This is a genomic window from Mycobacterium paraffinicum (genome assembly GCF_001907675.1).
Lineage (GTDB): Bacteria > Actinomycetota > Actinomycetes > Mycobacteriales > Mycobacteriaceae > Mycobacterium > Mycobacterium paraffinicum_A.
Genome location: NZ_MPNT01000021.1, coordinates 1 through 53,905, shown reverse-complemented (window position 1 = coordinate 53,905; position 53,905 = coordinate 1). Strand labels below are relative to the sequence as shown.

The 53,905-nt window shown below is 67.2% G+C and carries 58 protein-coding genes and 1 pseudogene; 20 read left to right on the top strand and 39 right to left on the bottom strand.

Features of this window, described 5'->3' with window-relative positions; all coding sequences use genetic code 11:
- Positions 1-17: 17 nt before the first annotated feature.
- The 5 genes from BRW65_RS20720 to BRW65_RS20700 all read right to left on the bottom strand — a co-directional run bounded on the left by BRW65_RS20720 (position 18) and on the right by BRW65_RS20700 (position 4,845).
- On the bottom strand, positions 18-746 hold the full coding sequence (locus BRW65_RS20720) for a ZIP family metal transporter (RefSeq protein ID WP_073877761.1): 729 nt from the start codon (positions 744-746) through the stop codon (positions 18-20).
- 120 nt (positions 747-866) lie between these two features.
- Positions 867-2,042 carry an acyl-CoA dehydrogenase family protein gene (locus BRW65_RS20715; protein WP_073877759.1) on the bottom strand — a complete coding sequence of 392 codons (1,176 nt, stop codon included), beginning with the start codon at positions 2,040-2,042 and terminating at the stop codon, positions 867-869.
- On the bottom strand, positions 2,042-2,962 hold the full coding sequence (locus BRW65_RS20710) for an LLM class F420-dependent oxidoreductase (RefSeq protein WP_073877757.1): 921 nt from the start codon (positions 2,960-2,962) through the stop codon (positions 2,042-2,044). Before BRW65_RS20710 ends, BRW65_RS20715 begins: the two co-directional genes overlap by 1 nt.
- Positions 2,963-2,977: 15 nt before the next feature.
- On the bottom strand, positions 2,978-3,859 hold the full coding sequence (locus BRW65_RS20705) for an acyl-CoA thioesterase (protein WP_073877863.1): 882 nt from the start codon (positions 3,857-3,859) through the stop codon (positions 2,978-2,980).
- 113 nt (positions 3,860-3,972) lie between these two features.
- Positions 3,973-4,845 carry a carotenoid biosynthesis protein gene (locus BRW65_RS20700; RefSeq protein WP_244168147.1) on the bottom strand — a complete coding sequence of 291 codons (873 nt, stop codon included), beginning with the start codon at positions 4,843-4,845 and terminating at the stop codon, positions 3,973-3,975.
- 310 nt (positions 4,846-5,155) lie between these two features.
- On the opposite strand from BRW65_RS20700, the gene BRW65_RS20695 reads away from it, so the two are divergent.
- Genes BRW65_RS20695 through BRW65_RS20685 form a run of 3 tightly spaced genes read left to right on the top strand, consistent with a single transcriptional unit; the run spans position 5,156 to position 7,392 of the window.
- The gene (locus tag BRW65_RS20695) at positions 5,156-5,974 is read left to right on the top strand and encodes an SMP-30/gluconolactonase/LRE family protein (RefSeq protein WP_073877753.1); all 819 of its coding nucleotides are present in this window, start codon (positions 5,156-5,158) and stop codon (positions 5,972-5,974) included.
- 13 nt (positions 5,975-5,987) lie between these two features.
- Positions 5,988-6,824, top strand: a complete 837-nt coding sequence (locus BRW65_RS20690; RefSeq protein ID WP_073877751.1) for a thioesterase family protein — start codon at positions 5,988-5,990, stop codon at positions 6,822-6,824.
- Positions 6,825-6,852: 28 nt separating this feature from the next.
- The gene (locus BRW65_RS20685; RefSeq protein WP_073877749.1) at positions 6,853-7,392 is read left to right on the top strand and encodes a TetR/AcrR family transcriptional regulator; all 540 of its coding nucleotides are present in this window, start codon (positions 6,853-6,855) and stop codon (positions 7,390-7,392) included.
- A 33-nt stretch (positions 7,393-7,425) separates the two neighbouring features.
- Here BRW65_RS20685 and BRW65_RS20680 read toward each other — a convergent pair whose 3' ends face one another.
- Both BRW65_RS20680 and BRW65_RS20675 read right to left on the bottom strand, forming a co-directional pair.
- A complete protein-coding gene (locus tag BRW65_RS20680) occupies positions 7,426-10,290 on the bottom strand; it encodes an RND family transporter (RefSeq protein WP_244168146.1) in 2,865 nt (954 codons plus the stop codon).
- Positions 10,287-10,718 (bottom strand): MmpS family transport accessory protein, encoded by a 432-nt coding sequence (locus BRW65_RS20675; RefSeq protein ID WP_073877745.1) that lies wholly within the window; start codon positions 10,716-10,718, stop codon positions 10,287-10,289. Before BRW65_RS20675 ends, BRW65_RS20680 begins: the two co-directional genes overlap by 4 nt.
- Positions 10,719-11,086: 368 nt before the next feature.
- On the opposite strand from BRW65_RS20675, the gene BRW65_RS20670 reads away from it, so the two are divergent.
- Positions 11,087-11,764: a TetR/AcrR family transcriptional regulator gene (locus tag BRW65_RS20670; protein ID WP_167374074.1), complete on the top strand. Its 678-nt coding sequence runs from the start codon at positions 11,087-11,089 to the stop codon at positions 11,762-11,764.
- 5 nt (positions 11,765-11,769) lie between these two features.
- On the opposite strand, the gene BRW65_RS20665 is transcribed toward BRW65_RS20670, so the two are convergent.
- From BRW65_RS20665 to BRW65_RS20655, 3 genes are all read right to left on the bottom strand, one after another.
- Positions 11,770-13,110, bottom strand: coding sequence for an FAD-binding oxidoreductase (locus tag BRW65_RS20665; RefSeq protein ID WP_073877859.1), 1,341 nt, complete (start codon positions 13,108-13,110; stop codon positions 11,770-11,772).
- An 87-nt stretch (positions 13,111-13,197) separates the two neighbouring features.
- Complete coding sequence (locus BRW65_RS20660) at positions 13,198-13,938, bottom strand: glucose 1-dehydrogenase (RefSeq protein WP_073877743.1); 741 nt, start codon at positions 13,936-13,938, stop codon at positions 13,198-13,200.
- Positions 13,939-13,954: 16 nt separating this feature from the next.
- Positions 13,955-15,055, bottom strand: a complete 1,101-nt coding sequence (locus BRW65_RS20655; protein ID WP_073877741.1) for an NAD(P)H-dependent amine dehydrogenase family protein — start codon at positions 15,053-15,055, stop codon at positions 13,955-13,957.
- 108 nt (positions 15,056-15,163) lie between these two features.
- Here BRW65_RS20655 and BRW65_RS20650 point away from each other — a divergent pair, with 108 nt between their 5' ends.
- Positions 15,164-16,060, top strand: a complete 897-nt coding sequence (locus BRW65_RS20650; RefSeq protein ID WP_073877739.1) for an alpha/beta hydrolase — start codon at positions 15,164-15,166, stop codon at positions 16,058-16,060.
- A gap of 70 nt (positions 16,061-16,130) precedes the next feature.
- Here the strand turns inward: BRW65_RS20650 and BRW65_RS20645 are convergent, their stop codons facing one another.
- Entirely contained in the window at positions 16,131-16,754 is a 624-nt protein-coding gene (locus BRW65_RS20645) for a TetR/AcrR family transcriptional regulator (RefSeq protein WP_073877737.1), read from the bottom strand.
- A gap of 163 nt (positions 16,755-16,917) precedes the next feature.
- Between BRW65_RS20645 and BRW65_RS31415 the strand changes: the two genes are divergently transcribed.
- On the top strand, positions 16,918-17,043 hold the full coding sequence (locus BRW65_RS31415) for a hypothetical protein (protein ID WP_007167223.1): 126 nt from the start codon (positions 16,918-16,920) through the stop codon (positions 17,041-17,043).
- A 132-nt stretch (positions 17,044-17,175) separates the two neighbouring features.
- On the opposite strand, the gene BRW65_RS20640 is transcribed toward BRW65_RS31415, so the two are convergent.
- Positions 17,176-18,405: a cytochrome P450 gene (locus tag BRW65_RS20640; protein ID WP_073877857.1), complete on the bottom strand. Its 1,230-nt coding sequence runs from the start codon at positions 18,403-18,405 to the stop codon at positions 17,176-17,178.
- A gap of 70 nt (positions 18,406-18,475) precedes the next feature.
- Between BRW65_RS20640 and BRW65_RS20635 the strand changes: the two genes are divergently transcribed.
- Complete coding sequence (locus BRW65_RS20635) at positions 18,476-19,075, top strand: TetR/AcrR family transcriptional regulator (protein WP_073877733.1); 600 nt, start codon at positions 18,476-18,478, stop codon at positions 19,073-19,075.
- Here BRW65_RS20635 and BRW65_RS20630 read toward each other — a convergent pair.
- From BRW65_RS20630 to BRW65_RS20615, 4 genes are all read right to left on the bottom strand, one after another.
- The gene (locus BRW65_RS20630) at positions 19,072-20,496 is read right to left on the bottom strand and encodes an NAD(P)(+) transhydrogenase (Re/Si-specific) subunit beta (RefSeq protein ID WP_073877731.1); all 1,425 of its coding nucleotides are present in this window, start codon (positions 20,494-20,496) and stop codon (positions 19,072-19,074) included. The two genes, BRW65_RS20635 and BRW65_RS20630, sit on opposite strands and share 4 nt — an antisense overlap.
- Entirely contained in the window at positions 20,493-20,822 is a 330-nt protein-coding gene (locus tag BRW65_RS20625) for an NAD(P) transhydrogenase subunit alpha (protein ID WP_073877729.1), read from the bottom strand. Before BRW65_RS20625 ends, BRW65_RS20630 begins: the two co-directional genes overlap by 4 nt.
- 9 nt (positions 20,823-20,831) lie before the next feature.
- Positions 20,832-21,914, bottom strand: a complete 1,083-nt coding sequence (locus BRW65_RS20620) for a Re/Si-specific NAD(P)(+) transhydrogenase subunit alpha (protein WP_073877727.1) — start codon at positions 21,912-21,914, stop codon at positions 20,832-20,834.
- A gap of 227 nt (positions 21,915-22,141) precedes the next feature.
- Entirely contained in the window at positions 22,142-22,603 is a 462-nt protein-coding gene (locus BRW65_RS20615; RefSeq protein WP_073877855.1) for a DUF1348 family protein, read from the bottom strand.
- Between the two features lie 148 nt (positions 22,604-22,751).
- Here BRW65_RS20615 and BRW65_RS20610 point away from each other — a divergent pair, with 148 nt between their 5' ends.
- Together BRW65_RS20610 and BRW65_RS20605 are read left to right on the top strand one after the other, a co-directional pair.
- Positions 22,752-23,972, top strand: coding sequence for an acyl-CoA dehydrogenase family protein (locus BRW65_RS20610; RefSeq protein ID WP_073877853.1), 1,221 nt, complete (start codon positions 22,752-22,754; stop codon positions 23,970-23,972).
- The gene (locus BRW65_RS20605; protein WP_073877725.1) at positions 23,965-24,801 is read left to right on the top strand and encodes a tyrosine-protein phosphatase; all 837 of its coding nucleotides are present in this window, start codon (positions 23,965-23,967) and stop codon (positions 24,799-24,801) included. The genes BRW65_RS20610 and BRW65_RS20605 overlap by 8 nt, the downstream gene beginning before the upstream one ends.
- A gap of 8 nt (positions 24,802-24,809) precedes the next feature.
- On the opposite strand, the gene BRW65_RS20600 is transcribed toward BRW65_RS20605, so the two are convergent.
- The 7 genes and pseudogenes from BRW65_RS20600 to BRW65_RS20575 form a co-directional block, all read right to left on the bottom strand.
- Positions 24,810-25,670, bottom strand: coding sequence for an SDR family oxidoreductase (locus BRW65_RS20600; RefSeq protein WP_073877723.1), 861 nt, complete (start codon positions 25,668-25,670; stop codon positions 24,810-24,812).
- A 53-nt stretch (positions 25,671-25,723) separates the two neighbouring features.
- Positions 25,724-27,151 (bottom strand): aldehyde dehydrogenase family protein, encoded by a 1,428-nt coding sequence (locus BRW65_RS20595; RefSeq protein ID WP_073877721.1) that lies wholly within the window; start codon positions 27,149-27,151, stop codon positions 25,724-25,726.
- Positions 27,152-27,338: 187 nt separating this feature from the next.
- A pseudogene (locus BRW65_RS31410) lies at positions 27,339-27,476 on the bottom strand (SAM-dependent methyltransferase); the annotation flags it as partial.
- Positions 27,476-28,417 carry a class I SAM-dependent methyltransferase gene (locus BRW65_RS20590; protein WP_073877719.1) on the bottom strand — a complete coding sequence of 314 codons (942 nt, stop codon included), beginning with the start codon at positions 28,415-28,417 and terminating at the stop codon, positions 27,476-27,478. The pseudogene BRW65_RS31410 and the gene BRW65_RS20590, both read right to left, overlap by 1 nt.
- A gap of 29 nt (positions 28,418-28,446) precedes the next feature.
- Positions 28,447-29,388 (bottom strand): class I SAM-dependent methyltransferase, encoded by a 942-nt coding sequence (locus tag BRW65_RS20585; protein ID WP_073877717.1) that lies wholly within the window; start codon positions 29,386-29,388, stop codon positions 28,447-28,449.
- Between the two features lie 73 nt (positions 29,389-29,461).
- Entirely contained in the window at positions 29,462-30,097 is a 636-nt protein-coding gene (locus tag BRW65_RS20580) for a TetR/AcrR family transcriptional regulator (protein WP_073877715.1), read from the bottom strand.
- A 2-nt stretch (positions 30,098-30,099) separates the two neighbouring features.
- The gene (locus BRW65_RS20575) at positions 30,100-31,083 is read right to left on the bottom strand and encodes a pirin family protein (RefSeq protein ID WP_073877713.1); all 984 of its coding nucleotides are present in this window, start codon (positions 31,081-31,083) and stop codon (positions 30,100-30,102) included.
- Positions 31,084-31,220: 137 nt separating this feature from the next.
- On the opposite strand from BRW65_RS20575, the gene BRW65_RS20570 reads away from it, so the two are divergent.
- Entirely contained in the window at positions 31,221-32,672 is a 1,452-nt protein-coding gene (locus BRW65_RS20570; protein ID WP_084187885.1) for a chloride channel protein, read from the top strand.
- Here BRW65_RS20570 and BRW65_RS20565 read toward each other — a convergent pair.
- Positions 32,669-33,214: a Dps family protein gene (locus BRW65_RS20565; protein ID WP_073877711.1), complete on the bottom strand. Its 546-nt coding sequence runs from the start codon at positions 33,212-33,214 to the stop codon at positions 32,669-32,671. The two genes, BRW65_RS20570 and BRW65_RS20565, sit on opposite strands and share 4 nt — an antisense overlap.
- A 98-nt stretch (positions 33,215-33,312) precedes the next feature.
- Complete coding sequence (locus BRW65_RS20560; RefSeq protein WP_073877709.1) at positions 33,313-34,224, bottom strand: DNA-3-methyladenine glycosylase family protein; 912 nt, start codon at positions 34,222-34,224, stop codon at positions 33,313-33,315.
- A gap of 51 nt (positions 34,225-34,275) precedes the next feature.
- On the opposite strand from BRW65_RS20560, the gene BRW65_RS20555 reads away from it, so the two are divergent.
- Positions 34,276-34,674 carry a nuclear transport factor 2 family protein gene (locus BRW65_RS20555; protein WP_073877707.1) on the top strand — a complete coding sequence of 133 codons (399 nt, stop codon included), beginning with the start codon at positions 34,276-34,278 and terminating at the stop codon, positions 34,672-34,674.
- On the opposite strand, the gene BRW65_RS20550 is transcribed toward BRW65_RS20555, so the two are convergent.
- From BRW65_RS20550 to BRW65_RS20535, 4 genes are all read right to left on the bottom strand, one after another.
- Positions 34,671-35,051, bottom strand: coding sequence for a DUF427 domain-containing protein (locus tag BRW65_RS20550; RefSeq protein ID WP_073877705.1), 381 nt, complete (start codon positions 35,049-35,051; stop codon positions 34,671-34,673). The two genes, BRW65_RS20555 and BRW65_RS20550, sit on opposite strands and share 4 nt — an antisense overlap.
- A 59-nt stretch (positions 35,052-35,110) precedes the next feature.
- Positions 35,111-35,893 carry a class I SAM-dependent methyltransferase gene (locus BRW65_RS20545; protein WP_073877703.1) on the bottom strand — a complete coding sequence of 261 codons (783 nt, stop codon included), beginning with the start codon at positions 35,891-35,893 and terminating at the stop codon, positions 35,111-35,113.
- A gap of 111 nt (positions 35,894-36,004) precedes the next feature.
- Positions 36,005-37,024, bottom strand: a complete 1,020-nt coding sequence (locus BRW65_RS20540; RefSeq protein ID WP_073877701.1) for an NAD-dependent epimerase/dehydratase family protein — start codon at positions 37,022-37,024, stop codon at positions 36,005-36,007.
- A complete protein-coding gene (locus BRW65_RS20535; RefSeq protein ID WP_073877849.1) occupies positions 37,021-37,527 on the bottom strand; it encodes a nuclear transport factor 2 family protein in 507 nt (168 codons plus the stop codon). The genes BRW65_RS20540 and BRW65_RS20535 overlap by 4 nt, the downstream gene beginning before the upstream one ends.
- A 90-nt stretch (positions 37,528-37,617) precedes the next feature.
- Here BRW65_RS20535 and msrA point away from each other — a divergent pair, with 90 nt between their 5' ends.
- Entirely contained in the window at positions 37,618-38,130 is a 513-nt protein-coding gene (gene msrA / locus BRW65_RS20530) for a peptide-methionine (S)-S-oxide reductase MsrA (protein ID WP_073877700.1), read from the top strand.
- 11 nt (positions 38,131-38,141) lie between these two features.
- Here the strand turns inward: msrA and BRW65_RS20525 are convergent, their stop codons facing one another.
- Entirely contained in the window at positions 38,142-39,467 is a 1,326-nt protein-coding gene (locus tag BRW65_RS20525; RefSeq protein ID WP_073877698.1) for a cytochrome P450, read from the bottom strand.
- 129 nt (positions 39,468-39,596) lie between these two features.
- Between BRW65_RS20525 and BRW65_RS20520 the strand changes: the two genes are divergently transcribed.
- From BRW65_RS20520 to BRW65_RS20510, 3 genes are read left to right on the top strand one after another with little or no spacing between them, the layout of a single operon-like run.
- Positions 39,597-40,208 carry a TetR/AcrR family transcriptional regulator gene (locus BRW65_RS20520; RefSeq protein WP_073877696.1) on the top strand — a complete coding sequence of 204 codons (612 nt, stop codon included), beginning with the start codon at positions 39,597-39,599 and terminating at the stop codon, positions 40,206-40,208.
- A gap of 38 nt (positions 40,209-40,246) precedes the next feature.
- Positions 40,247-40,459, top strand: a complete 213-nt coding sequence (locus BRW65_RS20515) for a TOBE domain-containing protein (RefSeq protein ID WP_073877695.1) — start codon at positions 40,247-40,249, stop codon at positions 40,457-40,459.
- Between the two features lie 3 nt (positions 40,460-40,462).
- Complete coding sequence (locus tag BRW65_RS20510; RefSeq protein ID WP_073877693.1) at positions 40,463-41,506, top strand: zinc-binding dehydrogenase; 1,044 nt, start codon at positions 40,463-40,465, stop codon at positions 41,504-41,506.
- Positions 41,507-41,509: 3 nt separating this feature from the next.
- Here BRW65_RS20510 and BRW65_RS20505 read toward each other — a convergent pair whose 3' ends face one another.
- On the bottom strand, positions 41,510-42,400 hold the full coding sequence (locus tag BRW65_RS20505) for an alpha/beta fold hydrolase (protein WP_073877691.1): 891 nt from the start codon (positions 42,398-42,400) through the stop codon (positions 41,510-41,512).
- A gap of 29 nt (positions 42,401-42,429) precedes the next feature.
- A complete protein-coding gene (locus BRW65_RS20500) occupies positions 42,430-43,665 on the bottom strand; it encodes a sulfotransferase family protein (protein ID WP_073877690.1) in 1,236 nt (411 codons plus the stop codon).
- 28 nt (positions 43,666-43,693) lie between these two features.
- Between BRW65_RS20500 and BRW65_RS20495 the strand changes: the two genes are divergently transcribed.
- Both BRW65_RS20495 and BRW65_RS20490 read left to right on the top strand, forming a co-directional pair.
- Positions 43,694-44,269 carry a TetR/AcrR family transcriptional regulator gene (locus tag BRW65_RS20495; RefSeq protein ID WP_073877688.1) on the top strand — a complete coding sequence of 192 codons (576 nt, stop codon included), beginning with the start codon at positions 43,694-43,696 and terminating at the stop codon, positions 44,267-44,269.
- On the top strand, positions 44,266-45,378 hold the full coding sequence (locus tag BRW65_RS20490) for a DUF1214 domain-containing protein (protein WP_073877686.1): 1,113 nt from the start codon (positions 44,266-44,268) through the stop codon (positions 45,376-45,378). Before BRW65_RS20495 ends, BRW65_RS20490 begins: the two co-directional genes overlap by 4 nt.
- 71 nt (positions 45,379-45,449) lie before the next feature.
- Here the strand turns inward: BRW65_RS20490 and BRW65_RS20485 are convergent, their stop codons facing one another.
- The 4 genes from BRW65_RS20485 to BRW65_RS20470 are packed head-to-tail and all read right to left on the bottom strand — an operon-like array spanning position 45,450 to position 49,293.
- Positions 45,450-46,493 carry an LLM class flavin-dependent oxidoreductase gene (locus BRW65_RS20485; protein WP_073877684.1) on the bottom strand — a complete coding sequence of 348 codons (1,044 nt, stop codon included), beginning with the start codon at positions 46,491-46,493 and terminating at the stop codon, positions 45,450-45,452.
- Complete coding sequence (locus BRW65_RS20480) at positions 46,493-47,017, bottom strand: SRPBCC family protein (protein WP_208611898.1); 525 nt, start codon at positions 47,015-47,017, stop codon at positions 46,493-46,495. The genes BRW65_RS20485 and BRW65_RS20480 overlap by 1 nt, the downstream gene beginning before the upstream one ends.
- A gap of 50 nt (positions 47,018-47,067) precedes the next feature.
- Positions 47,068-48,174, bottom strand: coding sequence for a fatty acid desaturase family protein (locus BRW65_RS20475; protein WP_073877682.1), 1,107 nt, complete (start codon positions 48,172-48,174; stop codon positions 47,068-47,070).
- Positions 48,175-48,204: 30 nt separating this feature from the next.
- On the bottom strand, positions 48,205-49,293 hold the full coding sequence (locus tag BRW65_RS20470) for a ferredoxin reductase (protein ID WP_073877681.1): 1,089 nt from the start codon (positions 49,291-49,293) through the stop codon (positions 48,205-48,207).
- 97 nt (positions 49,294-49,390) lie between these two features.
- Between BRW65_RS20470 and BRW65_RS20465 the strand changes: the two genes are divergently transcribed.
- A complete protein-coding gene (locus BRW65_RS20465) occupies positions 49,391-50,038 on the top strand; it encodes a TetR family transcriptional regulator (RefSeq protein ID WP_197499038.1) in 648 nt (215 codons plus the stop codon).
- Between the two features lie 49 nt (positions 50,039-50,087).
- Here the strand turns inward: BRW65_RS20465 and BRW65_RS20460 are convergent, their stop codons facing one another.
- Both BRW65_RS20460 and BRW65_RS20455 read right to left on the bottom strand, forming a co-directional pair.
- Positions 50,088-50,486 carry a hypothetical protein gene (locus BRW65_RS20460; RefSeq protein WP_073877679.1) on the bottom strand — a complete coding sequence of 133 codons (399 nt, stop codon included), beginning with the start codon at positions 50,484-50,486 and terminating at the stop codon, positions 50,088-50,090.
- Positions 50,487-50,523: 37 nt separating this feature from the next.
- Positions 50,524-51,129 (bottom strand): GNAT family N-acetyltransferase, encoded by a 606-nt coding sequence (locus BRW65_RS20455; protein WP_073877678.1) that lies wholly within the window; start codon positions 51,127-51,129, stop codon positions 50,524-50,526.
- A gap of 51 nt (positions 51,130-51,180) precedes the next feature.
- Between BRW65_RS20455 and BRW65_RS20450 the strand changes: the two genes are divergently transcribed.
- On the top strand, positions 51,181-52,278 hold the full coding sequence (locus BRW65_RS20450) for a F420-dependent hydroxymycolic acid dehydrogenase (protein WP_073877676.1): 1,098 nt from the start codon (positions 51,181-51,183) through the stop codon (positions 52,276-52,278).
- Here the strand turns inward: BRW65_RS20450 and BRW65_RS20445 are convergent.
- Positions 52,275-53,192, bottom strand: a complete 918-nt coding sequence (locus BRW65_RS20445) for a cation diffusion facilitator family transporter (protein ID WP_073877674.1) — start codon at positions 53,190-53,192, stop codon at positions 52,275-52,277. The genes BRW65_RS20450 and BRW65_RS20445 overlap by 4 nt on opposite strands.
- A gap of 152 nt (positions 53,193-53,344) precedes the next feature.
- Between BRW65_RS20445 and BRW65_RS20440 the strand changes: the two genes are divergently transcribed.
- Entirely contained in the window at positions 53,345-53,872 is a 528-nt protein-coding gene (locus BRW65_RS20440; protein ID WP_139273192.1) for a hemerythrin domain-containing protein, read from the top strand.
- Positions 53,873-53,905: the final 33 nt, after the last annotated feature.

Genomic DNA, 53,905 nt, shown 5'->3' with positions numbered 1-53,905 from the left:
TTTGGCGTGCATCCGGCTCAGCTCGCCAGCTCGACGATGGCGAGCATGAACAGCACCCCGCCGATGGTGCATGCCAGGGTCACCGGAGTGCGGCGGCCGGCGTGCGCCCTCGGCAGGATGTCAGCGCCCGCCAGATACATCAGGAAACCGGCGAAGAACCCGAGGTACACCTCGAGCAGGCGGTGGGGAATCGTCACCGCCAACGTGAGCGCCGCACCGGCCAGCGGCGCGACGGCGTCGGCGGCCAACAGGGCCAGCGCCCTGCGGCGGTCATTCCCGTAGAGCGAACTGACGGTGTAGGTGTTGAAACCGTCCGCGAAGTCGTGGCCGATCACCGCGACCGCCACCACGGCGCCCGCACCGGCCCCCGCCTGGAACGCGGCCCCGATCGCGAAACCGTCCATGACGCTGTGGCCGATCAGCCCCGACGCCGCCAATATGCCGACGCCCGGCGCGTCCACATTCGCGGCATCACCCGATCCCTGTCCGCGATGGATGCCCACCGTGTGTTCGACGACGTGGAGGACCAGAAAGCCGACCACGAACGCCACGAGAGGAGCGGGCACACCGACCAGGCTCCACGATCGCTGGCTCAGCGCTTCCGGCAGCAGGTCGAATGCCACCGCACCCAGCATCAATCCGCCGGCGAGGCCGAGCACCAGGAAGCGGTAGGACCCGATCCGCAGCGCCGCATAACCGCCCAGCAGCGTGGTGATGAACGAGCCGAGGGCCACGAGGACAACCACTGCGGGCCCACCTCTCTGCGACCGGTACCCGTGACAAAGTAACGCGGGACGCGGGAATCGGCGACCTGGCACACCCGCGAATCTGGGCCGCGAAAGTGTGGTTAGCGAAGGGCGTTTGAGCTATCCACCGTAACTGGGGCGTCCCAGCTTGAGCTCGTGCTGGGCAATCATGTTACGGAAGACTTCCAGGGTGCCGCCATAGATCCCCAGCGGCAGCGCCAGCCGGTAAAGATGTTCTGCCGCACCGTCGGTGGCCGAGCCCGCGACTTCGGTGGGCAACGCCGACGCCGTCCCCAGGATGTCCATCAGGTCCGGCGTGATGTCGCGCATCGTCTGCGCGATCGCGACCCGTCCGAACATCCCGGGCGCGGAGAGCGCCGCCTCCATCCGCGCGGCGGCGCGCCCGAGCCGGTATTTCACCGAGTCGTCGTCCAGCGGCCGCCGGTCGCCGGGCCCGGGTTGGGCGGCGGCAGCCGCGACGGTGTCGACGACTTCGGCCATCAGGTCGCCGTGCGCCGACATCGCGGCAATGTATTGCAGGCCATGGTCTTCCGGGTCCACGATGCCGTGCTCGGAGTCCAGCGCCGCGCGCATCACCGTCCACCCGCCGTTCACCTCGCCGATGCGGTAACGGTCGTCGACGCGGACGTCGCTGTAGTAAACGATGTTGGTGCGGTCGCCGTCCAGGGTGCGGATGCCCTGGATCTCGATCCCGGGCGAGTCCAGCGGCACCAGGAACATGGTGAGGTTCCGGTGTTTGCGCCCCTGCGGGTCGGTGTTGGTGAGCAGGAAGACGTACCGGGCGTTCTGCGCGTTCGACGTGAACATCTTGGAGCCATTAATGATCCACCCGTCGCCGTCGCGCACGGCGCGTGTCTTGCAGGTGGCGACGTCGGAGCCGCCTTCGGGCTCGGTGTAGCCCAGGCAAAGCCGGATCTCGCCGGACAGCACGCCGGGCACGACCTGCTCGGCGAGTTCCGGCGCACCGAATTGGCGCACTAGCCGCGCGACCACGGATGTGGTGCCCCAGTGATACCACGGCGTATGGGCCCGGGCGATCTCGAGCTGGAAGACGCGCCGACGGACCGGGCTGAACCCGCCCTCGGACTCCAGCTTCCAATCCGATTCCAGGTAGCCGGCCTCGCCCAAGGCCAAATGCACTTGCTCGTCGAAGTTTTCGCCGAGCTCCAGCTGGCGGTGCAGCACCTCGTCCGTGACGTGCTTCGCGATGAACGCCCGGGTCTCGTCGCGGAAGGCCTGGTCCTCGGGGGAGAGTTCGACGCGGGAGAAGTCCATCAGGCCGCGTCGATCACCAGTGCGCGGAAGCGGTCGAGCGTCTCGAGCGCGTGGGCGATGCTGTCGCCCGGCAGGTGGACGCTGACCCACGTCACGCCAAGCTTGGCCAGCTTTTCCAAACCGTCGAGGTAGGCGCCGGCGTTGAAGTCGTCGTCGGTGATGCTGCCGCCCTCGAAGTTGGTGAAGGTGATGTCGATCGCCGACCAGTCCCGGCCCGCGGCATCGCAGCGGCGCCGCAGGTCGTCGATGCCCTCGCGCAGGCGTTCCGCCGAGTCGATGACGGCGGTGCCCGCCGTCTGGGCAAGTTGGGGAGGCGCCGGGAAGGGGCACCAACCGTCACCGTATTGCGCCACGCGCTGCCGCGCCGACGACGTGTTGCCGCCGATCCAGATCGGCGGGTGCGGGTCGCTGACGGGCCGGGGGTGCGCGGTGATCCCGCGGGCGCTGAAATGCTTTCCCTCGTACGTGATGTCGTCGCCGGTCCAGACCGCCCGGATCACCTGCAACGCTTCCTCGAACAGCTCGGCCCGCTCGTCGAAGCTGACGCCGAGTGCGGCGAACTCCCGCTTGAGGTAGCCGACACCGACCGCGAGCGTGAACCGCCCGCCGGACAGCAGATCCAGCGTGGCTCCAGACTTGGCCACCACGAACGGATTTCGATACGGCAGCACCACGATGTTGGGGATCAGCCGCAGCGTGCTCGTCGTGGCGGCCGCGAAGCCCAGCGCGACAAAGGGATCCAACGCGTCATGCCCGCCGGCCTCCAGCCAGCGCTGCGACGGCGCCGGGTGATCGGTGAAGCCGAACCCGTGAATGCCGGCCGCTTCGGTGGCGGCGGCCACCTTGCCGATGCCGTCACCGCTCACCAACTCCGGGTTGTACGGGTGGCTGTGCATCGGGTGGGTGATGGCGAAACGCATGACCGCGACCAGCCGCTAGAACCGTGCGCGGGAGTCGATGCCCGTGTCGCTGGTGCGCAGCGGCCTGATCAGCGCCTCTTGGGCGAAGGAGCACAACAGCGCGCCCTCCTCGGAATGCACCGTGCCGCGCACATATGACATTCCCGCGCCGACCTGGGTGCTCTCGTGGGTGTAGAGCAGCCAGCCGTCCCAGCGCACCGGTTCGTGGAACGCCACGGAGATGCTCATCGGCGCGGTGGACACGGTCAGGTGGGCCTGGGCGGTGCCGATGCCCGCGTGCGCCCGCATCGTGGTGGAGATGCCCAGGTGGCCGGTGAAGTAGGCGATCAGCGCCTTGGCCAGGTCGTCCCGCTCCGGGGTCGGGTCGTAATGCAGCCACGCGTACAGCTCTGGGGGCCCGACCTCGTCGGGGCTGTTGACGTCGACGACGTCGACCAGGCGCAGTTCGCGGCCGACCATCGGCATGGGCGAGGGGTTGGCGCCCGCGGGCCCGGTCACGTCGGGGCGCGGCAGGTGATGCCGGATGACGTCGCCGGTGGGGACGTCGGCCAGCACCGTGATGCTCAGGCAGCGCCGGCCGTTCTGCAGCACGGCGACCACGGCGGTGGCGGTGGACCGACCCTCGGCGACGACATCCAAGACGAGCTCGATGGGCTGCCCGACGGTCACGGCGCGGGAGAACACCGCGTGCGCCGAGCGCACGGACTTGTCCGGGAATCGCTTGGCCACCGCGACGATCGCCTGGGCGAGCACCTGGGTGCCCTCCACCACCTGCCGTTCGTCGCCGCCGGCGATGCCGGTGTCACCGGCGAACCGGTCCTGTCCGTCGGCCCGCACGTCGAACAGATCCAGCAGGCCCTGCACCGTCCACTCAGTCTGCTCAGATTCCGTGGTCAAGTCCCGCTCCACCTCTCGCGCTAGCAGCTTTCGGCTCAGCGTGACACTTTGACCAGGATTTGTAAAGCTTGGCTAACAAGGCCGCGGCGCGGCGGGTCGATGTAAAGCGCTCATTAGCACGAATTCTTTTGTGCGACAAGGGTATCAGCGAGAGCCGGCGATCGGCTGTAGAGCCGGACCAGCGCAATTATTCCGGTGCAGACGATTGTGAATATTGCCGCCGACGCCCCGGATTCGTACACGTCGGCGATCTGGATGGTTTTGCCCCCGCGGACAACGGCGCCGGCGGTCGGATGAATCAGGCCCGCGAATACCTGGGTGGCGGTGGAAATCCAGAACAGGCACGGTAACAGCCAGTAACTGCGGCTCTGGGTGACGGGTCGCGCCGGGAAGCTGGTTTCGGCGAGCGTGGCGAGTTGAAAGATCAACCAGCCGGTGAGGAGCCAGCCCAGGAAGTTGGTCAACGGGACACCCAGCGCCCCGGTCGGGTGGTGGTAGGAGTACCAGTCGTGCGCCGTCGCCCCGATAGGGTCGTACACCAGGTCATAGCCGCCGAGGATGAAGGTCGCGACGACAGGCGTCGTAAAACGTTCGGCGCCACCGACAACCGTGGAGGCATCTGGGCGCACAATCACCCGCGCCAGCGCCCAGGCCAGCCACCCGAAAATGATCCAGCTAGCCACGGCCACCGGCGGAACCCCCAGCGGTTTCGGGCCGGCTAGGTGATGTGTGTAAGAGCCGAACGGGAAACCGGTCGCGACACCGATTGCTTCCAAGGCGAATGCGACAACGCCGGCGATGACGACGAACGCGGCCATGCCTTTGGCGGAGTAACCCAGCCACGCATGGGCGACGACAAACAGAATGAGAAAGGCCATTTGGACGGCCCCGGCTTGAGCCGCCAGCGACGGACGCACTGCCATGACCACCGCGGCAAACAGTGTGAGGACGAGCAAGACCCAACACAGTGCTCTGAGAACGTTCAACCGTACCTCCCTTGGCCAGGGGATCGCGTCAGCGTATCGACTGCCGACAAGCGTGTCGAGCACGGTAAAGCGCCTCGCAGCGGACGGCCAGCAACGCAGTGTCGCCCGCCGCCCGCACTCGCGCCGTCGGCAGGCTTACCCATTGCCGTGGCCGAGATCGTTGCCATTGGCGGCTGCGAGGCCAACTGCTCGCGGCCTCGCCGCTCGGCGCGTGACGCGGTTGTGAGCGAACTCGTAGGAGATTGACACCGATACCCGCGGTGCATGACACTTTGGCGGTGTTTTGTAAAGCGGTAGAGGGGGTGCGCGGATGATTCCCGAACCGCTGGCCAACAGCTTCTGCTTCGGCGAGGGCCCGCGCTGGTTCGAGGGGCTGCTGTGGTTCTCCGACATGCTGGGCGAGGCCGTGCACACCTCGACCATGGGCGGGTCGGTGACCACCCTGCCGCTGCCTGGGCACTCGCCGTCGGGCCTGGGTTTCCGGCCCGACGGATCGCTGCTGATCGTCTCGGCCGAAGACCGCAAAGTGCTGCGCTACGACGGTGAAACAGTCGATCCCATCGCCGATCTCGCCGACCTGGCGCCGGCCAGCCTCGGCGACATGGTCATCGACGATGCGGGCCGCGCCTACATCGGCTGCCAGGCGATGAGCGGCGGCCGCATCATCCGGCTGGACCCGGACGACAGCGCCGCCGTCGTCGCCGAAGACCTCGACTTCCCCAACGGCATGGTGATCACGCCGGACCGCCGGACCCTGATCGTCGCCGAGTCGACCGGCCGACGGCTGACCGCGTTCAGGATCGACGAGGACGGCGGGCTCGCCGACCGCCGCGTGTTCGCCGAGGGCCTCGACGGACCGCCAGACGGCATCGCCCTCGACGCCGACGGCGCGGTGTGGGCGTCGATGACGCTGGCCCACCAATTCGAGCGGATCGTCGAGGGCGGCGCCGTGACCGACCGCATCGACATGGGTGAGCGCGTCGCCATCGCCTGCGCGCTCGGCGGCCCCGAGCGCCGGACGCTGTTCTTGTTGTCCAGCACGGACGCCTACCCCCAGCGCCTGGTCGGGACCCGGCTGTCCCGGCTGGACGCCGTCACGGTGACCACCCCCGGCGCCGGCCTGCCCTGACGAGAGGTTAAGGATGACCGACTCCTACTACGAGCTAGTCGACGGCGCCGACCCGCTGGGGGAAAGGTTTCGCGCCACCGACCTGGTGCGCGGAACCTGGTCGGCCGCGATCCAGCACGGCGGGCCGGTGTCCGCGCTGCTGGTCCGCGCCTTGGAGCGATGCGAACAGCGCGCCGACACCCGCCTGTCCCGCGTCGTCATCGACCTGCTGGGCGGGGTGCCCGCAGAGGGCGACCTGTGGGTCAACGCGCAGGTGCTCCGCGGGGGCAAACAGATCGAGCTGGTCGGCGCCGAGATGCTCGCCCCGGGTCCCGACGGGGAGCCCCGACCGGTCGCGCGCGCCAGCGGCTGGCGGTTGCAGACGCTGGACACCCGGGAGGTGGCCCACGCCGCGCCCGACATGCCCGCGCCGCGCAGCGAGGCGCGCGACCGCAACCTGAAGGCGCGCGACTGGGACCGAAACTACGTGCACAGCCTGGACTGGCTGTGGCTGACCGAACCGCTGAGCGAGGGCCCGGGCGAGTCGTGGATCCATCCGACCGTGGACCTGGTGACCGGCGAGAGCATGACGCCGCTGGAGCGCCTGTTCGCCGTCGCGGACTGCGCCAACGGCATCGGCAGCAAGCTGGACATCAGCCGGTGGACGTTCCTCAACACCGATCTGGCCGTGCACGTGTTCCGGGTTCCCGACGGCGACTGGATCGGCATCCGCGCCGAGACCAACTACGGCCCGGACGGCATCGGCACCACGGTCGGCACATTGTTCGACGAGCACGGCGCGGTCGGGGCCATCCAGCAGTCCGTCCTGGTGCGCCCGCGCCCGCCCAAGCCTGGCCGGGGGGCGAAATGACGTTCCACCACTTCGTAGAGTTGCAGATATGAGCCGGCCGGCCCAGACCGCAGAGCCTGACACCTCGACGCGGCAGCGCATCCTCGACGCCACCGCCGAGGTGCTCGGCCGCAACGGCAAGACGAAGCTGAGCCTCTCCGACGTCGCCGCCCAGGCCGGGGTGTCCCGCCCGACGCTCTACCGCTGGTTCGCGTCCAAAGAGGAGCTGCTGTCGGCCTTTTCGAGCTACGAGCGGCAGATCTTCGAGAGCGGCCTGGTCCGGGCCACCGCGGGCCTGAAGGGCGTGGACAAGCTCGACGCCGTGTTGCGCTTCATCGTCGAGTACCAACACTCGTACTCCGGCGTCCGCATGGTCGACGTCGAGCCGGAGCACACCATCGCCCAGTTCTCCGGCGTCATCCCGCAGATGCGGGAAGGCCTGCAGCGGCACCTGCCCGGACCCAACGCCGCGGTGAAGGCGGCGACCGTCATCCGGATCGCGATCTCGCACTACATCGTCCCCAGCGACGATGCCGACCAGTTCCTGGCGCAGCTGCGGCACGCGGTCGGCATCAAAGCGACTGATTAGCCAGGTCTTTAGCGTGAGTCGCTACCGCAACTCTCACAGGTGTTCGCTCACAGCGACGGCCTGCTGACCGGCGCTTAATCGCGGCTGCGCGCGCGGCGGCCTATTTCGAACACGTTGCGGCCACCAGAACCAGCGGCCCAGGAGCGCGGCGATCGAAGGCGTCAGGAAAGAGCGCACCACCAGGGTGTCGAACAGCAAACCCATACCGACGGTGGTGCCGAACTGGGCGAGGGTAATCAAGGCGCTGGCGGTGAAGGAGATCATGGTGAAAGCGAACACCAGGCCGGCCGAGGTGACGACGGCACCGGTTCCGGCCAGGGACCGGATAATCCCGGTCTTGATGCCGGCATGGATTTCTTCTTTGAATCGCGACACCAACAGCAGGTTGTAGTCGGATCCGACAGCAAGCAGGATGATCACCGACAGGGCCATCACAACCCAGTGCAATTCGATGCCGACGATGTATTGCCATAGCAGCACTGACATCCCGAACGACGCCGCGAGCGACAGCAGGACGGTGCCGACGATGACCGCGGCGGCGATCACGGCGCGGGTCAGGACGAGCATCACAACGAAGATCAGGATCAATGCGCCCACGGCGACAATCAACAGGTCGTAGGTGTTCCCGCTTCTCACGTCCTTCGCAAAGGCGGCGGCGCCGCCGATATAGATGCGGGCGCTTTCCAGTGGCGTTCCCTTGATGGCCTCGAAGGCGGCGTTGCGGATCGCGTCGACGTGGGTAATGCCCTCAGAGCTAGCTGGCGGCCCGACATGAGAGATGATGAATCGCACCGCTTTCCCATCCGGCGATATGAACATCGTCATGCCCCGTTTGAAATCGGCATTGTTGAAAACTTCCGGAGGCAGATAGAACGAGTCGTCGTTCTTGGCCGCATCGAAGGCTTGGCCTTCGGGATTGCCTTTGCTCTGCATGGCAGCGCCCTGGTCCTGAATGCCGGCCATGGTGCTGTGCATGGACAACATCATGGTGTGCATCGACTTCATCATCGGCACCATCGGTGTCATCAGCTTCAGCATCGTCGGCATCAGCGAGTCGAGTTTCTCCATTTGCGGCATCAGTTCGCCGATAGCATCGGTGAGCACATCGACACCGTCCAGCGTGTCGAACACCGACCGCAAGGATTCGCACACCGGGATGTCGAAACAGTGCTTCTCCCAATAGAAGTAACTTCGAACGGGCCGGAAGAAATCGTCGAAATCAGAGATGTGGCTGCGTAAGTCGTTCATTTCGGCCACCATCGACTTCATCTGCTGCACCATGTTGTGAGTGACGCCCGTGAGCTCGTGCATGATCGCGATCATGCCCTCCATGGTGCTGACCATCGTCTCCATCTGGTCGGCCATGAACAGCATGGCGTCCATTTGGGACCGCATGTAGTCGCGCGTCAACTGCTGCCCAACACTCTGCATGCCGATCTGATATGGGATGGACGTGTGGTCAAGCGGGGTTCCCAGCGGCCGCGTAATGCCCTGCACCCGTGCAATACCCGGGGTGTGAAAGACGTTGCGCGCAATGTGCTCGATGATGAGCATGTCTGCTGAATTTCGAAGGTCTTGGTCCGTTTGGACCATCATGATTTCCGGGTTCATCCGGGCCTGGGAGAAGTGGCGCTCCGCAGCAGCGAAACCCGCAACGGCAGCGGTGCTTTCCGGCATGTACGGACGCTCGTTGTAGTTGACCTTGGCGCCGGGCAAGGCGATCAGACCGACCAACGCAACTGCACTGGCCGCCGCCAGAATCGGTCCGGGCCAACGGACTACGGCAGTCCCGATGCGCCGCCAACCACGGGTTCGCACCACGCGTTTCGGCTCCATCAACCCGAATCTGCTTGCGATCACCAATACCGCCGGCACGAGGGTCATCGATCCCAGCACGGCCACAAGGATGCCCGTCGCCATGGGAACACCCGCCGTATGGTAGAACGGCATCCGCGCGAAGCTCAGGCAAAATACCGCGCCGGCGACCGTCAGGCCCGAACCGAGAATGACATGAGCGGTGCCTCGATACATTGTGTAATAAGCGGTTTCACGATCTTCTCCCGCCGCCCTGGCTTCGTGGTAACGGCCCAGCACAAAGATGGCGTAGTCGGTGGTCGCCGCGATGCCCAGCATGGTCAGAATGTTCACCGCGAACGTCGACAGACTGATCAACTGTTGATGGCCCAAAGCCGCGACGACCCCGCGGGCTGCGACCAACTCCAGCACCACCATCGCCAGGACCAACCCGACAGTGATCGCCGAGCGGTACACAACGAACAAACTGACCAGAATCACCGACATGGTGATCGCCGTGACCAGCTTCAGGCTCTTGTCCCCAACCGTGTGCTGGTCGGCGTTCAGTGCGGTCGCACCCGTGACATAGACGTGGACGCCAGCCGGCGCTGCCAGGTCGGCGATGGTCCGGCGCACGGCGCCGATGGACTCGATGGCCAGCGGCTGGCCTAAGTCGCCGGCTAGGTTGGCCTGCACGTAAGTGGCCTTACCGTCGCTGCTTTGAGCCGCAGCGGCCGTCAGCGGGTCTCCCCAAAAATCCTGTACGTGCTCGACATGGACTTTGTCGGCTCTGAGCTTGCGCACCAATTCGGCGTAGTAACGGTGCGCTGCATCTCCTAACGGTTGGTCACCCTCCAACACAATCATCGCCGAGCTATCCGAGTCGGATTCCTGGAAAACGTGTCCGATGTGCTTCAGGGCCTGCGCGGCAGGAGCATCCGCCGGGCTGACGGGAACCGACTGTGCCTGTCCCACTTCTTCGAGCGATGGGATCGCCACACTCAACAGCACGGCCAACGCGATCCACCCCAGCAGGATCGGCACCGCGAACGTCCGAATCACCCTCGGCACGATCGGATGCGGGGCCGTCGGGCTGGGCGTCACGCCGATTTCACCTGACAGAACGTGAACGCCGTGACGCCCTGACCAGAATTCTCGTCTTTGACTTCTCCGTCAACGCTGATACGGCAGCCGATCGATTCCGCATCGCCTTGGGCGATGAGGATCGGGACGGCCGACGGCGTGACCGTGGTCAGCGTCAGCGTCCACGGCAATGCCGCGTGTTGCAGGCTCTGCGGATTCGCGGACAGATCAAGATAATTGATCGTTGCCGTCGCCCCGATCGGCCCGAAGACCGTGTAGGTGATCCGCTTGGGGTTGAAGGGCTTGGTGTCGTTGGCGATTCCCGAACCTTCGCGGGTGATCTCGGTGTCCGACCCGAAGACACCGTGCAGCCGGCCGATCGTAAGTACCCCTAGGACGACGACAACCACAACCAGGAGCGGCAACCACTGCCGGCGCAGTACCCGCACCTCACAACCCCTGTCCGCAGTCGGCCCGGCGAGCGATCACGTCGGCGCGGGACCGCGGCGCGCGACTCTTCAACCCGGGGCTCTATGGAATATGAATTCCGATTCTGATAGTAATTCGTCGGCGCCATCGACGTCTAGACTTGACCGTCCCAGCGCACCGAAAGCTTCTGTTTAGCTGGGTGTTCGGATTCAACCCTGGAGACCTTGGTCGGCCTGAAGCGTTGAACTACGTTCGATGGTGGTGTATAAGCAGAACTAATGTTCGCATTTGACTCGGGATCGGCGATGGCGCATCGTGCACCAAAAACTCACACCGGTCAGCGGAGCGAACCGCCTACCTCCGGCGACCGGCAGTACGCTAGAAGATCGTGGAGCCCGGACCGGTGAAGACGGGGGTGCGTCCGCCGCAGCAGGCACGCAGTCGTGCGGCGCTGCAAAGGCTGTACGCCTCGGCCCAACACGTTTTGGTCAATGACGGCCTCGGGGAGTTCACGATCGCGCGGGTTGCAGAGCACGCCGGGGTGTCTGTCGGCGGCGTCTACCGGCGTTTCGCCAGCAAAGAGCAACTCATCGACGCCGTTAAGGACGAGTTAGCGGCACGCCTCGAGGATGCGGTAACCAAAGCACTGGATGCCGCACCGCCCTCGCTCGCCGGTGTCGTCGAGGCGTTCGTCGCGGCATTGAGCGAGACCTTTTCAGAAAACGGCCGCATTATCCCCGCGATCTTGGCTGGTGGTCACAGCCCCGAGCCTCCTGTGCAGGGCCTACGCGTAGCGACCGTTATGCAGCAGCGGTTCCTCGACGCCGCAGCCCCGTACCGAGAGCAGATTCGCCACCGGAGACCAGTGACCGCCTTGACGGTGGTCTTTCGTAGCGTGATCGCCACTGGGACGCATCGAGCAGCAGTAAATCTGTGGTGGCCGGACGGCCTGACGTGGCAACAATGGGCCCGCGAAACCGCTGACATGAGTACTGCGTACCTCACAGGGGGGCACGAAAGTGCCTCTGCACCGGGCACCGAAGCATGCGACGGCATTGCCCAGTAGGCCGATTATCCGAAAAGTACTGCGGCGTTGAGGTAGCCGGTCGGGTCCAGCGCGGCTTTGATCGTCCGCATCGCCGCGATGTCCGCGGGCTCGCGTGACATGCCCAGGTACTGCCGCTTGCGGGTGCCGACGCCGTGTTCGGAGCTGACGTTGCCGCCGGAAAGCGCGATCAATTCCATCATCGGCCCGTACAGTGCGTTCTCCCGCTCGACCGGGCAGCGCAGCACGTTGAGATGCAGGTTGCCCTCGCCGATGTGGCCGAACAGCACGGGCAGCGCCCCCGGCGCGTGTGCCCCGACCAAATCGACCGCCGCCCTGGCGAATTCGTCGATCGACGACAGCGGCAGGGAGACGTCGAACTTCAGCGGCGGCCCGTACACACCCAGCACCTCGGCGAGTGATTCACGCACCTGCCACAACCGTTGCTGCGCGGCGACATCCACGCCGACCGCAGGTTCGGAGGACATACGTGCACCGTCGAGCAGGTCGGCGAGCCGGTCGGTCTGGTCGTGGTCGGCGGCCAGCTCCACCAGTAGCAGCCAGTCGCCGTCGACCGGTGAGCCGACCCCGAGGTGCTCGCCGGTCAGCGCGGCGGCCCGGCCGTCGATCAGTTCCAGCGCCGCGATGCCGTCGGTGTCCCGGAACGTCCGGCCGGCATTGACCAGCGCCGCCAGGTCGTCGAACCCGCAGATCGCCGTCACCCGCCGCGCCGGGGTGGGGCGCAGCCGCAGCTCCAGCGCGGTGATCACGCCGAGCGTGCCCTCGGCTCCGACGAACAGCGCCGACAGGTCGTAGCCGGTGTTGTCCCGGCGCACCCCGCTGTGGCGGCGCAGCAGCGAGCCGTCGGGCAGGGCCACCTGAAGGCCGACGACCTGTTCGCCCATGTTGCCGTAGCGGACCGTGCGCAGTCCCCCGGCATTCGTCGACGCCATCCCCCCGACGGTCGCAGAATCGCGGGCGGCCAGGTCCACGCCGAACAGCAGGCCGGCGGCCCCGGCGGCCCGTTGCACCGCGGCCAGCGTCGCGCCCGCGCCGACGTGAACACGGCGCTCGACCGTGTCGACGTCCTCGATGCCGTGCAGCCGCTCGGTGGACAGCAGCACGTCGTCGTGCTCGGGAACGGTGCCGGCCACCAGCGAGGTGCGGCCACCCTGCACGGTCACGTGCGCTCCGGCGTCCCGGCAGACCCTCAGCACCTCGGCGACCTGCTCGGCCGAGCCCGGGCGCACCAGCGCACTGGCCCGCCCCCGATAACGGCCGGTGTGGTCGACGCTGCGGCCCGCGAGCACGTCGGGATCGGTGACGACGTGGTTCGATCCCACGACCTCAGCCAGGCTACGCAGCATCGACACCATCCCCTACGCCGAGCGTGAACGGCGGCGAAAAATAAGCTCAATTCGCGCCCTGAGTTCACGTTCGCCGACGAACCGAGCCTAGAACTCCTTGTGCGGCACGTCGGTCACCAGCCCGCCGTCCATGACGAACTCGCTGCCCGTCGCGTAGGACGACTCGTCGCTGGCCAGGAACAGGATGAAGGTCGAGACCTCCCGCGACTCGGCCGGGCGACCGAGCGGAATCGTCACCATGTCCTCGGGCAGATGTTGGGTCATCGGAGTGCGAATGAAGCCGGGGTGCACCGAGTTGACGCGGATGTTGTGCGGCGCCAGCTCCAGAGCCGCGGATTTCGCCAGCCCGCGTACCCCCCACTTGGAGGCGACGTATGGGTGCACCATGGGTGCGCCGCGCAGGCCCTCGATGGAGGACACGTTGATGATCGAACCGCCGCCCGCAGCGATCATCGGCTCGACGGCCACCCGCATGCCCAGGAAGGTTCCGGTCAGGTTGACGTCAATCACCTTCTGCCACTTGGCCAGATCGAAACTCTTGAGCGGTCCGAGCGCGACGGTCCCGGCGTTGTTGACCAACACGTTCAGCTTGCCGAATTCGCTGACTGCGGTCTCGACGGCGGCGTCCCACTGGTCGGGCTGGGTCACGTCGAGGTGGACGTAGCGGACGGAGTCGCCGATCTCGTCAGCCACCGCCTTGCCCTCGTCGTCGAGGATGTCGCCGATCACCACCTTGGCGCCCTCGGACGCCAGCAGCCGCGCATGCTCGGCGCCCATCCCCCGGGCACCCCCGCTGATCAGCGCAACTTTGCCATCTACCCGTCCCACAGGGACTCCTTCCGATTTAGGTGTTCACCAAAGTGGTTGGTGCGTACAGGTTCTTGCCGGTGACCAACGGCAGGTCGAGCGTGGTCCGAATGCCGGGTGGTGCGGCGATGACCGCGGGGATGGCGTTGACGATGCGGCCCGCGGCGCCGGCGATCGCGGCGTGATTGTGGTCGCCCTTGCGGCTACTCGGGACGATGTCGACGGCGTACGACGGCTCCCCGGTGATCTCGACGCGGTAGGAGCCGTCGCCCGCGGCGGGCTGAGGCAGGTCCGGACGCAGGTCCGGACGCAGCCGGGTGACATGCTCGATGACGATCGCGGGATGGCCCTTGACCATGCCGCGGATCTCGAACTGCAGCACGGCCACGGTGCCCTTGGCGACCCGGCCCACCGCGATGTCGAAATCCTCCGGTGCGGGCTCGCGTTGGTAGGACTCGGTGATCTCGTCGACCTCGATGCCCAGGCCGGCGGCCAGCTGACGGATCGCGGTACCCCAGGCGATGCTCAGGATGCCCGGTTGCAACAGCATCGGGATCTCGTCCATGGGACGGGCAAATCCCATGTAGTGCATCACCTCTGCGCCGTCGTAGCTCGCGTAGTCGTGAATCTCCATGCAGCGCACCTGCTCGATGCGCTGGCAGGTCCCGGCGAGCACGAACGGGATCAGGTCGTTGGCGAATCCCGGGTCGACGCCGCTGATGAAGATGCTGGAATCACCTTGCTTGGCAGCGTCTTCGACGCGACCGATGTATTTGTCGGGCATCACGCCCCACGGGTATTGCAGCAGCCCGGGCGACGAGCCGACGACGTTGACGCCGGCGGCCAGGATGCGCATGACATCGGCCATGGCGTCGGGCAGCCGGGTATCGCCCATCGCGCAGTAGACGACGCACTCGGGCTTGGTGGCCAGCAGGGCGTCGAGGTCCGAGACGGCCATGATCCCGGTGACGACCCCGGGTTCGAGGGCGACGCCGCACAGTTCGCCGGCGTCCTTGCCGACCTTCTCGGGCGTGGACACGCACACGCCCGTCAGCTCGAACTGCGGGTTGGTGATCAGCTCGGCCAGGGCCAGCCCTCCGACGTTTCCGGTACCGACGTGCGCGACGCGGATCGCCATGAGAGTCTCCCTCCGTTGAGCGCCCCAAACGTTTCTAGACAGTAGTCCATAAAATCATTGCCGCATACCGGCGAACCGGTCGCGACCGCCCGGGCAGAATGACTGCTGATGACACAACGCGAGGACGTCCAATTCCCGTCCGGTGGCGATCTGATCAGCGCCTGGCTCTACCGCCCGGCGGGCGGCGAACCCGCGCCGCTACTGGTGATGGCGCACGGCCTGGGCGGGGTCCGAAGTATGCGGCTGGACGCCTACGCCGAACGCTTCAGCGCGGCCGGTTACGCCTGTCTGGTGTTCGACTACCGCAACTTCGGCGACAGCGAGGGCCGCCCCCGCCAGGTGCTCGATGTCGGGTTACAGCTCGCCGACTGGGCGGCTGCCGTCGCCTACGCGCGCACCCTTCCGGGGGTCGATCCCGACCGAATCACGTTGTGGGGCACCTCTTTTGCGGGCGGACACGTGATCGCCACGGCGGCCCGGCTGCCGGGCATCGCCGCCGCGGTCGTCCAGTGCCCCTTCACCGACGGCATCGCGTCGGCGCGCACGATCAGCAACCCGTTGGTCTTTGCGCGGGTCGGCCTCCTGGCGGCGCGCGACCTGCTGGCCGCCCGGCTGGGCAAGCCCCCGGTCATGGTCCCGACGGTCGGAAGACCGGGGGACGTCGCCTTGATGAGCACGCCGGACGCGTACCCCGGTTACCTCAGGCTCGTGCCCGAGGGTGTGGAGCTGACCAACGAGGTGGCGGCCCGCATTGCGTTGAAGATCATGGCCTACCGTCCCGGCCGGGAGACTGCGAAGATCTCGTGCCCGATCCTATTCTGTGTGTGCGAAGCCGACTCGGTGGCGCCGGCGGCGCCGACGCTGCGCTATGCGGCCAACGCTCCGCGCGGTGAGCTCAAGCTGTATCCCGAGGGCCATTTCGCGATCTACGTCGACGAGGCGTTCGAGCGCGTGGTCGCCGACCAGCTCGCCTTCCTCGACAAGCACCTGAAGGGCGCGGCGTAGCCGGCCCCCGTCGAGCTACGGGCGATCGCGAACGCGGCGTAGCCGGGTGAAGGGGGTCGCCCCCGTCGAGCTACGGGCCGAGCGGGGAACTCGTGCGGATCGCCTCGTCGCGGATGAGGCCGCGCAGCAGCGCGGTGCTGAATTCCGCGGCGATCTCCTTGGCGCTGCGCCGTCCACTGGGACGCAACCACCGGTAGGCGCCGAGCGTCATGCCGATGTAGCCGAGCGCCAGGACGTGCGAGTCGCACGGGTAGAACTCGCCGCTGGCGATCCCCCGGTCGATGAGGCCGTGGACGTGCTCGTAGACCTGGGTTTCCTTCTCACGGACCGCGGCGACCTGTTCCTCGGTGAACCACTCCGTGATGTAGGGCGCCTCCTGGAAGTAAACGGCGGCCCGCTCGGGATTGGCGGCGATGCCGGTGAGCAGGCGGACCGTGTACTGGTAGAGCGCCTCGCGGGCGGTCCAGGACGGGTCGTCGTGGACCGCGGCCAGTGTGCCCTCGGCGGCCTGCTGGTAGATGTCGTACAGGATCAGCGACTTGCTGGCGTAATAGTGATAGACGGTCGCCTTGTTCAGGCCGATCACGTCGGCGACGTCGTCCATCCGGGTGCCGTGGTAGCCGCGCGCGGCGAACAGCTTGGTGGCGACGGCCAGCAGCTCCTCGCGTCGCGTTAGTCCGTTCTCGGGTGGCATCTGCCCTCGCTATCGTCACTGCCGGGCGGGACCCTGGGGTGCCGGGCAAGGCCAATTATCAATCAACTGGTTGGACAGTTTAGGCAAACGCCAGGTGTCGCCCCGACACGGATGGGACTAGACTCGCTGAGAAAGCTCAAGTCGCGACTGGAGGGGTGGCCTCATGGATCCGAGCCCGGACTACGACGCTAGCGACGAGATCGAGTTCTTCTTCCGCTACGTCCCGTGGGGCCTGCGCGGCGTCGTCGACGGAAACGGCTACCCGCCGCCCGCGTACCCGCCGGTTTAAGCAGACTTTTTCGCGCCCAGAACAAATCGCCCCCGCGTTGCGCGGCACAACCCAACGCCAGCGACGAGAACGCGATACCCGAGCTGGGGTCTGTGCGGGACAGCGTTATGCCGGCTGTGACTCGGTCGTCGATCAGCTGCGGTATGCGACGTCGAGGCGCTTGACCCCGTTAATCCAGCCCGACCGCAGGCGCTGCGGTTCGGCGAGCTTGCTTATGTCGGGAATCTGCTCGGCGAGCTCGTCGAAGATCAACTTGATCTCCATGCGGGCCAGATTCGCGCCGATGCAGTAGTGCGCCCCATTGCCGCCGAAACTCAGGTGCGGATTGGGATTGCGCAGAATGTCGAATTCGAAGGGGTTGTCGAAGACTTCCTCGTCGAAATTCGCTGAGCTGTAGAACAAACCGACGCGCTGGCCCTCCTTGATGGTGACGCCGCCCAATTCGACGTCGGCCAGAGCGGTGCGCTGGAAGCAATGCACGGGGCTGGCCCAGCGGATGATCTCGTCGACCGCGGTGGAAGGGCGATCCCGCTTGAACAGTTCCCATTGATCCGGGTTGTCGAAGAACGCGTTCATTCCGTGGGTCATTGCGTTGCGGGTGGTCTCGTTGCCCGCCACGGCAAGCAGGATCACGAAGAACGCGAATTCGACGTCGCCCAGTGCATCCCCGTTGATGTCAGCCTGGATCAGGCGCGTGACGATGTCGTCGGCCGGGCAGCGGCGCCGCTCGTCGGCCATGTTGTAGGCGTAGGCCATCAGTTCGGCGTTGGCGGCGGTGGGGTCACTGTCAAAGTCGGGATCGTCGGTGTTCATGATCGCGTTGGTCCAATTGAATAGCTTCGCGCGATCGGCCTCTGGCACGCCGATCAGATCCGCGATCGCCAGCAGCGGCAGGTTCATCGCGATGTCGTCGACGAAGTTGCCGTCGGCTTTGAGCGCGGCGGTGCGCACGATCTCCTTCGCCGCACTGGCCAGCTTCTCTTCGAGATGGCCGATCGCCCGCGGCGTGAACAGCCGCGAGACCAGCTTGCGCAGCCGGGTGTGTTCGGGGGCGTCATGGTTGATCAGCAGCGCCTTGGTCAACTCGAGCTGATCCGCGGTGACGCCTTCGGGCAGGCGCATGACCGCGCCCTGCCGGTTGGTCGACCACAGCTCGTTGTTGCGCGAGATGGCTTCGACGTCCTCGTGACGGCTGATCACCCAGTAGCCACCGTCGTCGAAGATCGACTCGGGCTGGGCGTTCCACCAGACCGGCGCCGTGCGGCGCAGCTCAGCGAATTGGGTGACCGGTAACCCGGCCAGCAACACGTCGGGGTCGGTGAAATCGAAGTTCTCGCCGAACGGACACGTCGTTGTGCTCATGCGCTGATCATACATACCTTCGCAAGACGTATGACCTGGCCGGTCGCCGCGCGTCGGCTATCGTCGCGGTGTGCGGACTCGTGGATGGGGCGGCAGCGTCCCCGCCAGCGACGAAGAGGCGAAGGCCCGCATATTGTCGGCCACCCGCCAGACCATCGACGAACGCGGCGACCAGATCACGCTGGCCGATGTGGCCCGCACGCTGAACGTGACGCGGCAGACCATCTACCACTACTTCGCCTCGACCGACGAGCTGCTCCAGGCGACCGCGTTAGACGCGACCGACGATTTCATGGACCACCTGGCGACGGCGCTCCACGGGATGACCGACCCGGCCGCGGCGCTGATCGAGGGCATCTGTCTGACCCTGGAACGCCTGCCGAAAGATCCCTACATCGGCCTGCTACTGCGGGTGTCGCGCACGGGCGCGTTCGCCGAACAGGTCACCGTCACCAACGAGACCGCGCGCGTGCTGGGACGCTCGATTCTGGACCGCCTCGAGGTCGACTGGTCGGCGTACGCTCCCGATGCGATCGAAGACATTCTGCAGATCGTGCTGCGCACCTTGCAGTCGTTCATTCTGTCGCCGCCGACCGGCGACCGGACCGAACTACGCCGGCTGCTCGGGGTGTGGGTCGGCCCGGTCGTCGCGGCGCTACCGCGCGCCTAGAGCGCCTTCAGTTCCTCGGCGACCTCGGTCACCGATTTCTTCGCGTCCCCGAACAGCATCGTCGTCCCGTCGGCGTAGAACAGCGGGTTGTCGATGCCGGCGAACCCGGAGTTCATCGACCGCTTCAGCACGATCACCGACTTGGCCCTGTCCACGTTGAGGATGGGCATGCCGTAGATCGGGCTGGACTGTTCGTTGCGCGCCGCCGGGTTGGTCACGTCGTTGGCGCCGATGACGATCGCGACGTCGGTGCGGGCGAACTCGTCGTTGATGTCGTCCATGTCCTTCATGGCGTCGTAGTCGACCTCGGCCTCGGCCAGCAGCACGTTCATGTGCCCGGGCATGCGGCCGGCCACCGGGTGGATCGCATACTTCACCGGCACGCCCTTGTCCTCCAGCAGCGACGCCATGTCCTTGACGGCGTGCTGGGCCTGCGCGACGGCCAGGCCGTACCCGGGCACCACGATCACCTGGTTGGCGTAGGCCATCTGGATCGCCGCGTCGGCTGCCGACGTCGCCTTGACGTGCTTGTCGCCGCCCCCGCCGCCGCTGGGCGCCACCCCGCCGCCGCCGAATCCGCCCGCGACGATCGCGGGAATGGAGCGGTTCATGGCCTTGGCCATCAGGTTGGTCAGGATCGAGCCGGATGCGCCGACGATCATGCCAGCCACGATCATCGCGGTGTTGTTCAGCGCCAGGCCGGCCGCGGCGGCCGACAACCCGGTCATCGCGTTGAGCAGGGAGATGACCACGGGCATGTCGGCGCCGCCAATCGGCAAGACCACCATCAGGCCGAGCACCCCGGCCGCGGCCAGCAGGCCGATCATCCACCACAGCGCCACCCCACCGGTGCCCGGATGCGCGCCCAGGCCGATGACCACCGCGGCGGCCACCGCGGCGGCCAGCAGCAGCAGGTTGATCGGCTGCTGGGCCTTCCCGAAGCCGATCGGCGATCCGGAGATGATCTCCTGCAGCTTGCCGAACGCGATGATCGAGCCCCAGAACGAGATCGACCCGATGATCGCGGCGAACAGCGACGCGACCACGATGTGCACCGTCGGCGACTCGCCGTGCTGGAAGGCTGAAAAGCCCTTAGTTTCAATGAATTCCGACAGCGCGATCAGCGCGACCGTGCCGCCGCCGACGCCGTTGAAGAACGCCACCAGCTGCGGCATGGCGGTCATCTTGGTGTAGCGGGCCGGCGGGACACCGAGCGCGACGCCCACCACCAGACCGGCGATGATCAGCACCCAGGACTCGGTATGGCGGATCTTGATCAGCGTCGCCGCCACGGCGATGGCCATGCCGACCGCGGCGATCAGGTTGCCCCGCACCGCGGTCTTGGGACCCGTCAGGCCCATCAAGCCATAGATGAAGAGGGCGAACGAGATGATGTAGAGAACGGTGACCAGGTAGTTCATTTCGCCGCCAGGTCTTCGGTCTTCACGGCCACGGCCTTCTTCTTGCCCTTGAACATCCCGAGCATCCGGTCGGTGACGATGAAGCCGCCGATGACGTTGAGCGTCCCGAACACCACCGCGACGAACAGGATGATCTGCACCGCCAGAGAGGGGTGCTCAACCTCGCCGAAGACCACCAGCGCGCCAAGCACCACGATGCCGTGAATCGCGTTGGTCCCCGACATCAGGGGCGTGTGCAGGGTGTTGGGCACCTTGGAAATGACGGCGAACCCGACGAACCCGGACAGGACCAGGATCGCCAGATTGGCCAATAACTCGTCGTACATGTAGTCCTCTCAGGCCCGCGTGACACACGAGGCCGCGACAACCTCGTCGTCGAAGTCGGGGGCCAGCTTGCCGTCGGTGATCAACAGGTCCAGTAGCGCCGTGATGTTCTTGCTGTAGAGCTCGCTGGCGTGCTCGGGCATCGTCGCCGGCAGGTTCAGCGGCGAGGCGATGGTCACGTCACGCTTGACGACCGTCTTCCCGGGCTCGGTGAGTTCACAGTTGCCCCCGGTCTCCCCGGCCAGGTCGACGACAACGCTGCCGGGCTTCATCGACTCCACCGCCGCGGCGGTCACCAGGCGCGGCGCGGGACGCCCCGGGACCAGCGCGGTGGTGATCACGACGTCGAACCCGGCGATCGCCTTCTCCAGCGACTCCTGCTGCTGGGCGCGCTCCTCGTCGGTCAGCTCACGCGCGTAGCCACCCTCACCGGCCGCGTCGATGCCGATGTCGAGCCATTGGGCGCCGACGGAACGAACCTGGTCGGCCACCTCCGGGCGCACGTCGTAGCCGGAGGTGCGCGCGCCCAGCCGCTTGGCCGTCGCCAGCGCCTGCAGCCCGGCCACCCCAACGCCCAGCACGAGCACACTCGCCGGTTTCACGGTGCCGGCCGCCGTGGTCAGCATGGGGAAGAACCGGGTCGACTCCGACGCGGCCAGCAGGACGGCCTTGTAGCCGGCCACGTTGGCCTGCGACGACAGCGCGTCCATGACCTGGGCCCGCGAGATTCGCGGAATGGCCTCGAGCGCAAACGCCTGTACCCCGGCCTCGGTGAGCGCGCCGATCGAGTTGTCGGCGTTTCGCGGCGCCAGGAATCCGATCAGCGTCTGCCCGCGGCGCAGCCTGCCGACCTCTTCTTTGGTCGGCGGCGCCACCTTCACGACGATGTCGGCGGCCCACGCGTCCCCGATGCTGGCGCCGGCCTCGGTGTAGAGCTGGTCGGGAAGCAACGCCTTCTCGCCCGCACCCGACTCGACCACCACCGCCACACCGCTGCCGATCAGCGACGCCACCGCCTTGGGGACCAGCGCGACCCGTCGTTCGTCGGCCCCGGATTCGGCGACCACCCCTACCGTCGTCTGCGCATCTGTCATGGCGCGTACATCTGCTTTCCCGTTTCCTGCCGTTTGGATGTGCCGCTGGCTGGCCGCACGCTTCGCTACCTTAACGCCTGCCTGTTTTCGGCCCGGACGTGCGATCGACCGGGACGGGATACCCCCCAGCGGCCGATCGACTCCCGTCGATGGTTCGTCACCCGCGGCGCAGGCAGTACTGCCCGACGTGTTGTGGACTCACACGGAGCCGTTGTGGCCGCTCGCGGTTACCAGAGCGGGATGTCGCGGCCGTGCTCGGCGGCCGGCCGCGGCCCGAAGTAGCGGCGCTCCGACTCGTCGATGCGCACGTCGTTGATGCTGGCCTCGCGGCGCGCCATCAACCCCGACGGGGCGAACTCCCACAACTCGTTGCCGTAGCTGCGGTACCACTGCCCGGTCGCGTCGTGACATTCGTATTGGAAGCGCACGGCGATGCGGTTCTCGTGGAAGTCCCACAAGCTTTTTCGCAACGCGTAGTCGAGCTCGCGCTGCCACTTGCGGGTCAGGAACGCCACGATCGCGTCGCGGCCAACGACGTGTTCGTCGCGGTTTCGCCACTGCGAGTCCGGCGTGTAGGCCAGGCTGACCTGCTGCGGGTCGCGGGTGTTCCAGGCGTCCTCGGCGGCCTGCACCTTCTGCAGCGCCGTTTCGTACGTGAACGGGGGGAACGGCGGACGGGATTCGCTCATGGCGTCCATGTTTACCGCGAGACTGAAACCACGCACACCCGTCACGGCGTTTCGCGTGCGAGGTTTCAGTGTCGCGAAGGTGAACCATCGAGGCTCGCCATGTGGACCGTCAGGACACGTGTCCTATCGTGGCGGCATGGACTTCGCGATGTCGGCCAAAGCCAACGACTACCACAAGCGACTGTCCGACTTCATGACCGAGTACGTCTTCCCGGCCGAGGCCGACTACGAGAAGTACCGGCACGAGGCCGGCCCGAACGATCACACCGTCCCCCCGATCATCGAGGAACTCAAGACCAAAGCCAAAGCGGCCGGGCTCTGGAACCTGTTCCTGCCGGCCGAGTCGGGGCTGACCAACCTCGAATACGCGCCGCTGGCCGAGCTCACCGGCTGGAGCCTGGAGATCGCGCCCGAGGCGCTCAACTGTGCGGCGCCCGACACCGGCAACATGGAAACCCTGCACCTGTTCGCCACCGAGGAGCAGCGCAAGCAGTGGCTCGAGCCGTTGCTCAATGGCGAGATCCGCAGCGCCTTCTCGATGACCGAGCCCGCGGTCGCCAGCAGCGACGCGCGCAACATCGAGACCTCGATCGTCCGCGACGGTGGCGACTACGTGATCAACGGGCGCAAGTGGTGGACGTCCGGCGCGTCGGACCCGCGCTGCAAGATCCTGATCGTGATGGGCCGCACCAACCCCGAGGCGGCCAGCCATCAGCAACAGTCGATGGTGCTGGTGCCAATCGATACCCCGGGCGTGACCGTTGTCCGCTCGACAACCGTTTTCGGTTACCAGGACCAGCCCGGGCACTGCGAGATAATCTACGACAACGTCCGGGTGCCGGCCACCAACCTGCTCGGCGAGGAGGGCGGCGGCTTCGCGATCGCCCAGGCCCGGCTGGGACCGGGCCGCATCCACCACTGCATGCGCGCCCTCGGTGGCGCCGAACGCGCGCTAGCTCTGATGGTGGACCGAGTCCAGAACCGGGTGGCGTTCGGTCGCCCGCTGGCCGAGCAGGGCGTGGTGCGGGAGGCGATTGCCAAGTCCCGCAACGAAATCGACCAGGCCCGGCTGCTGTGCCACAAGGCGGCGTGGACCATCGACCAGCATGGCAACAGGGCCGCTCACACGCTCGTCTCGCAGATCAAGGCGGTGGCGCCACAGGTGGCCTGCGACGTGATCGACCGTGCGATCCAGGTGCACGGCGCCGCCGGGGTCAGCGAGGACACGGTGCTGGCCCGGTCGTACGGCTGGCACCGCGCCATGCGGCTCTTCGACGGCCCCGACGAGGTGCACATGCGGACCATCGCGCGCGCCGAACTCGGCAAGGAGAAATCCCCGCTCGCCGCGGCGGTCACCGCACATGACTGAGACGCTCCGGGAACTGTCCGGCGCGTGGAACTTTCGCGACGTCGCCGACGAGACTCCCGGGCTTCGACCCGGCCGGCTGTTCCGCTCGGGTGAGCTGAGCCGTCTCGACGACGCGGGCCGCGCGACGCTGCGCGAGTTGGGTATCACCGACGTCGCCGATCTGCGCGCCGCGCGGGAGGTCGCCCGCCGCGGCCCAGGACTGGTTCCCGACGGCGTCGACATCCACCTACTGCCCTTCCCCGACCTCGGCGACGAGGAGAAGCCCAGCGACGACCCAAATGACGCAGCGCCTCACGAAGCGGCGTTCCGGCGGCTGTTCGAGGGTGATCCCGACCAATCCGACGAGGCCATCAACGAGGCCGCCGTCCGCCACATGATCGACGAGTACCGGCAATTCCCGTTCCGCAACGGAGCGCAACGCGCTGTGCAGCATGTCTTTTCGTTGCTGGCAGCCGGGCGTCCGGTGCTCACCCACTGCTTTGCGGGCAAGGACCGCACCGGCTTCGTGATCGCCACGGTGCTGGAATCGGTTGGCATCGACCGCGACACCATCGTCGCCGACTACTTGCGCAGCAATGCCGCGGTGCCGCAACTGCGAGACCACATCTACGAGATGATCCAACAGCGTTCCGACGTCGAACTGACCCCGGAGGTCGTCACGTTCACCAAGGCGCGGCTGGCCGACGGTGTACTCGGAGTCCGCCCGGAGTATCTGGCCGCCGCGCGCCAAGCCATCGATGAGGCGTGCGGCTCACTGGATTCCTACCTGCGCGACGCAGGCATTGCGCAGGCGGATGTCGACCGCCTGCGCAACGAACTGCTCGCCTGATCCGGCCGCTACAGCTTGAAGCTGGCCTGCTCCGCCGCGGAGAGGTCGTCGATCTCCGACCAGTGCGCAGCGACATCCTCCACCGTCGGCGGCTTGTCGAAGTTGGCGCCCTTGTTCTGGAACAGCGCCACCCGCTGCACCTTGCCCCCGCCGACGATGAAAACCGAACCGGTGTCGGGGTTTTCCTCGGTGCACAGGTAAGCCACCACCGGCGCGACGTATTCGGGTGTCAGCTTCTCGAGCACCTCCTTGGGCATGATGTCCTCGGTCATCCGGGTGGCCGCGATCGGCGCGACGGCGTTGGCGTGAATGTTGTACTTCGCACCCTCCTGCGCCAGCGTGTTGATCATGCCGACCAGGCCCAGCTTGGCCGCCCCGTAGTTGGTCTGACCGAAGTTGCCGAACAGTCCGCTGGTGGAGGTGGCGACGACGACCCGGCCGTAGCTCTGCTCCCGGAAATGCGGCCACGCGGCGCGCAGCACGTTGTACCCGCCGTACAGGTGCACCTTGAGCACGGCGTCCCAGTTCTCATAGCTCATCTTGTGGAACGTGCCGTCGCGCAGGATGCCGGCATTGCTCACCACACCATGAACGGCGCCGAACTCGTCGAGGGCCGTCTTGATGATGTTGGCTGCGCCGTCGGGGTCGGCGACGCTGTCGTAGTTGGCGGCCGCCCGCCCACCCGCGTCCCGGATCTCCTTGACGACCTCGTCGGCCATGTTGTGGCCGGCGCCGGTGCCGTCGCGCGCGCCGCCGAGGTCGTTCACGATGACGCTGGCACCCTCCCGGGCGAGGGTGAGGGCGTATTCACGGCCCAGTCCCCCACCGGCTCCGGTGACGACGATGACGCGATCCTGCACTCCGGGCATCAGGTTCCTCTCTAAGATGAAAAATAGCTTCTAACAAGTGATTTGGAGCAGTGTCAGAACATCCTGCGGGCCATCTTCATGGCGCGCTCGGTGTACGGCGGGTAGATGAAGCTCGACAGGTCGGGCCGGGTCGGCTTGGTCAGCACCGACTTGCGGTGGCTGAACTCCTCGAAGCCGTACCGGCCGTGGTAGGCGCCCATGCCCGACGCGCCGACCCCACCGAACGGCAACTTGGCCGTCGAGACCTGGAAGGCCAGGTGGTTGACCAGCATGCCGCCGGCCGGCACCTCCTTGATCACCCGCTCGCGGGTCTCCCGGGTCTTGGTGAACAAGTAGGCGGACAGCGGCTTGGGCCGTGCGTTGACGAAACGTATTGCCTCGTCCAGGGATTGGACGGTCACCACCGGCAGCACCGGTCCGAAGATCTCGTTCTGCATCAGCGGGCCGTTCGGATCGGGGTCCACCACCACGGCGGGCTGGATACGGAGGCTCGAGGCGTCACAGGCTCCACCGACGGCCACCTTGCCGTCGCCGCTGGCCAGGTAACCGCTGATCCGGTCGAACTGCCGCTGGTTGACGATCCGCATCCCGTTGGGCTTGTCCGCCGTGAACTTCGTGATGGCGGCGCCGATCTTGCTCACCAGCTCATCGCGAATCTTGGCGTCCGCCAACACATAGTCGGGGGCGACGCACGTCTGGCCCGCATTCAGCAGCTTCATCCAGGCGATCCGCTTGGCGGCGACGTCCACGTCGGCGTCGGCCGCCACGATCACCGGGCTCTTGCCGCCGAGCTCCAGCGTGCACGGGGTCAGGTGCGGTGCGGCGCCCTCGTACACCTTGCGGCCGATCTCCGTGCCGCCGGTGAACAGCAGTCGGTCGAGGCCCTGCGCGATCAGCTCCTGGCTGACCGAGCCGTCACCCTCGACCACGGCGATCGCGTCGTTGTCGAGGTACTTGGGCACCAGTTCGGCCATCAGGTGCGCGGATGCCGCGGCGATCTCCGAGGGCTTGAGAATGACCGCGTTGCCGGCGGCGATCGCGCCGACGGCGGGGCCAAGCGTCAGGTAGAACGGGTAGTTCCACGCACCGATGATCAGCACGGTGCCGTACGGTTCGTATTCGATCCAGCCGCGGCCGGGCAGCTGAGGCACCTCCAGAAGCTGGTACTTGCGACGCGTCCACCTGCGCACCCGCTTGGCCGCAAACTTCGCCTCGCCGGCCGTCGTCGCGATGTCGGCGATGAACGCTTCGAACGGGCTGCGGTCCAGGTCCTTGGCGAGAGCGTCCGCGATGGCCGCCTCGTTCTCTTCCATCAGCTTCGCCAGTTGCAGCAGCTGCCGCTTGCGCCACTCGACGTCGCGCGTGCGCCCGGTGGCGAACGTCTTGCGGAGCCGTGCCACCGTGGCGGGAACGTCTACTTGCTGGGCGGTCGGCGCGCCATTGGTGGCGGATGTCTTGGATGTAACCGATTCGGTGGTCATCGTTGTCCTTCCCCTGCTTCGGTCATCCCGGGCGCGCCCGCTGCTCGTCGCGCAAGCGCTCATGGGTGTATAACCGCGATCCTAACCATCCGGTTGGGAGAGCAGTAGAAAGGATCTGGGCTGACGGCCGGTCAGGGTTCGGTAGCGGTCACATAGTGCTCGCGGACGCCGCCAGCTCGGGCGTGGAGACCAGTGGCTCGGTGAACTGGTTACGGATCAGTGGCTGGTCGCTGGCGGTCTCTGCGGCGCGGACCGGGGCGACCATCAGCGCGGTCGCGCCGACGCTGGTGGCGATGTCCCAGGAATCGTCCAGCGAGCGCGGCACTAAAGCCGCTCGGCGATCACGAAGTCGGAGAAGGCGTCCTTGTCGTCGGTCTGCGGCGCGTTCTCGATCCAGCGGCCCAGCCTGCGCATCTCGTCCGTCGACTGCTGCGCCTTGGCGCGCCAGCCGTGGGTGTTGAGCCAGTCCGTGACATCCGCCCGGTGCGCGTCGTGGTACATCAGCTCCCCGACGTCGATGGTCTGTTCGATGCCGAGCTCGTCGGCGACCTTCCGTAGCCGCTCGCGCCTCTGCTGCCGGCGCTCGTCGGCTTGGGCGGGCGCCGTTTCCGCCGAGACCCGACTTCCGGCCGCGCTGAGCTCGCCGATCTGGGTGAACAACCGGTCCTGAGCTTCGGCCGGCAAGTACATCAGCAGGCCCTCGGCCAGCCATGCGGTGCGCTGGGTCGGGTCGAAGCCCGCGGCGCGCAGCGCGGCCGGCCAGTCCTGCCGTAGGTCGATGGCGACGGTGCGGCGGTCCGCCTTCGGCGTGGCACCGCTGTCCGCCAACGTCGCGGACTTGTACACCAGCACCTCGGGCTGGTCGATCTCGTACACGACGGTGCCGGCCGGCCAGTCGAGGCGGTAGGCGCGCGAGTCCAGGCCCGACGCGAGGATCACCACCTGCCGGATTCCAGCCGCGACGGCGTCGTTGAAGTAAGTGTCGAAGAAATAGGTGCGCACCGCCTGGTAGTTCCGCATGTGCTCGAGTTGTGCCGCGGAGTCCGTGTCGAGGTTCTCGATCTTGGCCGCTACGTCGGGGTCGAGCAGGTGCTCCCACAGGACCCCGGCGCCGGCGTTGGTGACCAGCAGTTTGGCGTACGGGTCGCTGATCAGGGCGTCGGTGCGTTCGGTTTCGACGGCCCGGGCGGCGGCGACCATCACCGCGGTGCTGCCGACGCTGGTCTTGATGTCCCAGGTGTCGTCGTGGGTGCGCAGTGAACTCATCGGGTTGCTCCTTGGGTCCTTGGCAAAGGTCAGCCGGTCGGGTCGCCGAGACTGGCCCGCAGCAGGATGCTGCGCACCGCGTCGTCGACCAGGTCTTCGGGAACCGGGCGGCCCAGGCGGGACATCTCCTCGTGGTTGTCCACGGTCTGCACCTGCCAGCCGTGATCGGTCAGCCATTGGGCCGCGTCCGAACGGTCCGGCTCGTGATAGGTCAGCGCATGGACGTTGACGTCCAGGCCCAGCCGCTCGCGCATCCGCAGCCAGCGCTGCGAATTGCTCCGCGAGTTCATGCCGAACACCTCGATGGCGACCTGGCTGCCCGGCGCGCTCAGGGCGGTGACCATGTCGAAGAGGCGGTCTTGCGCGTCGCTCGGCAGGTACGGGAGCAGGCCCTCGGCCAGCCAGGCGGTCGGCTGGGTGCGGTCGAATCCCGCCGCGGCCAATGCCGCCGGCCAGTCGTCGCGCAGGTCGACGGGGACCGGGCGGCGGTCAGCGGCGGGGGTGGCCCCGTGCCGCTGCAGGATTCCGGTCTTGTACTCCAGCACTTTGGGCTGGTCGATCTCGTACACCGTGGTGCCGTCCGGCCAGTCCAGGCGATAGGCCCGCGAGTCCAATCCCGCGGCCAGGATGACCGCTTGCCGGATTCCGGCCCGGACGGCGTCCTTGAAGTACCCGTCGAAGAAATGCGTGCGCACGGCCTGGTAGTCGATGCCGACGCGGTGGGCGCGGCGGCCGTGTTCGTCTCCGTCGAGCCAGGCCAACTCGGGATCGGCGAGCCGTTCCCAGGCCGCGCCGGCCGACGACACCAGGATGCGCGCGAACTCGTCGCGGATGAGCGGGTCACTCCCGGCGGTTTCCGCCGCGCGGGATGCCGCGACGCCGAGCGCAGTGGCACCGACCAGTTCGGTGATGGCCCAGCTGTCGCCGGCAGATCGCAGGGTAGGCGGTAACGACTCGTCCAGATCAGTCATGACCCGATCATGTTACCGGGATAAGTTAGTTAGCCTATACGCTTTGTGCGCAACTTCACTGCCGCGCCGGGGCCTACGCGCTGGACCGCCGGAAAGCTCCCTCGAGGAGCCGCCGCATCATTCCGGTGATGGACAGCAGGGCGTCGGGACCCTGAACGAAGCCCGCGTACAGGCCCACCCCGCACATCAGCACAACCAGCGCCTCGATCAACGCCGGCACGTCGACGTCGTCGGGGACCTCGCCCCGTTCCATTGCGGCGTTGACGACGCGAACAAGGAATTCCCGACACATCCGCACGGAGTCGTTTTCGGTCTTGTTCCATTCCGGGTGCCGCTGCGACTCGAGTACCCCGGAGATAATTAACGCCGACCCGGCGGGATTCTCGGAATTGGCGCGCACCGCAGCGGAGATGAATGCGGTGAGTTGCCCCACCAGTGTGGCCTCCCGCTCGGCCTCTTTGATCCCGGTTCCGATGATGGCTTCGTTGGTTTGCTCCAACAACTCCCGATACAACACCCGCTTGCTGGAGAAGTAGTGGTTGATCGCCGGCCGGGTCAGGTCGGCCCGGGCCGCGATGGCCTGGAACGTCGCCCCGTCGTACCCGCGCTCGCTGAACACAAGCCGAGCCGCCTGCATGATCCGCTGTCGCGTCTCATCGGCCTTTGCGGCTGGGGGGCGTCCTGGCCTGCGGCTCACCCCTGAAGACATCGTTAAAGTGTGCCATTGCCATGGTGTGGCATTAGCGCATTTGGCGGAATGCTGCCGAACTTCCCAGCCTGGTAGTCCTCCACCGCCTGGACCAATTCCGCCCGCGAGTTCATCACAAAAGGCCCGTAGTGGAATACCGGCTCGCGAATGGGTTGGCCGCCCAGCAGCAACACATCCATGGCAGTGGTGCGCGACGATTCCTGCGTCAGGTTGGCGCCCACGGTGATTCGATCCCCTGGGCCGAGCACGGCCAGTTGGCCCTGGCGAATCGGGTGCGCCACCGGACCGACGTACCCGCTACCGGACAACACGTAGACGAGCGCGTTGAAGTCGCGCCGCCACGGCAGGTTCAGCCGGGCGCCGTTCTCGACGGTCGCATGCGCGAGGGTGATGGGCGTGTGGGTGATCCCGGGCCCCCGGTGACCGTCGATCTCGCCCGCGATGATGCGGACCAGCGCCCCGCCGTCCTCGGATGCGATCAGCTTCGCGTCGCCACCTTCGATGGCCTGATAGCGCGGAGGCGCGAACTTGTCCCGCTTCGGCAGGTTCACCCACAACTGGATGCCATGAAAGAGGCCGCCGCTGTCGACCAGTTCCGCCGGCGGCGTCTCGATGTGCAGGATCCCCGACCCGGCGGTCATCCACTGCGTCGCACCATCGGTGATCAGCCCGCCGCCACCGTGGGAGTCCTGGTGGGCGAACTTGCCGTCGATCATGTAGGTGACCGTCTCGAACCCGCGGTGCGGGTGCCAATCGGTGCCCCTCGGCTCACCCGGCTCGTATTCGACCTCGCCCATTTGGTCCATGTGCACGAAGGGGTCCAGCGCGGCGGCGCTAACCCCGGCGAAGGCCCGCACGACGGGAAAGCCCTCCCCCTCGTAGCCGCGCGGCCCGGTAGTGATCGATCGGACCGGCCGCTCGGTCTCGGCGGGGGCGGCGGCGCCGACCCGTGGCAGCGCCAGCGTGTTGGCGGTGATGGCGGGCATATGACCTCCCTAAATCGGAACTACTCCTATAACCGGACCGCAGTCCAGTTATTCCCCCGGGTGCACGGCCGTGGCGCTGCATAGGATGACGTGGTGCTTGCGGGACCGGAGCCACGGCCGTGCGCGGGACCCATGTCGTGAGCGACCAGACGGATGGCGAACCGGAGCGCCCCGAGGCCCCGGTGGCGTCGCCGCGCGGTGCCGGCGGACGCTTCGGCGCGTCGATCAGGAAGTCCGGTTACCTGCAGAAGTGGTTGCTGCTGGGCGTCATGATCGGGGTGGTCGCCGGCCTGGGAGCCGTCGTCTTCTACCTCGCGCTCAGGTATACCAGCGAGTTCCTCCTCGGCTATCTGGGCGGCTACCACATCCCGACGCCGGTGGGCGAGGGCGGCGGCCGCGGCGACCGCGGTTTCCGCCGCGCGTGGGCGATCCCGTTGGTGACCACGGGCGGAGCGTTGCTCTCCGCTTTCATCGTCGCGAAGCTCGCCCCGGAGGCCACCGGCCACGGCACCGACCAAGCCATCGAGGCGGTGCACGGCGATCCGCGTGCCATCCGCTTTCGGGCGGTGCTGGTGAAGATGGTCGCCAGCGCGCTGACGATCGGGTCGGGCGGTTCGGCCGGGAGGGAGGGACCGACCGCGCAGATATCGGCGGGTTTCTGCTCGCTGCTGGCGCGGCGGCTGCACCTTTCCGATGACGACGGCCGGATCGCGGTGGCGCTGGGTATCGGCGCCGGCATCGGGGCGATCTTCGCCGCGCCCCTCGGCGGGGCGGTGCTGGCCGCGTCGATCACCTACCGGGACGACTTCGACTATCGCTGCCTGCTGCCCGGATTCATCACGTCCGGAACGGCCTACGCGGTGCTCGGCGCTTTTCTGGGTTTCGATCCGCTGTTCGGCTACATCGACGCCGAGTACCGGTTCGAGAGGGCGTGGCCGCTGCTGTGGTTCGTGGTCATCGGCCTGGTCGCGTTCGCAGTCGGCTATCTCTACGCCCGCACCTTCCACGCCGCCGTCCGGCTCACCCGCCGCCTGCAGGGGGGCCCCGTGCTCAAGCCCGCCGTCGCCGGACTGCTCGTCGGCCTGCTGGGGCTGCTGATCCCCCAGATCCTCAGCAGCGGCTACGGCTGGGCGCAACTCGCGGCCAACCGCGCATCCCTACTGGCCATCCCGTTGTGGATCGTCGTCCTACTCCCGATCGCCAAAATCGTCGCCACCTCGTTGTCGATCGGCAGCGGCGGATCCGGCGGTCTGTTCGGGCCGGGGATCGTCATCGGCGCGTTCGTCGGGGCGGCGGTGTGGCGGCTGGGCGAGCTGTTCGGCCTGCCCGGCGTACCACCCGATCCCGGGGTCTTCGTCGTGGTCGGCATGATGACCTGCTTCGGCTGCGTCGCTCGCGCCCCGCTGGCCATCATGATCATGGTCGCCGAGATGACCGGTTCGTTCTCGGTCGTCCCGGGAGCGATCCTGTCCGTCGGCATCGCGGCATTGCTCATGTCGCGTACCAACATCACGATCTACGAGTCACAGCGCCTGAACCGCGAGACCGCCGCTGCCGAACGCGAACGCCGGGTCGAGGAGGACCGCTAGGAACGGCGAGCCGTGCTCGCCGCGTCCTTCTCGGTGGCCGCGCCCTCGTGGGTCAACTTGCCGCCCGCGCTCTCCAGGTGCGCCCGCACGAACCACTGAAACTTTTCCAGGTTCCCGGCCTGGTCGATCAGCAGATCCTGCGTCACCGGGTCGAGCTCCTCGGTCTCCTCGATGTACTTGCGGATGTCCTCGATGACACCGGTGTAGACGAGGTCGAGCGCCGCCAGGTGGGCCTGGACGGTGTCACGACCGACCGAATAGTCGTCCCAGGTGCGGTCCCTGATGATCGCCCCCGGTGTTCCCTGCGGTGACCCGCCCAGGGCCGCGATCCGCTCCGCGACGTCGTCGGCGAAACCGCGGACCGCCTCCACCTGCGGGTCGATCATCTCGTGCACGCCAATGAAGTTGGGCCCCACCACATTCCAGTGCACGTGCTTGAGCGTCAGGTGAAGATCGTTGTAAGTGCTCAGTTGTTTTTGCAGCAGTTCGGTCAGCCGCGCCCCCTGTTTGTCGGTGAGCCCCGGGATGGTGAACTGTGTCATCGAATTCCTCCGTTTTCGCACACGGTCACGTCGTCTTTGGGGTTGGTTACCCGATGGCCGTTGCTGAAAACCCGGGCCCGACGAGGCGATGACCACGTTTAGAGGTTGCTGATGTGCTGCACCGGCAGCCGGGCGCCCCGCCGCGGTTCGTAGGCCAGTCCGCTGGCCTCCAGCAGCCGGACCACCCGATGGCGGTGCGGTCGCATGGGCTCGAGCAGTTCGAGCATGCCGGCGTCGTCGACCGGGTGGCCGATCAACGTCCAGCCGATCATCTTGGGGATGTGATAATCGCCCACCGACACCGCGTCGGCGTCACCGAAGGCCCGCTGCGCCGTCTCGGCGGCGGTCCATTCGCCCACGCCCGGCAACGACATCAACGCCTCGCGGGCTTGCGCGGCCGGACGGAATGCCAGCCTCTCCAGGGAGGCGGCCCGCTGCGCGCACGTCACCACCGTCCGCGCGCGCCCCGGGTCGACATTGGCGCGGTGGAACTCCCACGACGGGATGTATCGCCACGCCTCGGCCGACGGCGGCACCCGCATCCCGGCCGGCGCCGGTCCGGGAGCCGGTGTCCCGTACTTGGACACCAGCAGCCGCCACGACCGAAACGCGTCGGCCCCGGGCACCCGCTGCTCGATGATCGCGGGGATCAGCGCCTCGAGCACAAGCCCGGTGCGGCCCAGGCGCAGGTGGGGAACCCGGCGGTGCGCGGCGGCGACGGTCGGGTCGCCGGGCACGAAATCCGAGGCGTCGTCCTCGAGGCCGAGCAGCGCGGGCAGCCCCGCCACGAACTCCGGCGCCCCGCTTCCCCACGCGACGCAGCGGACGGCGTTGGCGGCGGCCCGGCTGATCCGGGCGGTGACGGGGCCGGTGGGTAGCAGGCTGGTCCGCCAAATCGCGCCGTCGCCGGCCGCGCGGAAACAGGGGTCCCCGGCCCCCCGGCGAAGCGGCGCCAACGTATGCCCGAAGCTGACCGCCCCGGGAAACGTGACGGTGCGCGCGCTGTCCACCGACCGACTCTCCGATTGACCGTTAACGATGTGCCAAGTCAATATTGCGATGTGATGACGCCGTTCGATGACCCACAGGGCGAACTGGCTTGGATGTTCCTACAGAGTACGAGCGACGGTGGCGACCTCGACGAGGGCTTCACGCTACTCAGCGACGACTTCAGCTACTGGACGCTGGTCACGCGCTCCTCGTGCGACAAGGAGACGTTCCGGCGCGCGATCGAGCGGCGCAAACGTGAACTTGAGCTGACCATCGACCTGGTGCGGTGTGTCAACGAGGGAGAGACCGTGGTCGTCGAGGCGCAGGCCACCGGCACCACCACCGGCGGCGTCGAATACGACAGCCCGTTCGTCTGCATCTTCGACACCCGCGACGGGCTGATCGTCTCGATGCGCCTCTACAGCGACACCCGGGCGCACGAGGCCGCGCTACCCGGGTGGACTTACTAGGAAGCCGACACGCTGATTTCGGCCTTGTTCGGGTAGAAAGCCACATGTCCGGCGATCGCCGCCACCGCAGGGTAGGGCTGCTCGTAGGTCCAGATGACGTCGTCGACGGTCTCGCCGGCCGCGGTGGTCACGCTGTAGTAGCTGGCGTCACCCTTGAACGGGCAGTAGGTGCTGGTGTCCGTGCGGGTCAGCCGGTCTTGCGCCACGTCACTCATCGGAATGTATTGCACTGCAGGCAAACTGGCTTCCCGTAGTTCGAGGGCGGCCGTCGTGTCCGCTACCAGCTCGCCGTTGACGCGAACCTGTACCCGACCCTTCGTCGGCTCGATGGTGATCGGGTGGCCAGCGCTGGGCTCTTTGATTTCGGGGTGGGTCATGGTCTCCTCCTAGGCGCCGATGGGAGTTACAACGCGAGCCGGATCTCGAGGCTTCCCGATCAGGGCGGCCCGAATGCGTAGCGGTGGTATTGCGCCATGTTGGCGACGGCGGGAACCAGCGACATGACCTTCCCCAGCGCCCGCGTGGAGCGCGGGAGTTGCGCGAAGGTGTACGACTCGAACCACCGCTCCCAGGCCAGGAGCCGCACACCCGGCACCGCGCCGACGATGTCCTCGGGCCCGTTGATCGCCCAGGACAGCGTGGATCCCGAACGGCGCACGACGGTGTTGAGCCACTGCGACTTGATCCCGAGCGAGTTGAAGGCGTCGAACTGCAGCTCGCCCGAGCCGAAGTGCTCGACCACGCGGCGCAGCAGTGCGGTGCCGTCCTGCTCGGTGAGGTACATGGTCAGCCCCTCGCCGATCATCAGCGCGGGACGGTCCGCGGGGATGCCCCGGAGCCAGGCCGGGTCGGTGACGGAGGCGGCGATGACCCGATAGTGGTCGCGCGCCGGGTAGAGCTGCGCGCGCAGCGCGGCGACTTCGGGGTAGTCGACGTCGTACCACTCGACGCCCGGGCCCGGCTGCACCCGCAGACACCGGCTGTCCAGTCCGCAGCCCAGGTGCAGTACGACAGCCCGTGGGTGCGCCGCAAGAAATTGGCGGACCCAGGCATCGAAGTGAGCGGACCGGGTGGTGACCGACGGCGCCCTACGCGCGGTGATGGACGTCTTTTTCCAGTCGTAGTCGATGCGTTGGACGATCTCCTTCGCATACCCGTCGCCCAGGATCGGTGTCTTGAAGTCGACGTCCAACGCCTTGGCGTACAGCGTCGCCAGCATCGTCTGGGGCGCCCCGCTGAGGTCAACGCTTACCCTTTCGGCAGTCACGCCGCCCGAGGCTAGTCGCGGCGCGACCGCGCCAGCCGTGTTGAACGCCCGGCGGCGCGGCGTTCAGCCTGGAGTCGCGCTTTTGCCGCTGGCAACCTTCAGCCCCGCCCAGAACCGCGCCGCCTCGCGGATCGATTCCTCGACCGGGCGTGGCTGCCAGCCCAATTCCCGCTTCGCCTTGCTGCTGTCGACGTCGGCTTCGGCGCGCATCATCCGCACCGAGGCCAGGCTGAGTTCGGCGTCCTTGCCGGTGAGCCGCGCCTTCAGCGTGCCGGCCGCCGCCAGGGCATAGAGCATCGGCACCGATATCGAGCGTTGCGGCGGCGGAACCCCGGCCTCGTCGGCCGCGATGCGGATCACGTCGTTCAATGCGATCATCCGCTCCGAGACCAGGTACCGCTCACCGATGCGCCCACGCTCGGCCGCCAGGATCATGGCCCGAGCCGCGTCGTCGACGCCGACGACCTCCAGCTGGATGCCGTTCATTCCGAAGGGCAGCTTGCCGAACACCGCGCCGGCGATGAACGCACCGTGCGGAGTGCCGCCCCAGTCGCCGCTGCCGTAGGTGGTCGACACGCACATCGCGACGGCGGGCAAGCCGGCCTCGGCCACGTACCGCAGCACCAGATTCTCGGCCTCCAAACGCGATTGGACGTAAGGAGTCAGCCGGCGGGACCGGATCACGTCGTCCTCGGTCGCCACGTGCCCATGTCGGCGGCCCACCGTCGCGTAGGTGCTCGTGAAGATGAACCTGCGCAGGTCGGGCTGGTTGACGGCGACGTCGAGAACGTTGCGCAGGCCTTCGACATTGGTGCGGAAGAGCGGCGTGGGATCGCGCAACCATGCGCGGGTGTCGACGACGCAGTAGTAGACGTCGTCCACGCCGTCCATCGCCTCCCGCACCGTGGCGTCGTCGAACACGTCTCCGTGGAACCGGGTCAGCTCGAGGTCGTCGATGGAGCGGGTGTTGGCGTTCGGGCGCACCATCGCCCGCACCTGGAACCCGTCGGCCACGAGCTGACGGGTGACATGCGAACCCAGAAAGCCGTTGGCGCCGATGACCAGTTTGGGTTTGGTGCTCACCTGGCTCCTCCGTTCTCCTGCATCCACCGCGCCGCGTCCTCGTCGAGCGTGCCCAGCGCCTGTGCCTTGCGGCACCACTTCATCCCGGCCCGCAGGAAGCGCAGCGGGTTATAAATGTCTTCTTCACGGCTCCACTGGCCGTCCCCCGCGTACGTGATGATCGTGATGTTGGTCGCGCTGATCACGCTGCCGTCACCCGGGTCGCGCATCGGGTTGTCCAGTTCGAGGATGACGCGCCCGGTGGGCTCGTCGATGACCGACCACAACGTGGGGAACGCGACCATGTGGCTGCCGGGAAAGGTCGTCATCGTTTGTTTGATCCACTCGCGCACTTGGTCGCGCCCCCGCATCGTGCCGGCGGCATGCTCGACGTACTCGACGTCGGGCGTGTACTGCTCGACCCAGGCGTCCCAATCACGCGTCTCCGCGGCCCGGGCGACCGTTTCCTCGAATGTCTCGAAGGCGGCGGACAGTTCGCTGCGGGAGAACGAAGGCGTCGTCATGCTGCGGCACTTCGGAAAATCGTCGCGACGTTGCGGCTCATCGGCGGAGTGTAGCCTGGGCGGCATCGTGGCCGGTTAGGAGGACGAGCAATGGCAACCGAAAAAGCGATACTTGCCGGCGGCTGTTTCTGGGGCATGCAAGAACTCATCCGCAAACAGCCGGGTGTGGTTTCGACGCGGGTCGGTTACACCGGCGGTGACGTCCCCAATGCGACCTACCGCAACCACGGCACGCACGCCGAGGCCATCGAGATCGTGTACGACCCGGCGGTCACCGACTACCGCACCATGCTCGAGTTCTTCTTCCAGATCCACGATCCGACAACGAAGGACCGGCAGGGCAACGACCGTGGAGCCAGTTACCGTTCGGCCATCTTCTACCTCGACGAGGAGCAGAAGCGCATCGCGCTGGACACCATCGCCGACGTCGACGCGTCCGGGCTGTGGCCCGGCAAGGTCGTGACCGAAGTCAGCCCCGCTGGAGACTTCTGGGAGGCCGAGCCCGAGCACCAGGACTACCTGCAGCACTACCCGAACGGGTACACCTGCCACTACATCCGCCCGGGCTGGAAACTGCCGCGGCGGGCCACCGCGGGCCAGTAGGCGGGCCCGGCTCAGCGCCGGTGCACCACGATACGGCCGCCGTCTTTGGGTGTGTAGGCGACGCCGCGACCGTGCCACCGCTCCCCGGGCGCCGTCGTGGTCTCGATGGTGAAGTGCCGCAACACCGTTCGCAGCACGACGTCCATCTCCATGTTGGCGAACGCCGCCCCCACGCAGCGGCGGGTGCCACCGCCGAACGGGATCCACGCGAAGGCCGACGGCTTGGTCCCGATGTACCGTTGCGGGTCGAAGCGCTCCGGATTCGGGAAGACGTCGGGGTTTTCGTGGATCTGCGCGATGCTCACCAGGATCGACTTGCCGCGGGGAAGGACCCACTCCCCGAGCCGGTAACGCGGGGGGTAGACGCGCCGGGCGGCGAAATCGATCACCGTCCGGGCCCGCTGGACTTCCAGGATGGTCGCCTGACGCAACTCCTGGCCGTCGCCGTCGGCCTCTTCGACCAAGGCGGCCAGCACGTCCGGGTGCCGCGTCAGCCGCTCGAATGCCCAGCCCAGCGTGGACGCCGTGGTTTCATGACCGGCGGCCAGCAGCGTGAGCAGTTCGTCGCCAATGTCCTTGCGTGACATGACCGAACCGTCGTCGTAGGTGCTGCGCAACATCAGCGCGAGCACGTCGCTGCGCTCGTCGAAGTTCGGATCGGCCCGCTCGGCTTCGATTAGCCGGTCGATGACGGCGTCATACCGGCGGCGCCACTCGTCCAGGCGCCCCCATGGGGTGAAGCGCCCGTAACTGCGGCGCGGTTTGGGCATCGTCGCCATCCGCGAGCCCAGCGTGACCCACGGCGGGATGAGGCGGCGCAGCTCGTCGAGCTCGGCGCCTTCGGCCCCGAAGACAGCGCGCAGGATGGCGTTGAGCGTGATGCGCATCATCGACGGCAGCGTCGCGAACGCCTCGCCCTCCGGCCAGCCGGCGGTCTCGCGCAGCGTCTCTTCTTCGATGATCGACTCGTAGTTCTTCATGCTCTTGCCGTGGAACGGGGGCGCCAACAACCGGCGGCGCCGGCGATGGTCCTCCCCGTCGAGCGCGAACACGGACCCCGAGCCGAACAACCGGCTCAGGTTGGGCTGGATGTTGCCCAGCTCGTCGGGGCTGGTGGTGAAGATCTGCTTGGCCAGTTGCGGGTCGGCGACCACCACGACCTCGCCGTACATGGGCAGATTCAGCGCGAAGACGTCGCCGTACCGACGGGCCAGGCGCTGAATCATCCCGCGCCGTGAGATCGCAAAACCCAGACCCTGCAACAGCTTTGGCAGCCGTGCCGCAGGGGGGAGCCTGACGGCGGCGGGGGCCGCGGGGGCGGTGACGACTTCACTCATGGCGGGCTGCTCCCCATCATTTCCCCCGAAAACGGGGGTGGTACCGCGGTGTACCAAAACCTTTCCGGATACGGTACTCTGTGGTACCAACCTCTGACAAGAGGTCGTGCGTGACGGAAGGGGCCGGCCGTGACCCCAGCGGCGACAGCGACGGCTGACGAAGCGGTCCTTGGCGACCCGTTCCGGCTGAGGCTGCTCGACGGCCTCGCCACCTCGATCGCCGAGCGCGGTTACCGCGCCAGCACCGTTGCCGACGTGGTCCGTCACGCCCGCACGTCCAAGCGCACCTTCTATGACCAGTTCGCCAGCAAGGAGGAGTGTTTCCTGGAGCTCCTGGGCTCCGATATCGAAAGGCTCGGCGAGTGCATTGCGGCGGCCGTCGACCCCGAGGCCGACTGGCACCGACAGATCCGCCAGGCGGTCGAGGCGTACGTCAACTACATCGAATCCCGGCCGGCCATCACGCTCAGCTGGATTAGGGAGCTGCCCTCGCTCGGTGCCGCCGCCCGCCCTGTGCAGCGCCGCGGGCTGCAGCTGCTGTCCAGCCTGCTGATCGACCTCAGCGCCAGCCCCGGCTTCCAGCGGGCCGCGCTGCCTCCGCTGACCGCCCCGTTGGCGGTCATCCTGCTCGGCGGGCTACGCGAACTGACCGCTCTTGCGGTCGAAGACGGAAAACCGGTGCGGGGCATCGTGGAGCCGGCCGTGGACGCCTCCATAGCCCTGCTCGGCCCGCGACACTAGGGTCGATCGCAGACAACCAACGAACAGAGGACCTTGCGATGCGGCTATCGACCCGGAACCAACTCAAAGGGACCATCACCGAGGTCGACCTCGGCAGCGTGATGGCGATCGTCAAGGTCAAGCTCGACGGCGGTGAGCAGATCGTCACGTCCTCCGTCACCAAGGACGCCGCGGTCGAGCTCGGGCTCGAGGCCGGGCAGCCGGCGACGGTATTCATCAAGTCAACGGAAGTCACCATCGGAGTCGACTAGCCCATGGCGTCGACGATGCGCGCCGAGCGCTTCTACGCGGACACCAAAACGGTTGCGCTCGAAGATGTTCCGATCCCCGAACCGGGACCGGGCGAAGTTCTGGTCAAGGTCGCCTTCTGTGGCATCTGCCACTCGGATCTGAGCCTCATCAACGGCACCTTCCCGGCGCAGCAGCCCGTGGTGACCCAGGGCCACGAGGCGTCGGGCACCATCGCCAAGCTGGGACCCGAGGTGACCGGCTGGGACGAGGGTGACCGCGTGGTGGTTCCCGCCGGCCGGCCCTGCCAACGCTGCGCGAACTGCCGGCGCGGCGATGTGGTCAATTGCCTGCGGATCCAATTGATGGCGTTCGCCTACGACGGGGCGTGGGCCGAATACACCCTGGCGCAAGCGACGGGCCTGACGCGGGTGCCCGATAACGTCCCGCTGGAGCAGGCCGCGATCCTGGCCGACGCGGTATCGACGCCGTTCGGGGCCGTCGTCCGGACGGGGAAGGTTGCCGTCGGCGAGTCGGTCGGCGTGTGGGGCGTGGGTGGGGTCGGCACCCACATCGTTCAGCTCGCACGGCTGGTCGGCGCCGCACCCATCGTCGCCGTCGACATCAATCCCGCGGTGCTGGAACGGGCGCTGGCGCTCGGTGCGGACTACGCCTTCGATTCCCGCGACGACGGGCTCAGGGACGGCATCGCGGAAGTCACCGGCGGGCGGCTGCTGGATGTGGCCTTCGACGCCGTCGGACTGAAGGCGACGTTCGAGCAGGGGCTCGACTGCCTCACGCCCGGCGGCCGGCTGGTGGGCGTCGGGATGAGCGCCGAGTCGCCCACCGTCGGCCCCACCTCGCTGTTCGGGCTGACCCACAAGCAGGTGCTTGGGCATTTGGGCTATCACAACGTCGACATCGAAACGTTGGCGAAGTTGGTTTCGGCTGGGCGCCTTGATATTTCGAGGTCGATCAGCGATATCGTCGCACTGGAGGACCTGACGGAGGGCATCGAGAAGCTCGAGCGCCAGGACGGCAATCCCATCCGGATTCTGGTGCGGCCCTGACGCTTACCCTTCGCCGCGCAGGAAGGTCCGAACCCGGTCGAGCACCAGCTCCGGGCGCTGGTCGATGATCCAGTGGCCGACGCCGTCGACCAGCTCCACCTTGAAATCGCTGATGTGGTCGGCATATCCGTCGGTGAGGTCGGGCGTGATCACCGGGTCTTGGGTGCCGGTCAGCCAGCGAACCGGCACCTCGACGCGCGCGTCGGCGTACTCGCCGCGCATCCAACGCAGCATCTCCCCGGTCTGAAAGCTGCGATACCAGCGGGAGCCGGCTTCCGCGTGGCCGGGCTGGCGCATGCATTCGGCGTAGATGCGCAGGTCCTCCTCGGGCAGTGCGAAGCCGCCACCCACCCATGACCCGAGCAGGCGGCTTGTCCGCGAGCTGAGATTGCCGATCATCCGTGGCCCGACCACCGGCAACGAGATCGGGATTTGATACCAGAGCCGCCAAATGTTGCCCACCGCACGCAGATCGCGCTTCACCCACGGCGCCACCGTGTTGATCCCGAAGAACCCGCTCACTTTTTCGGGGTGACGCAGCATCATGATGAACGCGGCCGGGCCGCCCCAGTCGTGGGCGACGAGCTTGACCGTCGCCACGCCGAGGCGATCCAGGACGGCCGCCAGATCGTCGGCCATCTCGGTCTTGGTGTAACTCGAGCGTGGCGCCGAGCTCCAGCCGGCGCCGCGCAGGTCGGGGCACAGCACCCGATAGCCGTCGGCGGCCAGCGGCCCGATGAGGTTGTGCCATTCCCACCAGTTCTGGGGGAATCCGTGCACCAGCATCACCGCCGGCCCCTCGGCCGGACCGGCGTCCGCGACGTGGATCGTCACCCCATCTCCGAGCTCCACATACCTGTGTTCGACACCGTCCAGCGCGGGCATAGTGACCATGAATTGAGAAGGTAGCCGCCCGCCGCGGGTTAGGCCAGAAACCGTTCGACATACGGCGCGAAGCGGGCGCGTAAATCCGCCTCGTCCAACCCGAACATCGCGCAGGATGTCGCGACGTTCCCCAGCCGGCCGCGCCGATGGCCCGCGAGGTACTCGCCGATCGCCGTCCTGGCTTCGTCGCCGAACGGCTCGCCGGCCAGCGCGTACACCCGGTCGGCGACGCCGGTTTCGTCGGCCATGAAGTCGTCGAACCGGACGTCGACCGAGCGTTCCGGGCCGATGGTGTCGCGATCGCGGACGAGCGCGGTCAGCATGTCGTCCAGACGGTCGATCCACGATGCCGCGATCTCCTCCACGGGGACCGGCGCGCGGTGCATGCGCGCCGAGTAGGTGATCATCGCGATCATCGACAGCGCCACCGGAACCGGGTCACGGTGGGTGAAAACCACTATGCTGCCGGGGAAGACGCGATCGAGCACCGGCACCTGCTCGAGATGCTGAGGCGACTTGAGCAGCCAGCGCCTGCCCCCGCGCAGGAACTGCATGGCCTTGAGTTGCCGGGCCAAGTATTCGTAATGCGGCGTCTGGTCGTGGGTCTGGTAGTAGTCGCGCCAGCGCGGCACGTGGGCCAGCGTCTCGAAGAGCATGGTCGAAAAGTCGTTGGCCAGCAGCTGGATCTCTTCGTGGACGTGGTCGGTCGTCATCTCGTGCATCAGCGGGAAATGGGGCATCACGGTGTTGATCACGCCCACCGCGACATCCATCCGCGCCCGCCGCGGATCCGGCTCGATCCCGGCCTCGGCCGGCAGCGGGAACGGTTCGACGCTTTCCCAGTACGGCATTGTGCGGAAGGTGGCCGGGGCCGCCAGCAGGTTGTGCAGGTGGGTGGTGCCGGTGCGGGGCAGCCCGGCGATCACCACCGGCGGCCGCAGCTCGATGTCGTCGATCTCGGGATGCCGCCGCAACAGGTCGGTCAACAACAGCCGGTTCTTCAGCAGTTGCAGCAGTTGGCCGTAGAAATTCACCGTCCCCGCGTCGTGGCGGCCGTCGATGTCGCGCAGCGCGGCGAGTAAGACGCCGAGCCGCTCGCGATAGTCCGGCGGGCCGAAATCGTGCAGGCCGGTGTCCGCGGCGGCCCTGGCGTGCAGCGCGTCGGCGTCCAGCGGGCAGTCCGGCGCCAGCGAGGCCATCATGTCGAGGAGTTGCTGGGCCTCGGGGCTGAAGCGGGGCCGGGCGAGGTCATCGAGGCGAACGACATCGGTCACGGTGACTTATGTTACTCTCGGTTTCGTAATGGTAGTGGATTTTGGCCGGCCTCGTGACCCACGCATCGACGGCGCGGTGCTCAGCGCGACGGTGGAACTGCTCACCGAGACCGGCTACGCCGGGCTGTTGGTTTCCGCGATCGCCGAACGCGCCGGCACCAGCAAGCCCGCCATCTACCGCCGCTGGCCCAGCAAGGCGCACCTGGTACACGAGGCGGTGTTCCCCATCGGCTCCGCCACCGAGCTGCCCGATACCGGGTCGCTGCCCGAGGACCTGCGCGAAATGGTCCGTCGCGCAATGCTTTTCCTGACGACTCCGGCCGCCAGGGCCGCCCTGCCCGGGCTGGTGGGCGAGATGGCCTCCGACCCGACCCTGCATTCGGCGCTGCTGGAGCGGTTCGCCGGCGTCATCGGCGGCGGCCTCGCCGAGTTGCTGGACCGGGCCGCGCGCCGCGGCGAGGTCCGGCCCGACGTGACCGCCACCGAACTCACGGATGCCATCGCCGGCATCACGCTGATGGGCCTGCTCACCCGCGTCGCGGAACTCGACGACGGGTGGATCGATCGCACAACCACGTTGCTCCTGAAGGGAATCCGCGCATGACGCACGAAACGACGGCCGCCTGGCAGGAGCTGCTCGCCACCCTGGGCACCCTTGACCGCTCTTTCCTGGACGGCGACCGCGCGGTGGTCGACGACCGGCACGTCGCCGACGGTTACCGCATGCTTGCCAGCACGCTCGGCGTCGCCTTCGACACCTACCTGTTCACCGAACCCGGCCGGCCGCAGTTCGTCGCCGTGAACACGCCGTTCCGTCGGGACCGGCGCTGGGGCGGCGACAACACCGACGCCTACTACTACATCTGCCCGGTCGATCCGCAGCGCCGCTATCGCATCAGCGGCAACAAGGGTGACAGTGCGTACTTTTCGGTGACCGCCTACAACGAGCCGTCGCCGGGTGCGTGGTCGGACCGGGTGGTTGCGATAATCCGCGACAGCGATCTGGACGTCCTCAATATGGATGCCGACGGCAACTTCACCTTCGAACTCGGCCCCACGCCCGGCGCCGCCGTGCTGATGACCCGCGACTACCAGGCCGACCCGCTGACCGGCCACCCGGTCACCTGGCGGATCGAGGCGCTCGACGAACCGGACCCGATTCGGCACGGCGACGCGGAGACCGCCGCACGCCTACGGGCGGTCACCACCTGGTTGCGCACCATGTTCGCCATCGTGCCGCTGGCCGTCGGGACGCGGGTGGACGACCAACATGCCCTCGGACACGAAACCGCGCACGCGGCGAATGCTTTCGCCGATCCGTACCAGGTACCCGACGCCAACTTCGGTTGGTCGGCGCGCGACGCCTGCTATTCCTACGGCAGCTTCGTGCTCGATGAGGACGAGGCGCTGATCATCACGCACCGCCCTCCGACATGCAGGTTCTGGAATCTGGTGGTGTGGAACCAATTCATGGCCACGTTCGGCGCGGCCGATGCCCGCTGCTCGATCAACGGCCACAGCGCCGCGCTCAACAGCGACGGCACGGTGACGATCGTCCTGTCCCGCACGATGACGGCACACCCGAATTCGCTGACCACGCTGGACTATCCGCGCGGCAACCTCGCCTTCCGGTGGTTCCTGGCCGACGGAGTGCCGGAGCGTCCGCAGGTGCGACTGGTCAAGACGACCGACGCGCCTACGGCCCTTCGCTAACGACCCGCCCGAGCGTGCGGCCTCGGCACGACAACCGCTGTGAATCCGTCCAAAGCCCCCACAGTCGAGGTTCAGCCGACCTCGGCGACCAGCTCGATGGCCCGGCCGAGCGTGCGAAGCTTCGCCTCCACCGTGTCACCGGCCGGATACAGCCGCACGGTGTTCACCCCGGCATCCCGCCACACGGTGAGCCGGGCGCGAACCATCTCCTCGGTGCCGATCAGCGCGGTGGCCAACACCATCTCGTCGGTGACCAGTGCGGCGGCGCCGTCGCGGTCGCCCCGCTGCCAGCGCTCGCGTACCTCGGCGGCGATGTCGGCCCAGCCTTGCCGGCTGTAGGCCTGGTTGTAGTAGTTCGTGCTGGAGGAGCCCATGCCGCCCAGGCTGAAGGCGAGGTCCTTCTTGCGGCCCGCGACCAGGCCGCGCAGTTCCTCCTCGTCGGAGGCGAAGGCGACTTCGGCGCCCTGGCAGATGTCGACGTCGGCCCGCGAGCGGCCGGCCGCGGCGAGGCCTTCGTCCAGGTGCGAGAAGTACGCGTCGCCGGCGCCCTCCGGCACGAAGCTGGTGCCCAGCCAGCCGTCGGCGGTCCGACCGGTCAGCCGCAGCATCGCCGGTGACAGGGCGGCCAGGTAGATCGGGATGGGGTGCTCGGCCCGCGTCGACAGCCGCATCGGCACCCCCTCGCCGCCGGGCAGCGGAATCTGAAATTGATTGCCGGAGTAAGACACCTTCCCTCCGGCGAAGACCTGCCGCACGATGTCGACCGTTTCGGAGATGCGCGCCAGCGGCCGGCTGAACGAGACGCCGTGCAGGCCCTCGATCACCTGCGGGCCGGACGCGCCCAGCCCGAGCAGGAAACGCCCACCCGACAGGTTGGACAGCGTGATGGCGGTCTGGGCGACCATGACCGGCGAGCGAACGCCGACCTGCAGGACACCCGAGCCCAGCAGGACCCGCTCGGTCCGCGCCGCGAGGTAGCCCAACGCCGAGGGTGCGTCGGAGCCCCAGGCCTCGGCGACCCAGCACACGTCGAGGCCCAGCTTCTCCGCTTCGACGACGAAGGCCGCGGTTTCACCCGCGGCGGTGGACAACTCGACCGTCGTCGCGGTTCGCATCAGCGCACCCCGTGCTCGGCCAGCCTCTTGATGGCGGCGAGCGTCTTGCCGATCGCGGCCTCGAACTCGCGCATCCGCACGAACACGATTTTCTGCTCCTTGTCGGGCATCGACTCGATGGCAACCGACAGCCCCGAACGTCCCGGGCCCATCTGCATCCAATAGCTCAGCGCAGTGCCGCCATCGCGGGGCGTCAGCCGGAACCGCCACATCGATGCGGGATTGTCGGGTTCGCCGACGGCCCAGGCGAATTCACGCGGCTCGTCGCACGCGACGATCTGGGAGGTGGTGCTCCATTGCCCGAACGCGTCGTGCTCGTTGTGTCCGACGAAACGGGCGCCGACGCGGGGGGCGTCGGCACCCTCGGCCCACTGGACGGCTTGCAGCTCGTTGCTCAGCGTCGGCATCAGCTTGATGTCGGAAACCAGGCTCCACACCCGCGCCGGATCCGCATCGATCCAAACCGAGGCCTCCACCGTTGGTTTGTCCGCGTAGCGCGCGCCGGTCCATTCCACGCAGCCCATTGTCCCCCGCGCGCAAGCCCCGGTTTGCGCGCGGGGGACGGAGGCGGCCGTCAGGCGGCCGCGGGGACCGGATCCGGCGAGCGGCCGGCGGTGGCCTTCCGCAGCACGGAGTCGGGGAAGGTCAGCCGAACGATCTTGCGGATGACGGTGCCGAACTGCCGCGGCAGCGGGCCGCGGTTGTAGGGGATGCCGTAGCGTTCGCAGATCGCCTGCACCTCGGGCGCGATCTCGGCGTACCGGCGCGCCGGCATGTCCGGGAACAGGTGGTGCTCGATCTGGTGCGACAGGTTGCCGGACAGCAGGTGAAAGAGCTTGCCCCCGGTCAGGTTTGCCGATCCCAGCACCTGGCGGAAGTACCACATGCCGCGGGATTCGTCCTTGGTTTCCTCGACGGTGAATTCCTGGGTGCCGTCTGGGAAGTGGCCGCAGAAGATGATCATGTACGACCACACGTTGCGCATCAGGTTCGCCGAGAGGTTGCCCGCGAAGACGAACGGCGCGAAGGGGCCGGCCAGCAACGGGAACGCCACGTAGTCCTTGAGCGTCTGCCGGCGGGTCTTGCGCCAGATGGCGCGCAGCACCTCGCGCTTGTCGGCGAGCGCGATCTCACCGGAGCGGATCCGCTCGGTCTCCAGTTCGTGCAGCGCGACGCCGTACTGGAACAGCACCATCAACAGAAAGGCGTAGAGCGGGTTGCCCAGGAAATAGGGCTGCCAGCGCTGATCTTCGCTCATCCGCAGGATGCCGTAGCCGATATCGCGGTCCATGCCCACGATGTTGGTGTGGGTGTGGTGCATGTAGTTGTGCGAATGCCGCCATTGATCCGCGGGGCACGCGGTGTCCCACTCGAAGGACCGGCCGGAGATGGTCGGGTCACGCATCCAGTCGTATTGACCGTGCATGATGTTGTGGCCGATCTCCATGTTGTCCAGGATCTTTGACAATCCGAGCATCGTGGTTCCCAGCAGCCAGGCGGGCGGCAGGAAGAGCAGCGCGCGGCCGCCGACCTCCAGCGCGCGCTGGGCCTTGATGACGCGGCGAATGTAGTCGGCGTCCTCGGCGCCCAGGCTGGCCATCACGCGCTCCCTGATGGCGTCCAGCTCGCGGCCGAACGCGTCGGCCTGTTCGGGGGTCAGGGTGATCTTGTTCTGTGTCATGGCTTTTCCTCTCGGGAACTTCTGGGGGCGTCAGAGCGATAGGTCGACGTCGCCGACGGGGACGGACACGCAGATCTGCACGTCTTCGTCGGGACCGGTCGAGACGGCGCCGGTGATCAGGTTGCGCACCGTTCCCGCGGTCTTGCGCCGGGTGCAGGTGTGGCAGATGCCCATACGGCAGCCGTTTTCGGGTGACAGGCCGGCCGATTCCGCCTGTTCCAGTAGCGGGCGTCCGTCGTCGACGACATCGACGCCGCTATCGGCGAAGGTGATGCGGCCGCCCGACGGGTTGGCGGGCGCCGCGAACGACGGCGGGACGAAGCTTTCGGTGTAGACGTTGTCGCAATGGCGCCGCACGGCTTCCACCAAAGGTGTTGGGCCGCAGACGAACACCGCATCGGGTGACGGCATGGCCGCCTCGAGGTGCGAGGCGCCGAACCGGCCGGCGAGATCGCCTTCGTCGGATCGGGTGTAGCCGTGCAGCACCCGGACGCCGGCCAGGGTCGCCAGCTCGTCGCGGTAGCAGGCCTCGGCCGGAGTGCGGGCGTAGTGGACGAACGCGATCTCGCCCGGGTGGTTCTCGGCGATCAGGGTGCGCAGCATCGCCATGACCGGCGTGATGCCGCTTCCACCGGAGACGAACAGGATCCGGCGCGGCCTCTGGGCCGGCAACACGAAGTCGCCGCCGACGCCCGCCAAGCCGACGACCATGCCGCGGCGGGCCTGCTCGTACAGGTAGTTGGAGACCAGGCCGCCGTCGTGGCGGCCGATGGTCAGCTCGAGATGGGCGGCCCCTTCGGCGTTGGCCGGGGAGTAGCAGCGGGTGTGCAAGCGGCCGTCGATCTCGACGGAGAGGCTGACGTACTGGCCGGCTTGGACGGTCGTGTCGGACGTGAAGCTCTCGTTGGGCGCGAGGGTGAGGGTGATGCTGCGCGCGGTGGTGCGGCGCACGTCGATCACCTTCGCTCGGGCCTGACCCAACGTCCAGGTCGGCGCCACCAGCTCGGTGTATCGGTCCACACCGTGCGGGCCGGTCAGCAGGTCGAGGAGGTCCGAGCCCAACACTCGCTTCCGAAGAGTTCGAGCGAGGGCCCGACTAGAAGTCATTTGAGTGAACATATGTACACCGTGCTGCCGCACCACCCGGTCAGTCAAGGGTTTACTGCGGGTATGTGGTAGGCTTCACATAGTGAACAGCCGTACTCCTAGCTCACGGGTGCGCGGTTCTGGTCGCGAGCGCGTGCGCGAAAGCCGGTCGCGTGAGGAGCGCAAGGAGGCGACCCGGCGCGCCATCATTGCCGCGGCCCTCAAGCTGCTGCAGGACCGCAGCTTTTCCAGTTTGAGCCTGCGGGAGGTGACCCGCGAGGTCGGGATCGTGCCCGCGGCGTTCTACCGCCACTTCGAGTCGATGGAGGCCCTGGGGCTGGTCCTGATCGACGAGTCCTTCCGCAGCCTGCGCGACACGCTGCGTGAAGCGCGTGCCGGCAAGCTCGACCCGAACCGGGTGATCGAGTCGTCGGTCGAGATACTGGTCGCCAGCGTCGCGCAGCGGCGCGAACATTGGCGGTTCATAGCGCGCGAACGCAACAGCGGGCTGAGCGTGCTGCGCTATGCCATCCGCACCGAGATCCGGTTGATCACCTCAGAGCTCGCCACCGACCTGGCACGCTTCCCGCGGCTGCACGAGTGGACCACGGAGGATCTCAATGTGCTGGCGACCCTGTTCGTCAACGCGATGATCGTCATCGCGGAGGCGATCGAGGACGCGCAGAGCGCCGAGGCGCTGGAAGACATCCGCCGGATCGCCGTCAAGCAACTACGGATGATCGCGATCGGCATCGCCGGCTGGAAGAGCACCCCCTAGCGAGGGTCCAGCCGCCGCATGCGCAGTGAACAGTCGAACACTGGCAACATCACTCCGTCGTCGCAGTGATGTCCGGCGCCGCGTTTTCGTCGACCACCTCGAACAGCGACTCACCGTCTTCGGGCGCTCCGTCGATCTGGCCCCGATGTGCGCGTCCGGGCGGACCGTCGGCGGGTTCGCCCGCGCCCGGCGTGTCGGGCGAGACGTCGGGCTCCTCCTCGGCGAGCCGGGCATCCAGGGATTCGCCCTCCCGCTCCTCGCGCGCCGTCATGCCGAAGCGGTTGGCCTCACTCCAGCCGTCGGGCGGGTCGACCACGATGTCACCGTCGTCGTTGTGGACTTCGTCGGAGTCGGTGCCTTCGCTCGCGTTCAGGGTGTCGCCGGGACCGCCTTCCTCAGGGAAGTCCGCGGGGTCCACCAGCTCGTCGGCTTGCGGGTTTTCGCTCATGCGGGAACGGTTGCCCGCCGCGTAGGGGGGCTAAACGCTACCGCGGCGAGCGCCACATCGCCCACATGGTGGGGCCACCGTCGGGCAACACCAGCTCGCGGGTCACGACGAAACCGAAACGCTCGTAATAGGGGACATTTTCGGGCTTGCTCGACTCGAGATAGGCCGGACAGTATTCGGCGTCGCAGCGGTCCAGCCGGGACCGCATCAAGGCCTGGCCGAAGCCTTGGCCGCGGACCGACGGGTCGCTGCCGATGGCGGCCAGATACCAGTGCGGCTCTTCGGGATGCGTGCGCTTCATCAATTCCTGTACGCCCCGCGCCCTCGCCGCGCGCATGCCGAACACGCGCAGGAAGGTCGGGGTCATCGCCAGTTCGCCCAGCCGCGTCTCCCGCCACCGATTGGGGGGATCCCAGAGTGCCGCCGCACCGATGCCCGGGCCGTCGCACGCCACCTCGACGCCGCCGCAGCCCAGATGATGGTGGCGTGTCATCGTCGCGAAGACCCGGTGCAGGTTCGCGGTGCGCGCCCCGTCGTCGGGCAATAGCCAGGTCATCACCGGGTCGTCGTAGAAGGCACGAGCCAGGGTGCGTGACAACTCGCGGACGTCGGCCTTCCGCGCCGCGCGCGCCTGGGGAGTCACCCGAGTCAGGTTAGCCGGTGTCGTAGCCGCGGCGGTGGGTACCTTAGTTCGGTGGCCGGCGTCTCGCGTCGCGCATTCGGGCGGGCGGCCGCCGGAGCGGGCATGCTCGGCACCGTCGGATTCGGTGCCGGGTGCTCGCGGCCGGGCACCGATCACGCCACGCCCGCCGCCCCGCCGCCACCGGCGGCCAAGCCGGTGGGGGTGGTGCTCTCGCACGAGCAGTTCCGCACCGACCAGCTCGTGGCGCAGGCCCAGGCGGCCGAACAGGCCGGCTTTGCGCACGTCTGGGCCAGCGACCACATCCAGCCGTGGCAGGACAACGAGGGCCATTCGATGTTCCCGTGGCTGACCCTGGCGCTGGTCGGCAATGCCACCAGCCGCATCTCATTCGGTACCGGGGTGACCTGCCCCACCTACCGCTACCACCCGGCCGTCGTGGCCCAAGCTTTCGCCTCACTGGCGATCCTGTATCCCGGGCGAGTGTTTCTGGGAGTCGGGACCGGGGAGCGGTTGAACGAACAGGCCAGCACCGACGCGTTCGGCAAGTACACCGAGCGCCACGACCGGCTGGTCGAAGCGATCAGCCTGATCCGCCAGTTGTGGAGCGGATCGCGAATCTCGTTCGCCGGTCGCTACTTTCAGACCAATGCGTTGAAGCTCTACGACACTCCGTCGAGCCCAACGCCGATCTTCGTGGCGGCCAGCGGGCCGAAGAGCGCGACACTGGCCGGTCAATACGGCGACGGCTGGATCGGTCAGGCGCGCGACATCACGAACCCGACGCTGCTGGCGGCGTTCGGTGCGGGCGCGCGGGCCGCGGGTCGCGATCCGGGCGGCCTGGGCAAGCGGGCCGAGCTGTTCGCGGTCGTCGGCGACGGCGCCGAGGCCACCGCCGCCGCAGGCCTGTGGCGCTTCACCGCCGGCGCCGTCGACCAGCCGAATCCGGTCGAAATCCAGCGCGCCGCGCAAGTCAACCCCATCGAGAAGGTGCTGGCCAACTGGACGGTCGGAACCGATCCAGCACCGCACATCAAAGCGGTGCAGGCGATCCTGGATGCCGGCGCTGTCCCCTATTTGCACTTCCCGCAAAGCAACCCGCTGACGGCGATCGAGTTCTACCGCACCAACGTCTTGCCGAAGTTGCACTAGGTCGACGTGGGTTCGACCTCGGGCTGAATGTAGACGACGCGCACCCCCGGCACCGTCTCCCGAATGCGCGCTTCGGCGCTGCGGATCACATCGGCTGCGACCGCGAATTCCTTCTCCGGCCCGAAAACGACCTTGGCTGCCACCACCAGTTGATCCGGGGCGAGGTACTGGGTACGCAGATCCACGACGGAATCGACGTGCTCGGCCCGCTGCAGGGCGGCTCGAATCATCTTGCATTGGCTGGCCGTCGCTCCCTCGCCGATCAGCAGGCTGTGCGTCTCGACGATCAAGACCACGGCGATGACGGCCAGCAGCACGCCGATGCCGAGCGTGCTGACGGCGTCCCACAACGGGTTTCCCGTCACGGCGGTCAGCGTGACGCCGGTGAACGCCACGCCCAGACCGAGCAGGGCGGCGCTGTCTTCGAGCAGCACCACGGGTGGCTCGGGGACGCGGGAATTGCGGACGAACTGCCACCAACTCTCGGAACCCTTCAGCCGCTTGGACTGCATGCGAACGGTGCGCAGGCTGAAGCCCTCCAAGATCGCGGCGACGACCAGGATCGCGATGGCGACGCCGGGCGCGCTCAGCGGCTCCGGATGCGAGAGCTTGCGATACCCCTCGTAGATCGCGGCGACCGCTCCGAGCACGAACACCAGAAGCGCCACGATGAAGGAATAGAAGTACCGGCTTCGGCCATAGCCGAACTGGTGCAGGGCGTCCGGCCGCCTGAGCGCCGCATGTTTGCCGACCAGCAGCAGCACTTCGTTGATCGTATCGGCAAGCGAATGCACCGATTCCGCGAGCATTGCCGAGCTTCCGGTCACCAGGAAACCGACGAATTTGGCCGCCGCGATCCCGGCGTTGGCGGCGAACGCCACCACGACAGACTTCGTTGTGCCGTCGCCCGCCATCGCGTAGAGCTACCCCCGACGGGCAGGTGCGAAACGACCGATGTTTTGCCACAACCACACTCGGGGTTCAGCCCGGGCCGGCTCGTTTCAAGGCGACCGCCCCGGGTATCCGCAGGCCACTTCGAGTCATACGCCCAACTGGAAGGCACGGCATGGACGCAATCACTTTTCTTCGCCAGGACCACAAAAGCGTGCTCGGTTTGTTCGAGACGCTGGACGGGGCGCCGTCGGGCTCGGGCGCCGAGGCGAGCGGCCTGGAGACGGTCGTTAACAACCTCATCATCGCGGAGTCGCAACACGAAGCCATTGAGGAGCAGTTCTTTTGGCCGGCGGTGCGCGATGCGATCGGTGACGGAATCGTCGACAAGGCGATAGAGCAGGAGCAGGCCGGTAAGCAGCTGTTGCAGCGGCTGGAGGACGGCAAGCCCGGTGAGGCCGACTATCACGAAGCGCTGCAGGAGTTCATCAAGGCGGGCCGCGAACACATCGCCTACGAGCAGGACGTGGTGTGGCGCAAGTCGAGCTGGCGATCGGCCGCGAAGATCTGGCGACGATCTGTCTCTTCGTCACATCTCCGATCCCACGAGACTCGACGTCATCTCGTATGCCGTCTTCTTCCTGTACACAAAACATATCTTCCTGTGCTGTTTGCTACTGATCATGCCGTTCTCCTTTGCTAGCTTGTCTGTCGTTCTACACTATGTCTATTCGTT

Excerpts from the sequence above, each read along its gene's own strand:
- BRW65_RS20695 (WP_073877753.1), top strand. The coding sequence starts at position 5,156 with ATGATTCCCGAACCGCTGGCCAACAGCTTCTGCTTCGGCGAGGGCCCG.
- BRW65_RS20505 (WP_073877691.1), bottom strand. The coding sequence starts at position 42,400 with ATGGTCACTATGCCCGCGCTGGACGGTGTCGAACACAGGTATGTGGAG.
- BRW65_RS20580 (WP_073877715.1), bottom strand. The coding sequence starts at position 30,097 with ATGTCTTCAGGGGTGAGCCGCAGGCCAGGACGCCCCCCAGCCGCAAAG.
- BRW65_RS20575 (WP_073877713.1), bottom strand. The coding sequence starts at position 31,083 with ATGCCCGCCATCACCGCCAACACGCTGGCGCTGCCACGGGTCGGCGCC.
- BRW65_RS20605 (WP_073877725.1), top strand. The coding sequence starts at position 23,965 with ATGACTGAGACGCTCCGGGAACTGTCCGGCGCGTGGAACTTTCGCGAC.
- BRW65_RS20470 (WP_073877681.1), bottom strand. The coding sequence starts at position 49,293 with ATGTTCACTCAAATGACTTCTAGTCGGGCCCTCGCTCGAACTCTTCGG.
- BRW65_RS20525 (WP_073877698.1), bottom strand. The coding sequence starts at position 39,467 with ATGAGTGAAGTCGTCACCGCCCCCGCGGCCCCCGCCGCCGTCAGGCTC.
- BRW65_RS20640 (WP_073877857.1), bottom strand. The coding sequence starts at position 18,405 with ATGAGCACAACGACGTGTCCGTTCGGCGAGAACTTCGATTTCACCGAC.
- BRW65_RS20650 (WP_073877739.1), top strand. The coding sequence starts at position 15,164 with ATGACACAACGCGAGGACGTCCAATTCCCGTCCGGTGGCGATCTGATC.
- BRW65_RS20515 (WP_073877695.1), top strand. The coding sequence starts at position 40,247 with ATGCGGCTATCGACCCGGAACCAACTCAAAGGGACCATCACCGAGGTC.
- BRW65_RS20585 (WP_073877717.1), bottom strand. The coding sequence starts at position 29,388 with ATGACTGATCTGGACGAGTCGTTACCGCCTACCCTGCGATCTGCCGGC.
- BRW65_RS20490 (WP_073877686.1), top strand. The coding sequence starts at position 44,266 with ATGACGCACGAAACGACGGCCGCCTGGCAGGAGCTGCTCGCCACCCTG.
- BRW65_RS20620 (WP_073877727.1), bottom strand. The coding sequence starts at position 21,914 with ATGACAGATGCGCAGACGACGGTAGGGGTGGTCGCCGAATCCGGGGCC.
- BRW65_RS20685 (WP_073877749.1), top strand. The coding sequence starts at position 6,853 with ATGAGCCGGCCGGCCCAGACCGCAGAGCCTGACACCTCGACGCGGCAG.
- BRW65_RS20710 (WP_073877757.1), bottom strand. The coding sequence starts at position 2,962 with ATGCGTTTCGCCATCACCCACCCGATGCACAGCCACCCGTACAACCCG.
- BRW65_RS20480 (WP_208611898.1), bottom strand. The coding sequence starts at position 47,017 with ATGGGCTGCGTGGAATGGACCGGCGCGCGCTACGCGGACAAACCAACG.
- BRW65_RS20610 (WP_073877853.1), top strand. The coding sequence starts at position 22,752 with ATGTCGGCCAAAGCCAACGACTACCACAAGCGACTGTCCGACTTCATG.
- BRW65_RS20445 (WP_073877674.1), bottom strand. The coding sequence starts at position 53,192 with ATGGCGGGCGACGGCACAACGAAGTCTGTCGTGGTGGCGTTCGCCGCC.
- BRW65_RS20565 (WP_073877711.1), bottom strand. The coding sequence starts at position 33,214 with ATGACACAGTTCACCATCCCGGGGCTCACCGACAAACAGGGGGCGCGG.
- BRW65_RS31415 (WP_007167223.1), top strand. The coding sequence starts at position 16,918 with ATGGATCCGAGCCCGGACTACGACGCTAGCGACGAGATCGAGTTCTTC.
- BRW65_RS20545 (WP_073877703.1), bottom strand. The coding sequence starts at position 35,893 with ATGCTGGCGACGCTGTACGCCAAGGCGTTGGACGTCGACTTCAAGACA.
- BRW65_RS20485 (WP_073877684.1), bottom strand. The coding sequence starts at position 46,493 with ATGCGAACCGCGACGACGGTCGAGTTGTCCACCGCCGCGGGTGAAACC.
- BRW65_RS20715 (WP_073877759.1), bottom strand. The coding sequence starts at position 2,042 with ATGGACTTCTCCCGCGTCGAACTCTCCCCCGAGGACCAGGCCTTCCGC.
- BRW65_RS20590 (WP_073877719.1), bottom strand. The coding sequence starts at position 28,417 with ATGAGTTCACTGCGCACCCACGACGACACCTGGGACATCAAGACCAGC.
- BRW65_RS20645 (WP_073877737.1), bottom strand. The coding sequence starts at position 16,754 with ATGCCACCCGAGAACGGACTAACGCGACGCGAGGAGCTGCTGGCCGTC.
- BRW65_RS20630 (WP_073877731.1), bottom strand. The coding sequence starts at position 20,496 with ATGAACTACCTGGTCACCGTTCTCTACATCATCTCGTTCGCCCTCTTC.
- BRW65_RS20595 (WP_073877721.1), bottom strand. The coding sequence starts at position 27,151 with ATGACCACCGAATCGGTTACATCCAAGACATCCGCCACCAATGGCGCG.
- msrA (WP_073877700.1), top strand. The coding sequence starts at position 37,618 with ATGGCAACCGAAAAAGCGATACTTGCCGGCGGCTGTTTCTGGGGCATG.
- BRW65_RS20535 (WP_073877849.1), bottom strand. The coding sequence starts at position 37,527 with ATGACGACGCCTTCGTTCTCCCGCAGCGAACTGTCCGCCGCCTTCGAG.
- BRW65_RS20495 (WP_073877688.1), top strand. The coding sequence starts at position 43,694 with ATGGTAGTGGATTTTGGCCGGCCTCGTGACCCACGCATCGACGGCGCG.
- BRW65_RS20460 (WP_073877679.1), bottom strand. The coding sequence starts at position 50,486 with ATGAGCGAAAACCCGCAAGCCGACGAGCTGGTGGACCCCGCGGACTTC.
- BRW65_RS20655 (WP_073877741.1), bottom strand. The coding sequence starts at position 15,055 with ATGGCGATCCGCGTCGCGCACGTCGGTACCGGAAACGTCGGAGGGCTG.
- BRW65_RS20615 (WP_073877855.1), bottom strand. The coding sequence starts at position 22,603 with ATGAGCGAATCCCGTCCGCCGTTCCCCCCGTTCACGTACGAAACGGCG.
- BRW65_RS20475 (WP_073877682.1), bottom strand. The coding sequence starts at position 48,174 with ATGACACAGAACAAGATCACCCTGACCCCCGAACAGGCCGACGCGTTC.
- BRW65_RS20690 (WP_073877751.1), top strand. The coding sequence starts at position 5,988 with ATGACCGACTCCTACTACGAGCTAGTCGACGGCGCCGACCCGCTGGGG.
- BRW65_RS20440 (WP_139273192.1), top strand. The coding sequence starts at position 53,345 with ATGGACGCAATCACTTTTCTTCGCCAGGACCACAAAAGCGTGCTCGGT.
- BRW65_RS20600 (WP_073877723.1), bottom strand. The coding sequence starts at position 25,670 with ATGCCCGGAGTGCAGGATCGCGTCATCGTCGTCACCGGAGCCGGTGGG.
- BRW65_RS20665 (WP_073877859.1), bottom strand. The coding sequence starts at position 13,110 with ATGCTGCGTAGCCTGGCTGAGGTCGTGGGATCGAACCACGTCGTCACC.
- BRW65_RS20625 (WP_073877729.1), bottom strand. The coding sequence starts at position 20,822 with ATGTACGACGAGTTATTGGCCAATCTGGCGATCCTGGTCCTGTCCGGG.
- BRW65_RS20510 (WP_073877693.1), top strand. The coding sequence starts at position 40,463 with ATGGCGTCGACGATGCGCGCCGAGCGCTTCTACGCGGACACCAAAACG.
- BRW65_RS20550 (WP_073877705.1), bottom strand. The coding sequence starts at position 35,051 with ATGACCCACCCCGAAATCAAAGAGCCCAGCGCTGGCCACCCGATCACC.